At 59.1% G+C, this 40,641-nt stretch carries 35 protein-coding genes and 5 pseudogenes; 13 read left to right on the top strand and 27 right to left on the bottom strand.

Annotated elements, in window-relative coordinates:
- The coding region (locus NKI49_RS28135) for a Ulp1 family isopeptidase (RefSeq protein WP_352695848.1) at positions 1–650 on the top strand (650 nt) is incomplete at its 5' end.
- 216 nt (positions 651–866) lie between these two features.
- Here the strand turns inward: NKI49_RS28135 and NKI49_RS28130 are convergent.
- The 4 genes from NKI49_RS28130 to NKI49_RS28115 all read right to left on the bottom strand — a co-directional run bounded on the left by NKI49_RS28130 (position 867) and on the right by NKI49_RS28115 (position 4,471).
- Positions 867–1,559, bottom strand: a complete 693-nt coding sequence (locus NKI49_RS28130; protein WP_352606662.1) for an IS6 family transposase — start codon at positions 1,557–1,559, stop codon at positions 867–869.
- A 518-nt stretch (positions 1,560–2,077) separates the two neighbouring features.
- On the bottom strand, positions 2,078–2,656 hold the full coding sequence (locus NKI49_RS28125; RefSeq protein WP_352606664.1) for a tetratricopeptide repeat protein: 579 nt from the start codon (positions 2,654–2,656) through the stop codon (positions 2,078–2,080).
- A gap of 132 nt (positions 2,657–2,788) precedes the next feature.
- Complete coding sequence (locus NKI49_RS28120) at positions 2,789–3,400, bottom strand: hypothetical protein (protein WP_352606666.1); 612 nt, start codon at positions 3,398–3,400, stop codon at positions 2,789–2,791.
- Positions 3,401–3,775: 375 nt separating this feature from the next.
- Entirely contained in the window at positions 3,776–4,471 is a 696-nt protein-coding gene (locus NKI49_RS28115) for an RHE_PE00001 family protein (protein ID WP_352606668.1), read from the bottom strand.
- Between the two features lie 190 nt (positions 4,472–4,661).
- On the opposite strand from NKI49_RS28115, the gene NKI49_RS28110 reads away from it, so the two are divergent.
- From NKI49_RS28110 to NKI49_RS28090, 5 genes and pseudogenes are all read left to right on the top strand, one after another.
- Complete coding sequence (locus NKI49_RS28110; RefSeq protein WP_352606670.1) at positions 4,662–4,847, top strand: hypothetical protein; 186 nt, start codon at positions 4,662–4,664, stop codon at positions 4,845–4,847.
- A 408-nt stretch (positions 4,848–5,255) separates the two neighbouring features.
- On the top strand, positions 5,256–5,483 hold the full coding sequence (locus NKI49_RS28105) for a hypothetical protein (protein WP_352606672.1): 228 nt from the start codon (positions 5,256–5,258) through the stop codon (positions 5,481–5,483).
- A 992-nt stretch (positions 5,484–6,475) separates the two neighbouring features.
- A pseudogene (locus tag NKI49_RS28100) lies at positions 6,476–6,538 on the top strand (hypothetical protein); the annotation flags it as partial.
- Between the two features lie 52 nt (positions 6,539–6,590).
- Positions 6,591–6,713 (top strand): hypothetical protein, encoded by a 123-nt coding sequence (locus NKI49_RS28095; protein ID WP_352606674.1) that lies wholly within the window; start codon positions 6,591–6,593, stop codon positions 6,711–6,713.
- A 410-nt stretch (positions 6,714–7,123) separates the two neighbouring features.
- Positions 7,124–8,580: pseudogene (locus tag NKI49_RS28090) on the top strand (NAD-dependent succinate-semialdehyde dehydrogenase).
- An 815-nt stretch (positions 8,581–9,395) separates the two neighbouring features.
- Here NKI49_RS28090 and NKI49_RS28085 read toward each other — a convergent pair.
- From NKI49_RS28085 to NKI49_RS28075, 3 genes are all read right to left on the bottom strand, one after another.
- Positions 9,396–11,399, bottom strand: a complete 2,004-nt coding sequence (locus tag NKI49_RS28085) for a class I tRNA ligase family protein (protein WP_352606676.1) — start codon at positions 11,397–11,399, stop codon at positions 9,396–9,398.
- Positions 11,400–11,729: 330 nt separating this feature from the next.
- The gene (locus NKI49_RS28080; RefSeq protein ID WP_352606678.1) at positions 11,730–12,509 is read right to left on the bottom strand and encodes a phytanoyl-CoA dioxygenase family protein; all 780 of its coding nucleotides are present in this window, start codon (positions 12,507–12,509) and stop codon (positions 11,730–11,732) included.
- A gap of 504 nt (positions 12,510–13,013) precedes the next feature.
- Entirely contained in the window at positions 13,014–14,318 is a 1,305-nt protein-coding gene (locus NKI49_RS28075; RefSeq protein WP_352695846.1) for a lysine N(6)-hydroxylase/L-ornithine N(5)-oxygenase family protein, read from the bottom strand.
- Positions 14,319–14,651: 333 nt separating this feature from the next.
- Between NKI49_RS28075 and NKI49_RS28070 the strand changes: the two genes are divergently transcribed.
- Positions 14,652–14,885: a hypothetical protein gene (locus NKI49_RS28070; protein ID WP_352606682.1), complete on the top strand. Its 234-nt coding sequence runs from the start codon at positions 14,652–14,654 to the stop codon at positions 14,883–14,885.
- Between the two features lie 55 nt (positions 14,886–14,940).
- A complete protein-coding gene (locus NKI49_RS28065; protein ID WP_352606684.1) occupies positions 14,941–15,360 on the top strand; it encodes a hypothetical protein in 420 nt (139 codons plus the stop codon).
- Between the two features lie 126 nt (positions 15,361–15,486).
- On the opposite strand, the gene NKI49_RS28060 is transcribed toward NKI49_RS28065, so the two are convergent.
- The gene (locus NKI49_RS28060; RefSeq protein ID WP_023736366.1) at positions 15,487–15,843 is read right to left on the bottom strand and encodes a hypothetical protein; all 357 of its coding nucleotides are present in this window, start codon (positions 15,841–15,843) and stop codon (positions 15,487–15,489) included.
- Between the two features lie 326 nt (positions 15,844–16,169).
- On the opposite strand from NKI49_RS28060, the pseudogene NKI49_RS28055 reads away from it, so the two are divergent.
- A pseudogene (locus tag NKI49_RS28055) lies at positions 16,170–16,527 on the top strand (transposase); the annotation flags it as partial.
- A 415-nt stretch (positions 16,528–16,942) separates the two neighbouring features.
- Here NKI49_RS28055 and NKI49_RS28050 read toward each other — a convergent pair.
- Positions 16,943–17,110, bottom strand: coding sequence for a hypothetical protein (locus NKI49_RS28050; RefSeq protein WP_352606686.1), 168 nt, complete (start codon positions 17,108–17,110; stop codon positions 16,943–16,945).
- Between the two features lie 402 nt (positions 17,111–17,512).
- On the opposite strand from NKI49_RS28050, the gene NKI49_RS28045 reads away from it, so the two are divergent.
- Positions 17,513–19,600 (top strand): prolyl oligopeptidase family serine peptidase, encoded by a 2,088-nt coding sequence (locus tag NKI49_RS28045; RefSeq protein ID WP_352606688.1) that lies wholly within the window; start codon positions 17,513–17,515, stop codon positions 19,598–19,600.
- A 172-nt stretch (positions 19,601–19,772) separates the two neighbouring features.
- Positions 19,773–20,468 carry an OmpW/AlkL family protein gene (locus tag NKI49_RS28040; RefSeq protein ID WP_352606690.1) on the top strand — a complete coding sequence of 232 codons (696 nt, stop codon included), beginning with the start codon at positions 19,773–19,775 and terminating at the stop codon, positions 20,466–20,468.
- A gap of 992 nt (positions 20,469–21,460) precedes the next feature.
- Here the strand turns inward: NKI49_RS28040 and NKI49_RS28035 are convergent.
- Positions 21,461–21,676 (bottom strand): helix-turn-helix domain-containing protein, encoded by a 216-nt coding sequence (locus tag NKI49_RS28035; RefSeq protein ID WP_352606692.1) that lies wholly within the window; start codon positions 21,674–21,676, stop codon positions 21,461–21,463.
- A gap of 539 nt (positions 21,677–22,215) precedes the next feature.
- Here NKI49_RS28035 and NKI49_RS28030 point away from each other — a divergent pair.
- Positions 22,216–22,491: a DNA -binding domain-containing protein gene (locus NKI49_RS28030; RefSeq protein ID WP_352606693.1), complete on the top strand. Its 276-nt coding sequence runs from the start codon at positions 22,216–22,218 to the stop codon at positions 22,489–22,491.
- A 12-nt stretch (positions 22,492–22,503) separates the two neighbouring features.
- Here NKI49_RS28030 and NKI49_RS28025 read toward each other — a convergent pair whose 3' ends face one another.
- The 17 genes and pseudogenes from NKI49_RS28025 to NKI49_RS27945 form a co-directional block, all read right to left on the bottom strand.
- Positions 22,504–22,998 carry a DUF2285 domain-containing protein gene (locus NKI49_RS28025; protein WP_352606695.1) on the bottom strand — a complete coding sequence of 165 codons (495 nt, stop codon included), beginning with the start codon at positions 22,996–22,998 and terminating at the stop codon, positions 22,504–22,506.
- Positions 22,999–23,056: 58 nt separating this feature from the next.
- Complete coding sequence (locus NKI49_RS28020) at positions 23,057–23,227, bottom strand: transcriptional regulator domain-containing protein (RefSeq protein ID WP_352606724.1); 171 nt, start codon at positions 23,225–23,227, stop codon at positions 23,057–23,059.
- 120 nt (positions 23,228–23,347) lie between these two features.
- Complete coding sequence (locus NKI49_RS28015) at positions 23,348–23,974, bottom strand: acyl-homoserine-lactone synthase (protein ID WP_352606697.1); 627 nt, start codon at positions 23,972–23,974, stop codon at positions 23,348–23,350.
- Between the two features lie 90 nt (positions 23,975–24,064).
- A complete protein-coding gene (locus NKI49_RS28010) occupies positions 24,065–24,793 on the bottom strand; it encodes a LuxR family transcriptional regulator (RefSeq protein ID WP_352606699.1) in 729 nt (242 codons plus the stop codon).
- A 537-nt stretch (positions 24,794–25,330) separates the two neighbouring features.
- Entirely contained in the window at positions 25,331–26,737 is a 1,407-nt protein-coding gene (locus NKI49_RS28005; protein ID WP_352606701.1) for an aminotransferase, read from the bottom strand.
- A 553-nt stretch (positions 26,738–27,290) separates the two neighbouring features.
- Positions 27,291–27,743 (bottom strand): ubiquitination-like system serine protease family protein, encoded by a 453-nt coding sequence (locus NKI49_RS28000; protein ID WP_352606703.1) that lies wholly within the window; start codon positions 27,741–27,743, stop codon positions 27,291–27,293.
- Positions 27,744–27,748: 5 nt separating this feature from the next.
- The gene (locus NKI49_RS27995) at positions 27,749–29,203 is read right to left on the bottom strand and encodes a HesA/MoeB/ThiF family protein (protein WP_352606704.1); all 1,455 of its coding nucleotides are present in this window, start codon (positions 29,201–29,203) and stop codon (positions 27,749–27,751) included.
- Positions 29,200–29,622, bottom strand: a complete 423-nt coding sequence (locus tag NKI49_RS27990; protein ID WP_352606706.1) for an E2/UBC family protein — start codon at positions 29,620–29,622, stop codon at positions 29,200–29,202. The genes NKI49_RS27995 and NKI49_RS27990 overlap by 4 nt, the downstream gene beginning before the upstream one ends.
- Positions 29,600–29,866 (bottom strand): multiubiquitin domain-containing protein, encoded by a 267-nt coding sequence (locus tag NKI49_RS27985; RefSeq protein ID WP_352606708.1) that lies wholly within the window; start codon positions 29,864–29,866, stop codon positions 29,600–29,602. The genes NKI49_RS27990 and NKI49_RS27985 overlap by 23 nt, the downstream gene beginning before the upstream one ends.
- Before the next feature lie 203 nt (positions 29,867–30,069).
- Positions 30,070–30,567 (bottom strand): Lrp/AsnC family transcriptional regulator, encoded by a 498-nt coding sequence (locus NKI49_RS27980; RefSeq protein ID WP_352606710.1) that lies wholly within the window; start codon positions 30,565–30,567, stop codon positions 30,070–30,072.
- A 406-nt stretch (positions 30,568–30,973) separates the two neighbouring features.
- Positions 30,974–32,518: a fumarate hydratase gene (locus NKI49_RS27975; protein ID WP_352606712.1), complete on the bottom strand. Its 1,545-nt coding sequence runs from the start codon at positions 32,516–32,518 to the stop codon at positions 30,974–30,976.
- Between the two features lie 6 nt (positions 32,519–32,524).
- Positions 32,525–33,958: an aldehyde dehydrogenase family protein gene (locus NKI49_RS27970; RefSeq protein ID WP_352606714.1), complete on the bottom strand. Its 1,434-nt coding sequence runs from the start codon at positions 33,956–33,958 to the stop codon at positions 32,525–32,527.
- Positions 33,959–34,160: 202 nt separating this feature from the next.
- Positions 34,161–35,087 (bottom strand): LysR family transcriptional regulator, encoded by a 927-nt coding sequence (locus NKI49_RS27965; RefSeq protein ID WP_352606716.1) that lies wholly within the window; start codon positions 35,085–35,087, stop codon positions 34,161–34,163.
- Positions 35,088–35,214: 127 nt separating this feature from the next.
- On the bottom strand, positions 35,215–36,117 hold the full coding sequence (locus NKI49_RS27960) for an HpcH/HpaI aldolase/citrate lyase family protein (protein ID WP_352606718.1): 903 nt from the start codon (positions 36,115–36,117) through the stop codon (positions 35,215–35,217).
- 133 nt (positions 36,118–36,250) lie between these two features.
- Positions 36,251–37,402 carry a CaiB/BaiF CoA transferase family protein gene (locus tag NKI49_RS27955; protein WP_352606720.1) on the bottom strand — a complete coding sequence of 384 codons (1,152 nt, stop codon included), beginning with the start codon at positions 37,400–37,402 and terminating at the stop codon, positions 36,251–36,253.
- Between the two features lie 15 nt (positions 37,403–37,417).
- The gene (locus NKI49_RS27950; RefSeq protein ID WP_352606722.1) at positions 37,418–38,671 is read right to left on the bottom strand and encodes a methylaspartate ammonia-lyase; all 1,254 of its coding nucleotides are present in this window, start codon (positions 38,669–38,671) and stop codon (positions 37,418–37,420) included.
- A gap of 334 nt (positions 38,672–39,005) precedes the next feature.
- A pseudogene (locus NKI49_RS27945) lies at positions 39,006–39,248 on the bottom strand (integrase core domain-containing protein); the annotation flags it as partial.
- Between the two features lie 260 nt (positions 39,249–39,508).
- Here NKI49_RS27945 and NKI49_RS27940 point away from each other — a divergent pair.
- Positions 39,509–40,554: pseudogene (locus tag NKI49_RS27940) on the top strand (IS110 family RNA-guided transposase); the annotation flags it as partial.
- Positions 40,555–40,641: the final 87 nt, after the last annotated feature.

The following is a 40,641-nucleotide window of genomic DNA, read 5'->3' as shown; positions in this document are numbered from 1 at the left end:
AAAATCCGCCGGACCCCAGTCAGCTTTACACGGCCGCGCTGCAGTCGGACGGTGTTCATCTCACTTTTCACCCTGGAGCTTGGCTCGACGACGAGCAATGGCTGGACGATAGCCACATCACAAGAGATTACAATCTCCTGGAGCGCGAGTTGCAGGTGACCAATCCGGATCTGGCCGCTCGGACGCGCCTCGTGGATCCCCTCGTAGCCCAGCGTCTGCGGGACAACCCCCACGAGGAGACCCACTGGGAGGGGATCTTGCGCGGCCGCGGCCGGCGCGGCACGGATACAGCCGACTTCCTGTTCCTGCCACTGAACGATGCCGATGCTGTTGATCCTCGTCTCCGCGGCAACCATTGGTCGCTGCTGCTCTTTGATCGCACGGACCGAGACAAGCCGGTTGCCTATCACTACGACTCCTTGGGGGGATTCAACGACGGGATTGCAGCAGCGCTCGCAAAAAGGCTGGGCGCCACCGCGTTCAAAGGCTCCATCAACCGGCAGGATAACGGTTATGATTGCGGCGTCTGCGTGCTGGACGCGACGCGGGAACTGGTTGGACGATTGGCACAAGGACTGCCGCAGCCGCAGCACCTCAATAACCTCGTTGCCGATCGGCGAGCACTCCAGGACCGACTGCGACCACCCTGATCGGCTCGCCTGCGCCCAACCTGGATGATGCCCTGGCGCCGATGGAGAGTTGAATTGGGCAACTGCTGACCGATACCGAAAGGGGGGGCTGAATGCCGACGCTGTCGAGGGCGCGATAAAGATACAGATACATCCAACGGCCGCGAACCTTGATATAGATCGGCTCTGTCGCAATTCCGGCATGTGGACGGGAAGAGCGTCGCCTGGGAGCATTGATCAGGCGGTGAGCATTTCGAATTGCTCGGCAATTGACGGACTCGGATTGTAGGCGAACCTCGCCTGTCGCTTTCGCATCATGTGGACCAGCTCGATGCCGGAGAGGGTGATCTGGGCATTCTCCATAGACTTGAAGCCGAGCATGGATCGAACGCGGCGCTTGATGCGCCGGTGATCCTGTTCGATCCGATTGTTGAGGTATTGGCTCTTGCGGATATGGATCGGTGGTTGGTGTGATCGCTCCCGCAGACGGCTTTCAGTATCGCAGGAAATGATTGCCTCACGATTGGTCTGACTGCCGTCGACGACGATGCGGTTCGGGCGTCCATAGTGGGCAAGCGCCTTGCGCAGGAAGCGTTTGGCCGCCGGAAGATCACGGTGTTCGCTGAAGAAGAATTCGACCGTGTCGCCGACGCTGTCGATGGCGCGGTAAAGGTACATCCAACGGCCGCGAACCTTGATATAGGTCTCGTCCATATGCCACTTGCCGGTGACGGTCCGCTTGCGTTTGTTGAAACGCTCCAGAAGCTGGGGCGAGAAGTGGACGACCCAACGATGCACGGTGGAGTGGTCGACGTTCAGGCCTCGCTCGGCCATCATCTCTTCCAGATCACGCAAGCTCAGATTGTAGGCCAGATACCACCGCACGCACTGAAGGATCACGGATCGATCGAAGTGCCTGCCTTTGAACATTGAGCGCTCCCCGAAAATCGAAGAGCTGTCATGCCCCAGTCAAGTTACCGAAAAGTTTGCGACACATCCCTTTTATGCACTGCAGGCGTGGACCCCGGGTGCGGCGTCCGGACTATCGGAGCATTTCGATTTCGAAGAGCCATTCGCGTCATCCCGATCACCGAGGCGAGCATTGCACGCGCTACGAGCGAGTTTGACCAGATCGTCTCGGAAATCGAGGGTCGGGTAATGGATGAGGCCGCGCAAGGCAGTATCCGCGCGGCGTGGCCGCCGACTTGCAGCGAACCGGAGACGTGCGTCGCCTGCGATTTCCGGTTCTTCTGCCCACGACCTGCTGCGGCACCCGACACGTTGGCTGCAGCGACATCCGCGGCCGATGATGACGATATTTGAGTGCTGGTTTGGAGCATTTCAAATCGGCACATCATAGGGGACTTGCTGCTTTACACCGGGTGGGGGTTGGTGATCTGTCTGTGAGTACGTCGCCCCGGAAATTGGCACGCCGCCCCCCCAGCCGACTATTGCGGTGTCCACTCTCGAGCTAAGCGTCGAGCCTCGGCAAGCTCCTCCGGCGTCATCTGGCTTGCGATCCGGTCGCGGGCCGTAATGGCGGAACCTGGATTCTTAGTTTTTCGCGCGGCTAAACTGAACCATTTGTGTGCTTGTATGTAATCCTGTGTAACTCCTTGGCCCTTGGCGTACATCACGCCGAGGGGGCCATAAGCACCGATGTTGCCATGGTCAGCGGCCTTGTGAAGCCAAATCGCAGCTTCGGCAAAGTCCTTCGTGACGCCTTTGCCTTCAACGTAAGAAATGCCGAGCATAAACTGGCCACTATCGTCACCTTGATCGGCGGCCTTACGATACCAAATCGTCGCCTCGACCAAGTCTTTTTTGACGCCCAGGCCTTCAGAATACATAAGCCCAAGAAAGACCTGAGTGGCAGCGTCGCCCCGGTCTGCAAGTGGTCGCAACTCCCGCAAGGCAGTCTCGTAGTCGCCGCGCTTGGCGGCAGCAAATCCCGCATTCTTGTCAGCCCAAACCGGAGATGAAAGGATGCAAAGAATGGACAGCGCTAGTAAAGTCCGATTAACCATTTAATTCACTTAGAGTCCCGAATTCTGGGTCAAGTTGATCGGCAGTGGGCCAGTTTGCAATTTGCTGGGGTGCCGCCGGCATGACACGATCAAAACAAGAATTGTGCGATGCCGGCGGCCGACTCACCACGTTCAGGCGTTTTCCTTGATGTATGCCACGGCAATAGCGGTGTAGTCGCCGAATGTCATCTCGGCTCTTGCAAGTCCTTGTTGCCCTAAGATCGCGGGTAAGGCTTCTTGGAATAGGGCGAACTCGTCGGCGATCTTCATTCCGCCCGGTACAGTGGTCGACCTCGATTGAGTGCGCAACCAAGTTGCCACTTCACGCACTGCGCTCGAAACGTCGCCATTGTGCGAGTGAATATCTTGGCCGGCGAGGTCGGAAACAAACCGCTGAAATCGATATTGCTCACGATCAAGGATTAGGGTCTTTTTCTTTTTTTGATCGCCGTCGCCAAAGCGTCTGGCACCGAGGAAAAGGCCGAGTTCGAGCGGCATATTGAAACGAGGCAGAGGAGGATTGCCGCTGGTTTCAGTGCGCGAAATGTCATGGATGCCGTAGCGGCATTCCTCCACGATTTGCTGTATCTTCGAGAAGCGGTTCTCTCCCGCGTCGTCAGATTCGGTCGCGCACCGCGCACGGAATCCTGACCGGATCACAGTAAAAACTATCGCGTGGAATAGGGGTTCAAATTCGGCGTCGAAGGCACAGTTGATGAACACATTGCGCGGATGCGCAGTCATCAATGATTCTTACTGCTCGATAAGCGGCCGTCGCTCCCCTTCACTTCCTTAATCGTGCCGCGTATCTCACTTTGCGTGAAATGCGTCGGCTTGGTGGCAGGCTTCAGGATCACAACCCCGTCACTCGTCCGCCCAACCGAATTGGCGCCCTTCGTAGTGACAAATTGGCCTGATGACGCCGATCGCCGAGCGGTAGTTGCATGTTTCGCCATGGTCCAGATATGGCGCAAGCAACGCGCGGGCGCAAGGTCTCGCGGTAACGTCTGACCCAAGAAAGCCTGTTCCCGCTGCCAAGACGATGCGACTTGCAATAGCACGGTCGTGCCGGTCGCAAGCCGGCGTGCCAGACGATCGTTCCACGCGCACAAGGAGCTATCAGAGGATCCCCCACGCCCGGTAACGTCCCCTGCCCGTGATCTCGCGCAGGCCGAGTTCGGCCACGAGATTAAGCGCCCCACGCGTCGTCACCTTCAGGTCCTTTTCGATCATTGCGCTGGAGACGAGCGGCCGCGCAAGAACGAGGTCGACGAGTTGCGGCAGCTTCGAATTTCCACGCCGGCCGCGCAGGCGGCGCAACATTTGTTCCCGGGCGAGCATCAGCCGATCGTGTTCCTTCAGCCCGGCGCCGGCCGCTTCAGTGACGCCCTCCAGAAACCCGATCAGGCGCGCCGTCCTGTCGCGGGCGCGCCGCCTTTCGCGCGGAATGGCGCGCAGCCCGGTGTTGAGACAGACGAGGTGGGCGGCGCTCGTTTTTCGGGCCTGCCTGAGCATGGCGCCCACGAGCAGGTGTCCGAGCCAGGGCAGATGCTGCAGCGGTTCTTTTGTTTCCCACGCATCCCATAGCAGGGCAGCGCTCAGCACGGGCGGCTGGCCCGTGTTCCGGTTCAATACTGCCCGCCAGTCCGACAGCCGTTCCTCCTCGTCCCAGTCGGGATCGTAGAGCAGCGGATTTTTTTTCGGCCGTCGGGACCTGTTGCGGTCGCGACACCGGCGCAGCGGCGAGCCCGTCGAGCACATTCCGCGTGCGATCGAGCAACGCATCGATGGCGGCAAATTCGGCGCCGAAGCCATCGTTCAGATCGTCATTGGCCGACTCGTTCGCCTCTTCATCGCCGGCGCCCTCCCCTGTCGTCGCATGAATCTCCAGTGGCAGAGCGTCCGGGGTGCTACCGTCACGGCCGCGCAACTGTCTTAGGCCGTTCGGGCTCAGCGCCCAGTCCGGCCTGTTGGCAACAATCAGCCGCCGTGCCCGCAGCACTGCATGGGCACGGGTGAGCTCGTGGGTCGGCGTGCGGATGTCCATGTGGGTGTCGTGCAGGACCAGATCCTCGACATGGACAAGCTCGCCCTCGAGCCACAGCGCGGCGGCGGCATCGTAGAAATGCGTGCGCGCGACAAAACCCTCGCGCACCGGACTTCTGGCCAGCCAAAGAATCCTCTGCGGTGACGAGCGGTCCCGCGAGGTCCCACCACGGGATTGCATTGCTACGGTCAACGTCAAAAAGGGACATCGGGCGTCGTTCCGGCCTTCGCTCTGGCGCGCCAATTGAAACCGCAAGGCAAAAATCGCGCGCCCCGTCCCGGACCGCCTGCGGGGCTCGTTTGAGAGAAATGCGCGAAATTAGCCAGCAAGCACTGTCCTACACTACCGCTCGAGCGTGGCCGGAAGCGCCTAATTTCTTCCAACGCTCCTCAGCGCCACGTCGATGGCTCGTGTTTGCACGGGACGTAAGGCCGACCGCTGCTCGTGCCGCAGGTCAAAGGCCGGGTAGTTCACGGAACTGCCTTCGAGCATAACGGCTTGGCAAGCGCATGAAGGAGTTTCGATTCGGATTGTTTCAAGAGGGTCGAGCGGTTGATTGATGCCACCAGCGTGGAAGCGATCGATAGCGCGCGCGTTTTGCTGGACCAATTCAACGGCAAGTCAGAAACGATCTCCCAGGCGATTGACGACTTCCTGCTTGATTTCGTGACCTTGCTGTTTGTGGTAGAAGCCACCCGCGAGCAGTTCCACAATCCGGCGAGGCGGTTAGCGCGCATCAGATTGAGCAAGGTCAGGCTGTTACTCACCCGATGCCCTTGACCTAAAGCGACCACTCCGCCAGGCGTGCATTTGCAGCCGAGCGCACCAGGCGGTATTTTACGCACATGAAATCAATCGCGACCGCTAATTCTGCTGTTTGGTTCCCAGGGACGACGGCAAGCGCGGACAGCTTCCGTGCTGCTGTCCTGCAGCGGCAAATGTGCTGCATCCCCCATCCAAGGCGAGCTCGACGTTTGTTTCTTGCGTTGACCAAGGTCCCGCGAAAACACTCCCCTTCCCGCAGCAACTCATCACGTTCAACGGCCTCGCGGCAGGCCATCACGCCAGAAGAGAGCAACGGCATCGTTTTTCCCGCCCAGTCCTACGACCTCGTTTTCCAGCGCCTCGCGAATGTCGCCACCCGCCGTTTTTTCAGGTCCGTCTTCGCGCGCGAGCTGGGTCCGCGCCCACTTAGCTACGCTGCTCACGCCTCTGCCCTTCAGCACCGCCCGGTCTGACTGTCGAGGACATCGGTCCGCTGGAGCGACAACATTTCAATTCTGACCGTCGGTGCAGCGGCCTTCGAAGCGCATCCTGTACCCCTCCCCGGCAGCGCGCCTAATCGTCCTGTTCGGTCGCCCACAATGTCGGATGCGCAACATGGCAGAGCCCCATTTGTCAACAGCCTCCAATGGTTTTCTGATCTGGCACGGTGCATGCCCTGTCGCCCGCAAGACGTCGCGGACCAAGGAAAATCCCTCCAATGGCCACCTCCCCAAGAACACCGCCGCAGGTCTCCTGGGTCCATCCGAAGGTGAGACTCGAGTGAGCCCTGGGCCCATGATTCATCTGGCTCGGCGCTGCCCGCCGATCCTACCACGGGGAGGCGAAGACGCAGCGCGTTCATCAAAATGAGGAACAAATCACTTTTGCCTCGAACCCTTTGCCTTGCCACCCGACGGCGGCAAGATCGCGGATTTCCTGCTCGGCAATGGCATGGATCGACATGCACCGAAGCACCCGGCAAATCCGGACTTGCCCATTTCCTCGAGCGTCTGATCTTCAAAGCGACCACCAACCGCGCCGACAGCGAGTTCACCGAGCCGTCTAAGTGAGTGGCGGCTACAATAACGCCCTCACCGCCTATGGCTCGTTTTGGGCGAGATGATGGGCTTCGAGGCCGATCGCATGTTCAACCTCATCCTCAACGAGGATGATATCAAGACCGAGCGAAATGTGATCCTGGAGGAGCGCCGTTGGCGCAGAGAGACGAACCCGCAGGTCTGCTGAACGAGGAGGTCAACGCAACATTGCGGCCGAACCAGCCCTACTCGCATTCCGGTCAACGGCTGGATGCAGGAGATGGAGAAGCTGAACGGCACCGACGCATTCACGATCTACAATATTGCCGACCGAACGACCCGGTGGCCGGCACGTAGAACCAGGCGCTGGCCGCGAAGACCTCTGGCAGGGTTGTGCGCGGGCCGGACCTGCCCGCGCGCAACCGCCGGTCGAGCCCGGCTAGTAGAACCGCGACTCATCTTCTAGCGAATCCGGTATTCTCCCTTTCCAGTTGGCAACCGTGGTCTGCTAGCTGTCTGGCCGAGGTCCTATGAGGAGCTTGGACGTCCGGACTACACACCGAACCTGCTATATACGCCTGGCGTTGAGGAGGAAACCGATTGCCCCTGTGTCCGCCGATGATCCGTCACCTGAGATCCCCTGACCTGTTTGGACCCATCGATCGCCTGCCGGCACTTGGCACGCGGATTAGAGAGCGGACATTCGAGGTCCTCAACCCGTCGACCGGCGAAGTGCTGGCAGAACTACCTGACATGGGAGTCGAAGAGACATGCGCTGGAATCGAGAAGGCCTATGTCGCGCAGCCTGGATGGGCAGGGTTTACCGCACGTGAGCGCAGCGATGTTCTATGGCGATGGCATGAGTTGATCATCGACCACACCGACGATCTCGCTGCAATTCTCACCGCGGAGATGGGCAAGCCGCTTGCCGAGGCCAAATCGGAGATATCGCATGCTGCGGCGTATCTGCAATGGTACGCCGAGGAGGCAAATCGCGTCTATGGCGAGACGATCTCCGCACCATCGACGGACCGCCGAATGCTGGTGATCAAGCAGCCCATCGGGGTGGTCGGCACGATAACCCCATGGAATTTCCCTGCCTCGATGGTGGCGCGCAAAATCTCGCCAGCCTTGGCGGCGGGCTGCACGATTGTCCTCAAGCCCGCTGAACAGACGCCGCTCGTGGCTGGAGCAATGTTCGCCCTCGCCCATCAGGCAGGCTTCCCCGAAGGCGTCGTCAACCTGATCTATGCGTCCGAAGGTGACGCGGTCGGCCGCGAACTTTGCACAAATCCCAAGGTCCGCAAGATCAGCTTCACCGGGTCTACTGAGATCGGGCGCTTACTTATGCGCCAGTGCTCGGACCAGATCAAAAAAGTCAGCCTAGAGCTCGGCGGCAATGCGCCCTTCATCGTCTTCGATGATGCCGATATCGATGCCGCGGTTGACGGTGCGATCCAGGCGAAGTACCGCAATGCCGGCCAGACCTGCGTTTCAGCGAACCGCCTTTACGTCCAGTCGCGCGTTCACGACGAGTTCGTCGAGAAATTCGTGGAACGGGCTCGCCAACTTCAAGTTGGTGACGGTTTCGCTCCCGGAGTGGACATCGGACCTCTCATCGACAAGCAGGCTTTGGCCAAGATTGAATCCCATATTGCCGATGCCGTAGCTAAAGGCGGCGCAATTCGATGCGGGGGCAAACGCGTCGGCACGAATGGCACGTTTTTCCAACCAACGGTCCTGACCGGTGTCACCAGCGAGATGACCGCGGCGCAAGAAGAGACATTCGGGCCGCTCGCACCGATTATTCGCTTCAATGATGCGGATCAGGTCGTGCGTGATGCCAATGAAACGATCTACGGCCTCGCGGCGTATTTTTATGCCTCTAACCTGAAGCGTGTCTGGCGTGTCGCCGAGGCCTTGGAATATGGAATGGTCGGGGTAAATACCGGCCGGATGTCTTGGAAGCGGCGCCGTTCGGTGGGATAAAACAGTCCGGCATCGGGCGGGAGGGATCCCGCCATGGCCTCGAGGACTACCTCGAAATGAAATACCTCTGCATGGGCGGCATCTGAAGCATCGGCTTGCAGGGTTCACAGACGGGTTACCAAGCGAGCGATCTCCAAATATGTGAATTGTAGAATCGCTCCTCGATTGGGAACTGAGGGGCGGTCCGCACCCGAGCAAACACGCAATCCTGAGGAGCCCCCTAAAATAGCTGGATGTATCTCTCGAGGAGACAAGCGTCTGCATTTTCGGCGAAGACGGCGCGCATGCGACGGAGGATACGCTTGCGATTTGGCGGCCCTCGCCGACTACCCTCAGGCGACGGGCTGTCGTTGCGCGGTCTGGTTGGAAGCTTGTGCACCAAGCCATCGTCAACGCTGATTGAGCAATATCCGGCTTCAGGGGCAGAATTTGGACCTGCTACATTCCGATATCAGTAGCTCAGCTGTTCTTCGGCTGACTGCCGCGCCGGTACACGCTCGGACAGAATCGAAGGTACCATCACGCGGCATTCGCATCCACATTGGTGATCGGCGCACCGTCCAGGGCGCGCCAGGTTGACCGAGCGGGTCGAACCGAATGACAGCCTTGACCGGCTGGAGGACGGAAATCCCGATGCCGAAGAGGTTGGTCAGCCCAGTCGAGTCCACACGCATTTTCGGCACGAACAGCAAGGGCTGGGAAGCGATCGGCCGAGCGGTCCTTGAAGGGGCGGGCCAGGGTTGTTTGACGACGCGTTGGTTCAGGTCAGCTAATCTAGTCTCTGCCGTTCAGAGCGGCTTCCCTCGCCAGTGACAGCGAGTCAAGATATTTGGCATCGTCGGCTTTGATTGCCGGGCAGATCTGGTCGAGATGGGGACAGCTCACTGGTGCACCTTTGGGCTCATAGTGTTTCCTCGTCGTCGAGGTGAGGATTGCCGGATTTGGCGTAGAACACCAACACGGGTCCGAGATCAAAGCGCGTCCCGGGCGCAAGGCGCTGGACGGACCGGGGCCATGTTTCGGTTGAGGCGCCATCGATGCCTCGCGCCAGCGTTTTGGCGAAGCGGGGCATCAGCGGAGCGAGTGTCGGTGCCAGGGTCGCAGTGGCCGTCGTCTGAAGGGCTAGCGAAGTCCGATTGCGGGCAGGATAGAAACGTCGCGCCGCCGCAAAGTCTCGCGCGCCGCGGTAGATCACGCAATCGCGCACGAATTCGCAGACCTGAGTGGCCGCGCGCCGAACCGAGAAGCCTTCGTCCGAATAGGCGCGCTCCATCGCAGCGCGATAGATCTCTATGCCAGCAAAGAAGGCGCGGTCGACCGGGCTCCAGTCGCCTGCATCGGGTACACGGCCGGCAAAATCCTGCTTGATTTCCTGGTTCAACGCCTCAAGCCAGTTCAGCCAGATGCTTTGGAACACCTCGTTCTCGGTGCGGCGCAGCGCGTCCAGCGTGAAATCCGTCCGCTCACCTTCCGGGCGTGTCAGGCCCAAATGAAGGCGCACGACGTCGACTGTCTTTGGGCTCAGAACCTCCTTGCCCCAGACCGCATGGCGGCAGCTGGTTGAGAACTTCTTGCCGTCGAGCAGGTAGAACTCGTTGACGTGATAGCGAATGCGTGGCGTCCAGTGGGAGAAGACCTCGGCGTAAAGAGCGGGGTAGAGTAGCGCGTGGTAGAACGAATTGTCGAAGCCAAAGAAATGGACAATTTGCCAGTCGTTGCCGGGCATCTCCGCCTTCCAGTCGCGACCCATCGAGCGGCCGAGCGCCTGGATGTTGTACAGAAAACCGAATGCCATCTCCGGCCACACCCAGATCACTTGCCCCGGGAACCCCTCGGCCGGCAGGCCCCAGTCCGAGGGGTGGGTAATGGGCACTGAAAAGTCGCCGCGTTGGCGTAGGCGCGCGAAGAGATCCAAGATCCGTAGCGGGACGCCCGACGCCCTTAGATGCCGGTCGATATTGTCGTAGCATTGGTCCATGGCAAGTTCCGGACGGCGGAGGGAGCCGACCACCGGCGCCTCGGCAGACTGCCGTGACCGCGCTGCACCTAAGTCGTGGCAAAGGTTTGGGGCACCGCATTCCTCGCAGATGTTGCCAGCGGCGGAGCCGCCGCAATCGGGGCAGAGGCCGCCAACATCCGGCTCGTAAAGATAACGGCCTGTCACAGCATCAAAAAGCGCAGGGCTCTGGCGCAAATCTACCGCCGCGCTGCTCAGAAGACTCCGGAAACACGCGGTTTGGAACTCGCCGTAACCGTCATCGCCCATTGTGGCTTGGAAGCTGTGGACCTCACAATCGAGAAGTGCAAGCGTGGCGCGAATCTCGTCGGCGTAGTAGCGCGCCACGTTTGCAGGCGTCGATTGATCGGCATCGGCGCGTGTCGCGACGTAGCTCTGGTAATCGTCGCTTCCGGTCAGGTGATAGGCCTCGACTCCTTTCATGCGCAGGAAACGAGTATAGACGTCAGCGCCGAAATAGGGGCCAGAAAGATGCCCCAGATGCAGATCGCCATTTGGCGTTGGCGGCGTGGAGAAGACGAAGATTGGGCCGCGTGGAGCCGTGGTCTTTGCAGCGGCATCAAGGGCGGCCTCGCCGTCTCGCCAGTAGACAGCGACGAAATCTAGGTCTTTGTTTCCGTCATTGCGCAGCACATGCGCTTCAAAAGGGTGAAACAGAACGACATCGCCGGCCTCGACCGAGATTTCCCCCCGGTCGGTCCTGACATTGCCCGACCCTGACAGGAACACGAACGCCTCGATTTCGTCGTGCCGATGGGGCTCGGATGTGACGCCGGGTCCAACCTTTCCGAATGAAAACCCCGTGCGAGCGCTTCCCGTTCCAAGCGTGGCCATGTCGATACCGAACGCCCGCGACAGCTCCGTTCGAGAAAACTTGTATTTGCGCATGATAAGGAAACCTAGCTGTAACAGTGGGACCTTCGGCTGCCAACGCAACAGCCTCCCGTGCAATTCGTGGAGAGAAACGGCAGCCCGACCATTGGCGGCCCCGGCCAGGATAGTGCAGCTCTGGGCCGCAAGCGGGCGACCAAGGGGGGCACTAGTCGGGCTGTAGGCGCACAGAAGACCGCCTGCGACCACCTCCGCAATCCACGTGCCGAAGCGTCTTGACGGGCTGCGGTCGATGCTCCGCGCCCGCAAATCAGATCGCCATGCTCTCCCGCACCTTGGAGCGGTCGATCAGTTTCGTTTGCATGCCTCCGCACGGCCTTCGTGAGCTCAATCGCGATAGAAGATGCCATTTGGGGGCTTGAGATTGTCGAGATCGGCCACTTTGCCCTCGGGCGGGTTAAGGGCGCGCTTAAGCACGTTATATTCAGCGCGGGTCGGCCCGCCGGTTGAAGCACGCTGGAACACCAAGTAGAGTGTCCGCCGAGAACGATTGCTTTTGTTCGGTCGTGAGTAGTGCGGTGCGTAATCGTCGAAGATGAAGATGTCGCCAGCCTTCCATACTACGGGTTCCCAGGAGAACTTTTCGGCAACTTGAGGATAGATCACCCCACCGGCATCCATAGGAAACACCCCCTTTTCGTGGTTGGCGGGGCTGAAAAAAAGCCCGCCGTTTTCCTCGTCGGAGTCGTCGATGCCTATGGCAACCACCGCATGGACCATGCGGTCGGGGAGTTTGTGTGGAATGTGATAAATGTCCTGATGCGGGAGATAGCCGCCGCTGTCTGGATAGTGGAAAATCAGCAACTCCTTGAGCCTGCGCGAAGCTTCTCCAAGCAAATCCTCGACCGCTGACTTTATGCGCTGATCTTCTAAGAGCAAACGACGCAATGGATCATGGAAGTCGAGAAAATTCTCGATCTTGGAGGTGATCTTTCGATTGTCCGTCGTCTTCTCGAACCACATGAGCCATTTATCATCACTGACATTCCAGCGTGACATATCTTCGACAAAAGTAGAGATATTTTCCTGATCTGCTCGAGTGAAGAACCGTTCGAGCCTGACGTATCCGTCCTTCTGCAACTTTTCCCTTTGTGCATCAGTCAACATGCGAAAAGCCTCCTGTTGGAAACACTGGTTTGGTTGGACATGCCAATTAGGGCGGTCGGGCGCTGATCAAGTTGCGGGTCCACAGAGACGGACTCACGTGATGAGGGAGGCGATGCTAAGTGCGTTCCGCTCCGGCGGATATTGTCCGCAGAAGCTCGGCGCGAGACTGCCTATGTCAGGCTCAGCCGGGTCTAGGGGTTCCGCAAACTGGGCCGGATCAATCGCTTCACCCGGTTCAACCACGACACGCATCGCCAAAGGCCGGCACCATCCGCTACCTGCCGACCCAGCCATGGCCGCCAAGACCACGGCGGTCTTTCGAGTGAGCGACTTGGTACGGCCTTGGCAACCGTAGGAGAAATGCACGCCCCCAGAGTGATGCGATGCGCCGCTTGGTCCAAGCTTGGTCGGTCACGATGATATCGGAGAAGCCTCCGGGGTTCGCCGCAGCGCAGGCGGGCATCATTCCTAGGATGCCACCGCCGATGATCAAAAGCATACGAGTCATATTCCACTGCCCATTTCTTCGGCTGCGTGGTCGGGCCAGCTCTCGATCGAGGTATGAGTGATGAAGCCAGGATGCTCGGGGTTCGCGCATGGCGCGCGCCCAAGTAGGCTATCGAGGATGCGACGCGCGCGCCAGGCCAGCAAGCTTAGGTTCGGATCGGCCAGGCCGCGCTGCCCGAGGCTCGCATTTTGTACGAAGATGCGTCTGTCACACGGTCCGTCCCAGCTCACCGAAAAATCCTCGCGAATAGCTAATTCATTGTCGATCTGCTCCAAGCGGCCCATGATCGGTTCCAACAAGCTTGGGACCGCGTTCTCGTAACCGGTGGCCAGGATGACGATGTCAGCCGTGACTTTTTCGACCTCGTCCATGCCATGCTGCAGGGTCAGCCTGTGACCCGGTCCGGCGTTGATGCAGTGCGAGACGGTGCAGCCCGGCCGCAGTGTGATGTCGCATCGGTTTGGCTCGAAAAATTCATGGCGGTATAGTGCCTGATAGATCGCGCGCAACGTGCTTTCCGAAATGCCGTCCGAGGCAAGCACGAAACGCCGCAGGAGCAGCTTACGCTGCGAGTCGCTCATCGCCGCGAAACGATCCGAAAAGCAGGGCATGAACAACTCGTTTGTGAACGGGCTGTTGTCCAGAGGCAGATAGTTTTCGCGCTGCGAGACCCAAGTGATCGAGGCAGGCCGCCGTTCGTTCGGCAGGCCGACAAGGTGCAACATCACCTCGGCTCCCGACTGGCCTCCGCCGACCACGCAGACATGCTTTCTCCGCACCTCAGGGTGGATGTGCAGTAAAACCGATGAGTGGAACAGGTTGCGTCCAATCCAGCCCTGAAATTGAGGCGGAATTTGCGCCTGCTTGCCAATGCCGACCACAACGTTTCTGGCGCCGAGAACCGCCTTATCCGTCCGCACCCGAAACTCGCCGTCAAAGCGGATTTCGCGGACTGTCTCGCCGCCACGCACTAGTGGGTTCCTGTGGAAGACCCAGTTCAGGTATTGTTCGAACTCCACTCTGAGCACGGCTTCGAACTGTGCGTTCAGGAAGTGATACAGACGCCCGTTCTCGTGCAGGAAGTTTACGAAAGTGTAGGCTGATCGCGGATTCACCAGAGTGACCAGGTCCTTGAAGTGACTGACCTGGAGCTCCGAGGAATCGAATGCGCTGCCTGGATGCCAGCGGAAGTCGACCTGCCGATCCAGGAACACTGCCCCTTTCCCAACTTGCTCGTGTATCTGACACGCAAGGCTCAAATTGGACGGGCCAGCACCGATCCCAACGCAAGATAACTCCACCTGCTTCCTCCTATAGCGCCTTCCCACTAGGCGGATTGTTCGCGGCGAATATCGGCCATAGCCATTAGCCTCCGCTCACGGACTTCGAGCCCCAGTCCCGACCGGGCTTGCGAGAATTTGTCCTGCGCGTTCGGGTCTTCGCATGTAGACCGCGCATTCCAGCGCGGTGACAATCGACGATGCCGGCGACGTGGGGCAACGACGTTTGTCCTTTCCGCCCGTCTGGATGCCCCCCCTCGCCGTCACGCGAGGAGCTTTCCAGGCCCACTAAGGTGTTTGAAGCCGGCGCAATCGCCTGACTCGACCATTACGCGCCGGCGTTTCGGCGGCTTGATGGCAGGCGAGAGCGCGGTTTTCACTGCGGCGACGGCATTTTCGGTGCGCATGATCATGGACGACGTCTGGCTGATGCGTTCGCAGAGTCCCATGCATGGGCCGTGCCAGGAAGGAAATTTTATTAAACAATGGGTTGGCGGATTTACGATCCTGTCGGAAATCCGACATTGGGGGGGACGCCTCACTGCGGCGCCCGATTTGCACGTCGATGTCGCTTTTTCCGATAGCTAATCGGGCACCTTCTGCACCAGAATACTTCTCTTGTGGAGACCAGCACGAAGTCTTCATGAACGGACAGTGCAGAACCTTGCGTCTCTGCCGGACAGAGTACCCGCACGATCGGCATCTGTTCCCCGCCGACCAGCCGACCGCGTGGCAAAGATTGAGAGCGGCGAAGCTTGCGCTAACGGCCACATTTCTCCGGTATTTCAGCGATGCATTCCTCGAGACGCTTCAGGCGGCACTTCGCATTGCGAAGTTCATGTCCGGCTTCGAAACGCCGATGGCGCCCCTGAGGTGTAATCGCCACGAGATCGCGCTCCAGTTCGGCAATGCGCGCACGCAACCTGCCGAGCCTCTTCCTGACGCCAACGCATTTGTCCATCCACGCCGGCAAATCGGTCTTCCTGGCAGCACCCTAAAAGCTATGCAGATTATGCCACCGAGACGTAATTTCCGGCAAGCCCACGCTCTAAACATCCGCTAATGCAATCTAGAGAAAGCGTTCTTCGGGAAGAAGGCTGACGCTGCTTTAGCGAAAGCACTAGGAACCCTCGGATCTGACGCATCGCGTCGGCCGATTGCGGCAGCTCCAAAGCGCAGGGACAGGCCGTCAAGCGCCGGGCAGCGTGCCCTTCATCGACATTGCGAAGACATCGAGCAGGATGGCCAGCCCGACGCCGCACGCGGTCAGGATAAGGCCGGCCATGAAGATGCGGTTGGCGCGTTCGTAGATGGGTCGGCGCAACGAACTCATGTCGAGTAGCAGGGACAGCGCCCGCAACTGCAACGTGATGCCGACCAGGATCGGCACAACGGCGAACAGGTCGTAGAGCCGCCATGGCATGGGGTTCGCAGCCCAATGGGTGACGAAGCCGAGCGAAAAGGCAAGCAGAATGCCGACGACGGTGATTGTGCCGTTGCGAAAAATCGTCTCGATCAGCTCTTCCTTCGGATCGTGTTCGTCCAAGCGTCCCTCCTCTCACTCAGCAGTTGCAGGCCTTTGCACGGTCGACGTAGGCTCTCGGGAAATCCCTGTACATCGCCGCCAACTAGTCAAGGGCCGAGGACCGAAGCCGCGAGGCAAACGTTTTTGGTTTGCGCTGGCCTCATCACTTCCTCAGGCGCCATCGGCCTTTGCCGCGAAGTGAACGATGGAAGCGCCGCCTGCAACGGGTGCTGCGCTCAGAGCGGCAGGGTCAAGAGCGTCATTTCAGCTGGAGTGTCTACAATGAAATAAAAAAAGCTGAATGGCACTCTAGGTGTGCGATCAGCCCGCCGAAGGCGAGGACGCCCGAGGCCGCAAGCACGCAAGGGCGCGCCGTCGCCGACCAGATCCGGCCGAAGGTACCGAAGCTGGCGACAATCATGGACGACGCCGAGCCCGACGTGCTTGCCTACATGACTTTCCCCTAGGAGCACCGCGCCAAGCAGCACTCGACAACCCGATCGAACGCCTCAACGGCGAGATCAAGCGGCGCACCGAGGTCATCGGCGTCCTCCCAAGGTTGATGCCATCGTCCGCCTGGTCGGCGCGATCCTGCTCGAACAGAACGACGAATGGGCCGTGCAGCGCGCCAGATACATGACGCTGGAAACCATCAGCCAAATGAGCGATGATCCGCTCATCAGCCTGCCAGTCGTGGCACGCTGATCAGCCCGGCCCCATGCGGGAGAGCGCGGCGACGAAGCCGTCAGCTACACCTGTACGGGGCGATAATTGTCAAGCTTGATTCGTTTCCTCATCTCCTCGTTCGGCTGATTGGCGACCATGTGCTCGTGCCGACCTGGCTTCGAACTGGCCGCCGCCTGCAGTGACGGTCAAGGGTAGCTGCAGGCCATCGCGAAGCGACTTGTCCTTGACGGTCACGAGCACGGGCGCCGGCTTTGCCGGGTCAGGCGGAGCTCTTTCCGGTGAGGCCAAATGCCGACGACAGATTTCCGAGGCGAGCTCGCCGAGGCAGGCGCGAAGGTCGCGCGGCAGACTTGTATGCGGTAGATCGCAGTGGACTTGACCATGATGCAGGATGCGCATCGGTGGCGAAGCTCCGGGGCGGTGCGTCCCATTCCTACGTCGGCGGTCCGAACTGCGAGGTCGCCACTCCAGCCTCTCGCGCGATCGCCGACACTTTCGCGCCAGGCTTCAGCGTCGCCTCGATCAGCGTGCCTTCGCTTGCGCCGACCAGCGCCACAGACGCTGCGGGCTTGCCTCCGGTTCGGAACCGGCTCAAGAACATGGAAATTTCTATCATCAGACATAGGCGCAGATATAGAAATTGACACCGCAAGCTCCACGTTCCTTCAGTGTCATCATCTCTCGCCCATCATCTGATGCCGCGCCAGATGGATGGGCTCCGCGCTTACACTAGATCGATCAGGCGCCTACGGTTGCAGTCATTGTCGGATCTACGACGATGTCGGACATACACACAGCGCTACCAAAGTGATCGTATTGTTCTGAAAGATTTTCCTGGTTGGCACGACACATGCAGTCCTATGCGCAAACGCACTGCCGCGCCGCACCAACTGAGAAGACGTCATCCCATGATCACGCTCGCCGAGCATGCGGTCGCCGCAAACACTGAGCTTTCCCGGGCGGAAGGAAGCCTTTGCGCTTTCATTCTTCAGGTTGTACGGACATGACCGCGTTCGATTTCCGTCCAAGTCTGAATGCTCCCGACGATGATCCCTATCTTTGGCTTGAAGATATAGAAGGCGAACGGGCACTTGACTGGACCGCCAGCCAGTCGGCCAGGACACTGGGGCACTTCGGTGGAACGCAGTTCGATCGCGACCGTGAGGCCCTGACAGCGATCTTCGATCGTCCTGACAAGATGCCCATGATCATGCGCCGTGGTCAGTACCTCTACAATTTCTGGCAAGATGCCCGCAATCCGCGCGGACTGTGGCGCCGAACCACCCTTGCCGCCTACAAGAAGGCGGATCCTCAGTGGGAACTCCTGCTCGATCTGGACGCCGTCGCCACTAGCGACCGAGAGGACTGGGTCTGGGGCGGCGCGTCGATTGAGCCAGAGAGACGGGAAAGAGCCGTTCTACGCCTCTCGCGCGGGGGCAGCGATGCGGTCGTGCATCGCGAATTCGATCTGGGGTCCCTAAGCTTTGTCGCCGACGGTTTCAATCTCCCGGAAGCCAAGGGCGGCATTGAATGGCTCGACCCTGACACGCTTCTGCTTTCCAGCGCGCTTGGTGATGGCATGGCCACCCGCTCCGGCTACGCGCGCACCGTTCGGTTGTGGAAGCGTGGCGCGGATCCGCTCACCTCAGCGGTAATCTTCGAGGCCGATTCCGAATCCCTCGGCGTATCTGGTCATTTGGACCGCACCGCCGGGAGCGAGCGCCTTTGGTTCTTCGAGACGCCGGCCTTCTTCGAAATGATAGGTCATATCGGCGACAGGAGCGGTCCGAAGATGCGGATCGACCTTCCGCAGGACGCCCGATGGAATGGATTCGGCGACTGGCTGGCGGTAAGGCCGCGCAAGCCCTGGATCGTGGGAGGGACGACCCATGCCGCCGACGCGCTGATCGGCATCTCGCTTTCCTCCTTCCTCGCCGGCGAGCGCAGTTTTGCCGCCCTCTTTGAACCAGGCGACAGGCGCTCTCTGCAGTCATTCTTCTGGAATGACGGGAAGCTCATCATCTCCTGCCTCGTCAACCTCGTTCCGCGTTTCGAGATGTTCACCCCCGGCCGCCAGGAATGGACGCGCCGAGCCCTGGACACCGTGCCCGCCGAAGGGACTGTTCACCTCTGGTCGTTCGATGCGGAACGTCACGAGACCAATGGAGAGGTCCTCATTTCGGCTCAGGACCCGATCACGCCGCCGAAGCTTCTCCTATTAGACCTCAACGCCGCGGCGCCTTTCGGCGCTCCAGTAATCCTGAAGCGCAACCCGGAGAATTTCGACGCATCCAGGCTGGTGGTGACGCGCCACGAGGCAGTCTCGACCGATGGTGAGATGATCCCCTATACGCAGGTCGGTCCGGCGAATGGGAACGGGGATGCCCCGGTTCACCTCACCGCCTACGGCGGGTACGGCAAATCGGTCGTGCCCCACTACAACTCCTCGCTAGGCAAACTGTGGCTCGAACGCGGCGGCACGTGCGTGGTGGCGAACATCCGGGGCGGCGGCGAGTTCGGAACCCGTTGGCACGAGGCGGGGCGCAGGGCGGGCAAGCGTCTCGCCCATGACGATTTCGCCGCCGTTGCCGCCGACCTCGTGCGAAGAGGCATTACGCTGCCGAGGCGGATTGCCGCCCAGGGCGGCTCAAATGGCGGCCTTCTGATCGCCAATATGCTTACCCGCTATCCTGAACGTTTCGGTGCGCTGTTCTGCACAGTCCCGCTTATCGATATGCGCGGCTACACCAAGCTTTTGGCGGGCGCGAGCTGGATTGACGAATATGGCGATCCCGACAAGCCGGAGGAATGGATTTTCCTAAAGGAAATCTCCGCCTATCACGCCGCGACACCAGGACAGCCCTATCCGCCGATCCTGCTTGCCACCAGGAAGCGAGACGACCGCGTCCATCCGGGCCACGCGCGCAAGATGGGTGCAAAGCTGCAGGCTCTTGGCTATCCCGCCTACTTCTACGAGCCCGGCGCGGGCGGGCACGGCTACGGCAAGAACAATCGGGAGCGGGCCGCATTCATTGCCTTGGGCACCAATTTCCTTCGCAGTGCGATCGGCTGGCAAGTCGATATCAGATAGGTGACGGGGGGCAACACGAGCAACTTTTCAATAGTGAGTACAGATTTCTGATCGCGAGCACGGTGCAAATATGTGTGCACAGTTTCACGTAGATGCTCCGTTATCTCAAGCAATTCCAACAGGGTTTTTCATAGTGCAATCCATCATTTCTGAAGAGCAAGGAGAGAATATCATGGCGATAAAGCAAACGGGCGTGGCGCGGGGAGCAATAGTGGCCGTGGTCCTCATGGTGGTGGGACAGCAAGCCGTTGCGGCCGACCTTGTGCAAGCCACGAGCGTCCCGCAGGCAGGAGCCTCGGTCCCGGAACGGCCCAGCCCATGGCAGATCCGCCTGCGTGCGTTGAGGGTCGTCACTGAGGATTCGGGCTACGTCAATGCGGTGCCCGGCTCCGGTCTTTCCTATTCGGATACGGTAACGCCGGAATTCGATATCTCCTATTTCTTCACGGACAACATCGCCACCGAGCTTATCCTCGGCACCACCTATGCCAACATCGATGGCCAAGGAGCGATCGGCGCGCTGGGCAATGTCGGCAAGGTTTGGCTGCTGCCGCCCACGCTCACATTGCAGTATCATTTTACCAATTTCGGCGCATTCAAGCCCTATGTCGGTGCCGGCGTGAACTACACGATCTTTTATAACCAGGACGTCGGCAGTGCAGATGCTCTCCATGTTAAGAACACGTTCGGCACCGCGCTGCAGGTCGGGTTCGACTACATGGTGGATCAGCACTGGGGCGTCAACTTCGACGTGAAGAAGGTTTTCCTAAAGCCAGACTTCGACGTCACGGTCGACGGCGCGAAGCTGACGGGGAAGGCGGACCTCGATCCCTGGTTGATAGGCGCAGGTGTCACCTACCGCTTCTAACAATGAAAGGTGAAGGCGGCTGCTGATAGCCGATCGAAATGAAGGGCGCGCCTTGTGCGCCCTTTTTCCGTCGGCCCTGAACGGGCGACACCTGAAGAACCCGTTGTCGAGGGGCGGCCGCGCTCTCCAGCGGACCAAAAGGGTACCCCGTGATCAATGCGGGCTCGACCACGCCTGAAATCGAGGTGCTTAGATGCGCTTCGGACCAGGATGGCTGTTGGGTATTGTTGATGGAATGCCCGGCATCAGTCTCCCGGACGTCATGTCAGAGCTATGCGCCTGCGTAAGGCGAGCACGGAGCTCCTCGACGCCTACAAGATGCCTTGTTCAGCCATGCTGCGACAGCTGCTGTTCTTTGCTGCAGGGGCGGTGGCTTGCGCGCCGGAAGCATTACTCGGCAGGCCAAGGCTTTGCCTGCCCCATGGCTTGACCCAGGCACGGTGCCGCGCTCCAGCTCGGCAATGATGCGGTCGGTGATCTCCTGATAAAGGCTGGCGCCCGAGCGCCAGCCTCTATGCTGGCACAACGCTTGCTGTTTGCACGCATGTCTTACCCTCCGCTCACCAATCGCCGCGCCTTTCCCCGGAAGCGGGGTGGGCGGCGAGTCGCGACCGGAAAGGCCCGCCGTGGTAGGCGGACCGCATCCGAAGGACCGGAACGAAGAGGAGGACCCTGAGCGGCACGCGAAGGGTTGCGGGCTGCCGCGGCGGGTCTAGAAGGGAGTGCCGCCCGCCCCGCGCCACCGGGAAAGGCCAACAGACAAACCGCGCCGGCACTCTGGCCGGCGACCGTCAGCAGCCGACCTCCTGCCGCGGCAAGGGGCGAAGCCGAATGGCCGAGACCGACTGAGCTTGCCGAAGAAAAGCGGGCTCGGTTCACGAGCACCCGGTGCGCGCTGTAAGGCGCGCGGGCGCTCCTGTCAGCAGCATGAAAATGCCTGGAAACGTTCTGGCCGAGTCTCATCAACCGCGGTTCCGTCCCTCCTTCCAGATCTATTCAGAACGAGGGTTGAGTAGATCGGCCGGCTCGATTCCGAGCACTCTGGCGAGTTTTGCCACAGTATCAATACTCGCGGCATAGACCGAGCGCTCAAGTGCGCTGACATATGTTCGGTCGACGCCAGCTTCATGCGCCAGCGCTTCCTGGGACAGTTTCTTTTTTTGGCGGTGCCTACGCAGATTGCGGGCAAAGACCTCTCGGATTTCCATGCACGAGAAGCCACCCTCTTGTCGAGGATTTCACCACGGAGTATTCTCTACAAATATCAAAGGCAACAAAGGGGAGCGGCTGCACGGCATCATTTTCGCGAGGGCAAATCCGCTGAGCCGTGAAATCAAGGACGTATCGTGAAGTTTGACAGCCAAACAAAGCGCAAGGCCATCTACAGGTCACGAGAGCGACGCATTTGTGCCAGAAGCTCGCAAGGATCGATATCAAGAGCCTCGGTAACTCGAGAAACTCAATTACGTCCAGCCGACGTTCACCACCCGTACTTGGCCACGAAGGATTGTGGGCGGCCCCAGATCAGCAACCTGGGTCTGGGTGACCCCTTTGGTTTTGCGCGCCGCAACCGGCCGTTTTAGCAGCCGGCGCCGCCGAGCTGATCGAAGGGAATTCGGCATCAGACGAACCGGCCAAGAAGGAACCGGGTCCTAGAATAATCCCAGTTCCGGGTTATCCTATTTTAGGATATCATGTCATCAAAGATCTGCGCGGACGCGGGACAGGTCTTACGGCGAGAGATGAAATGGAAGACAGATTGCTCAAACCTGCTGTTGCCGACGACGTCCCATGGGCGGAGAGCCTGACCGCTTACGACGATGAACACTTTACGATTTATTTGAAGCTCTTAGACGCATGCGCCGGCAATGCCAGCGAAGAACAGATGGCGCAGGCGATATTGGGAATCGATCCAGTGCAAGAGCCAACGCGCGCCCAAAGGGCGGTTCGCAGCCATCTCGCGCGCGCCCACTGGCTGGTGGTGGCGGGGTACAAAGAGCTGTTCTCTGGCCAAAAGGCCTGATGGTGACAGTCGTTATAGAAGAAAACGCTTATAACCACCGTCCATCAGCCAGCGCCCGCGTCTGACTGCACGGCGGACGCTGTCGCGAAGATGGTCACCGGAGTCGGCCCAGTCCTGCTCGACGCGGGCTCTGCCGAAGAGGGCAAGGCCGATTTCGCGGTGTGGTGCGCCAGCGATGGAGCCGTCGAGCGCACGCAAGATGCGGCGCAACCGCGAGCACCGGGGCTCGGTTGGAAAGAATCCTGGTTGCAGCCTGCCGGTCCAACAGAGGCTGTTCAGACATTCCAACGCGTTCAGGCGTTGCTTCAGTTCCTCTGGCGACCAGAGGACGGAGGATGTCAATCGCACAGCATCGAGGATGCTGACGCCTGAGGCAGCCAGCTGCAAGCTCCTGCCACTGTCCTCGACAAGGACGTGCTGTTGCCCATCCCGCGTGACGAGTATGGAGATGCGGCAGGAGTGCGCGGCGAGATCGAGCACGTCGACCCCGCGCGGCCGCGCCGCCATTTCGGCAGCAACCGGTAAAACATGCGGACATTTCCAGGGACACCAAAAGACGCTCGCATCAGTTCCTTTCGAGCTTGCAAAACAGAAGGCCCCACCGCGAGAGATCAACAGTGTTCGACGGCAGGCTGACAATATCCACGGACCGGGCGTTCGTGCGTTCGGCACCGAGCAGCGCGTTCGCCAGATCCTTTTGGAAGTCCGGATTGCGCCTGAGGAATTCCCAGCCCAGCCTCGGCTGGTCAGCCGCTCGACATAGCCATAGTCACCATCATCTTGCCTGTCCGGCCAGGCAGGGCCAAGTCTCGTCTCGTTCATTGCGCCATTTCCGAGGAAGATTGGATCCCGAAGCTCAGGCGATCTTCATGACCGGCGCCCACAGCACCGGTCCTTTGAAGCCGCCATTGCGATGGAGGGCTTGCAAGCTCTCGCTAGAGACGTTGAGATGTCCGGCAACGGCGCGCGTGTTGCCGATTGTCTGCGGATCGGACAACCGTTCGAGTGGCCAGCCAGCGCTACGCAGGATCCGCTCTACACGCAGATCCGTCACTGTGACGATGCTGCGCAGACCGCGTGACAAATCAAACTCGACCATCCCGGCAAACAGCTCGTAGGTGCCAATTGCGATGCCCGCCTGTTTGGGCGCGGAAGGCGGCAGATCAAGCGCAAAACGGCTGCTTTCCCAAACACGCGGATCTTCCGGCGCTGGACGGTCGGCAAGGAGAGCGAAGAAGCTATCGCGCAGCATCGTCGGTCCTGTAGTCGGCAACAGGCGCACGCAGCCGTCGATGCGTGCGTCGGGCGCACGCAGCAATAGGTAGTGGGGACGAAGCGCGTCGAACGGATCGATCTCATAGCCGCCGCTGAACGAAACGTTCCAATCAAGTCGATCCCTGAAAACGCGATACCGCAAGCGGTGCATCTGCTCGAGTTCGTCGCCGAACTCAGCGTAACAATCCGGCATGATCAACTGCATCATGATGGCCTTCTCCCTCGCATGGATAACACCTGCGATTGAAGGCAAAGGCCGGAGTTGATACAACGTGTGTATGTGCCCAGGTTTCGGAGATCAGGTGAAGAGAGATGGCCGAGACAGTGCAAGCCGAACAGCTGCCTGAATAGCCGTCTTCACGTCAAGCTTCTTCCTGGCGTTATCCCGATGATAGGCCGCGGTGCGCGGACTGATCCCAAGGATGCGGCCGATCTCCCACGCCGTCTTGCCACGAGCCGCCCACTTCAGACATTCCATTTCCCTTCGCGAGAGGGCAACGCCAGCCACGGTCCTGCCGTCGGCCAGCTTGCGACAGGCATGAAGATGGAAGAAGACCGCGATGAGCTGCAGCACGCGATCATATCGATCAATCAGGCGAAAGAACGGTGGTCGCCTTTCATCGGAGGCGAAGGTCAGTGCTGCAAAAGTACCGGTGCTGTCATGGATCGGGATCGTGAAGCCGCAGTGAATGCCAAATTGCGTCGCCTCATCCATCAGTTGTCGCTGCTGCGTCGATAGTTCGAGATCAGCACCGTGCGCATCCCAGTTGAACGGTTCCTGACCACCACGCGCCTGATGGATCACCGGGTCAATCTTTTCATATCGACTGTGAAGGTAGTGAGATGTCCAGGATTGAGGGTAGGTGGAAATCAGACGCACCTTGCGGCCCTTTCCAGGCGAAGGGAAAAGATAGGCAAAAGACGGCAAATCGAGCGAAGAGGCAATCTCCCCCAGAGCGTTGCGCAGGTCCGTCGCGTCAGCGCTGTCTGCGATCTGCTCTACAAATCTATGAAAAGCGTCTTGCATAGCTAAACTGAGTGAGTTCTGGCCCCCTCCAGGAGCCAAGACGGGCCGGCCAATGCGCAGCCATTCTGGGTTGAAGGCCCGGCCGGAGACTGAGCTCCGTGCCGGGCCGTGCGCCTTGGGAGGGCGATACGTGCTCCGACGGCGCTGTTATCGACGTCGAGTCCTCATTCCAGCGTCATCTGTTAGCAGGTGACAGTGGTCCTCTTGGGTTTGCACTTCATTGCGGTCGGGGTGTCTTTTTGCGTGCTGTTGAGACTGCTCCATGAAGAGCTCAGCCTCACGGTAGATTGCGGCCTGTGGTCTGTGAGAGTGTCACCTCTACATTCTTGCAGCAGCTCAGGTGAGCCGTCGTCGGACGCGAAGGCGGCACTGTGTTTTTCGAGATTGGCGTCGCATTTCAGCATCGGCTCGCACAGCCTCCATGCAAGTTGCCTTCAAAGCGAAGCGGATTGTTGCGCCTCCTGCTCATGAGGCCACAGGGCTGCCGCACGTGAATATCCCGGCCGATCCGAGTTGAAGGCGTCATCTCACGCCAGATCATAACGCGCCTTCCGCCTTCAGCGCGCGATAAGTCGTATCGACTGATTTCGCAGTCGCATCGACGATGATGTCGATCTCTTTTCGGGTAATGATCAGAGGTGGGGCAAAGCCGAGGATATCCCCATGCGGCATGGCGCGGCCTATGACACCATTTTCAAACAGAGCAGCGGCGACCCGCACGCCGACCTGAAGTCCGGGTTCAAATGGCACCCGGCCCTTCGGATCCCGCATCAGCTCCACGGCGGATAGAATGCCGATGCCGCGAACCTCGCCGACAATGGGATGTCCTTCCAGTTCGGCTTTCATGCGGGCTGGCCAATAGGGTCCGACGTCGCGAACATGTTCCAGGACGTTTCTTTCCTTTAGCAATTTAATGTTGGCAAGCGCCGCGGCAGCGCAAAGCGTGTGACCGGAATATGTCCAGCCATGGCCGAGTGGGCCGTGCTTTTCCGTTCCTTGTTCCAAGACGGACCAGACGCGGTCGCCGATAATTGACCCGGAGATGGGCAAGTAGGCTGAACTCAAGCCCTTGGCGATGGTTACGAAATCGGGGCGCATGCAATAGAGGTGGGATCCGAATTTCTCACCGGTCCGCGCGAAGCCGCAGACCACTTCATCGGCGATAAGAAGGATATCGTACTTGTCAAGCACCCCTTGAATCGCAGTCCAGTACCCCTTAGGGGGCGGAACGATGCCGCCGGTTCCAAGTACCGGCTCTCCAATGAAGGCTGCAATGGTCTCTGGGCCTTCAGCGAGGATAAGGGCTTCAAGTTCGTTGGCACAGCGCCTGGAGAACGCCTCCTCATTTTCGCCGTCGCGCGCCTGGCGATAGTAGTGTGGCGTCGTCGTATGGCGCACCAAATCCAAAGGCAGGTCGAAGAAATCGTGAAAAAAGGGAAGCCCTGTCAGGCTTCCGGTGACCAGCCCGGACCCGTGATATCCGCGATGCCGCGAGATGATCTTCTTCTTTTCGGGGCGCCCGAGAATGTTGTTGTAGTACCAGACCAGCTTGATGTTGGTTTCGTTGGCGTCGGAGCCGGAAAGGCCGAAGTAAACCCGTCGCATGTCCTGTCCGAAATATTCGACCACGGCCTCTGCCAAGAGGGCGACTGGCTCGGTGCCTTGGCTCGCATAGACATGGGCAAACGGCAACTCGTGCGCTTGCCGCGCGATAGCCTCCGCAATCTCCGTGCATCCATATCCCATATTGACGCAATAGAGCCCGCCGAAACCGTCGAGACTTTTCCGACCCTCCGTATCCCAGATGTAGACGCCTTCTGCGCTGGCCATGATCCGGTTTGGCGTCTCGCCGCGGCTGTGCTTGGCCAAGTGTGTAGACGGATGAAAGACGAAGCTTCGGTCCTTCTCCCGCAGCTGCTCAGTCCCCAAATTGCTCAAGCTCATAGTCCTCTCCTCGGGAGCGGTGTACAGAAGACACTCACGCAGCCGCCTATTGAAAACAAGCATACTCGCAAACACCTCTCGAGTTTCGCGGGAATGCACGTGTTTAGCCGACGAATTCACGGAATCGGCCTCGAACGCAGTGAAAAACCATAATTTCGGGTCTCGGAGGTAGCCCCTGCCTTGATGCCGACAAAGGGATCGATGCAGGCGCGCCGCCGTGCTCTTTCGCCGGCGGATAAAGCCCAGGGAATCTTGTTTCGAGATTGCACTGCCCGAGGGCTGCCATCCCAGATTCCAGCAGAATCTCCACTATGCGTTCTTCGTGTCACACAAGCTGATGCGCACGTCGTGGCAGCACGCATTGGGCTGATCAGGATTACCACCGTACTCTCAAAACCGATCGGCGGCGTTACGGTTATGAAGGTTATGAAGGCGTTCAGATCGCTGAGTGTCGCGGCAGGGTCCGAATGCTCGAGAAGGCCGCCCGGGGTCTCCTCATCGATTGCGAACGCCCTCCTCGCATCACATCGGGTCCACGATCCCAGGACGTGCTCTAGATTCTTCTTTCGTATGGATCTGGACGGGCTCGCCAAGGCTCGACACCAGTATCCCCACACCAGTAGACTCTTCCGTCTCTAAGCCAGAAGTGGCTCATGCACCCTTTGTTTCTCCAGACAGAGGGATGCAAAGTCGGCCTCGCGTCTTGGCTTAGTTCGATACGCCACCTGGGGTTATGCGGCGGATGCATCGGTAACGAAACGACCTCGCCACAGCCACAGGGACACCTAAAGAGCGACCAGTATGGCCGCCCTTTGTGCACGACCGTGATGAATTGTCCTGGCGTGACGCTGTCATTCGGAGGTGTTTTTTCGACCACTTCATTCCGAGCGAAAAATATACCCGGAAGTCGCTCCTCAAAAGAAGTCCTGTTGGATGCTTTTGGAGTACGTGGACCGAGGATGATTTCCTCCAGCCGCCACACGAGCCTTAGCAGCCAAGACCACATACGAATTAACTCGGCTTACCTAGTGACGGCATATCGAGCCGATAGCCATCCTCGGGCTTGAGCAATAAGCCATTCGGACCGCAGCAAAAGCATTCGGCCTTGTCCTTTGGCATATTGCTGTGAATTGCCATATGCACGAAGTCGTACCATATATTATCGCGGCTAATGTCGCTAGGAAGCCGTCGGTAGGGGCGCACCAGATCAAACAATGTCGCTACGGCCATATCGGCAGTCGCACTGGTGAATGGACCTACGCCGGGAGCCCGCTCGCCGCCCCCGACTAGATAGAACTCCGTCCGAAGCGTTTCTGGATCCAGCTCCCCGAGCTCCGGACGTTCCTTTAGCGCACTCTCGTAACTGAGCTTTTCCTCGGTGACGACGCCTTGGCATCTCAAGCACGCACCAAATTCGGGAAGAACTGTGCTAACCCGGCCTCTATGGTCACGCAGATAAGGCAGATGCTCCTGGTCGAAATCAATCTTGCCGGTGAGTCCGCAGTCGATAAGGCCCTGGCAGTAGTAGTACACTGCCTGATTGAGGACCTCCCTTCCAGCAACATCGTCAGTGCAGCCGAACACTAGGTCAGCGCTGGAGATTGCATCTATCGCTTCTGGAGACTCGTTCACATATGCCGGGATCGCAGCGACAGCTACCGATAGACCTAGGTCTCGTATGTATCGGGCCAACGTGGCTGCTTTACTCTCGCCGATATCGCAACTGCGATATCCGCGGACGCGATTGAGATTGCTCTCTTCGAGTAAATCCCCATCGATAATGATGAGTTCGCCAACGCCGGCGCGGGCGGCGAGTGTGGCGACCGACGATCCCGTTCCACCACCTCCGACGATTGCGATGCGCAACGATCTGAGCTTCTCGTTGAAAGGCTTGCCAAAGGCAGCATCCTGGCGCCGCAGCACTTCCGATGAAGTGGCACCATCTGCCTTGCCGAGATGAACTGCCAAGTCAGTCCCGAGCACACAGACATGCCGGACATCAGTCACGCCCTCAGGGGTCGCACCCGACCGAACTTTCGCACGCCACTGCCCGTCAGCCAAAACCATCGCGATAAGTGACACGTCACGGCCGTTGCAGCCAGCGTATCCCCTCAGAATGCTTTGTTCGTTCAGACCATCCTTCGTCGAGAAATCCAAAACCCCTGTTGGATGACTGTGGGCGAACCCCAACTCGAGCCGCTCCCGCTCGCAACGAACGTAGATATCCTGAAACCTGCGCAGATTAATGCGCAAGTGAACCGGGGAGCTCTCTAGTATCCAGTCACCATCCATCTCAATCACGTCAACCGCCACAAAACGCGTTGACTGCGACAGTCCCGCTACGGTCCTTTCCATTTTGCGGAAGAGAACCAGTGCGCCGCGCTCGTGACCGTCAGGGTGTCCCGTCAACCAACTCTTAAGCCTGCTGTCGAGAGAACCGGTAATAGCAATGCGAGGTCCGCTCATGAACGCCTCGCGTCAGGGTATCTAAACGCCCACGAAATCCGATCCATAATCGTTTGGACGTTGTCGACTTTTGCTTTCCAAGGATTTCCATTCCAGTGCGTAGACCAGCGGCAAAACACCACACCTGCGTGAGTACGTGAATCCTCATTGGGACCAGGCCCGCCAGTGTTTGGTATCAACCCACCGTCAGCCCTATACAATCGCGGGTCTACCCAGAACATGTCACCCCCCGAGATATTGTAGTTCTGCGGAATGACATACAATACATCGACCGCATCCGCGGGCTTTTCGTCTGCCACATAAACGCCTTTCGGCAGCGGAAAGTTTTTGAATATAAGAAACCGGGCACCCTCTTGTTCTTCAAAATCGAGACCGGCTTTTTTAAGTATCTCGTAGTCAGAATTGAACAACAGTGGCATTATGATTCCCGGCTTCGGAGCTTGCATCCTGAGCGTAAAACTTTTCGATCCCCCGCTGTCGCAGATCGATTGGGTCATCCGCCCCAACCAGCCGACCGGGCTGGCCAGCTACTTTCATATACAAGTCCATGCTATCTGGAATGCCAGGACCAAGGCCTCGCACTTCGGCGCCGGTTATGAACTGATTGCTCCATTCGTAACTCTCGTTTTCGATTTTGAATTTGTACTTCTCGTGCGCAGCCATAAGCTTTCATCCGTGTTTCGCAGTTTCTCGGTTACCAGTTGCTCGAGCGCATCGTTGCTTTCGCACGATAAATTGAAGGAGCACACCCGGCCGACCCGCTCGTTCTACCGCAAATGCCTCTCAGATTTCGCGGGAATGTACGTCTTTGGCCAATAGATTCTCGGAATTGGCGCCGATCACCGTGGAATCAGCGCTTCAAGCGTTTATCTCTGTTTTATGGAGGACAAGGGAATTGGCGAATTGGATTTCACTGGTTTCGTGACGACAAGGCTGTAGTATTGCTCGATCCCCAAACCGGCCTGTAGCAGTCCCTCCATGAAATCTTGATACGCAGCCATGGAAGGCGATGAAACGCGCATCAGATAGTCGATCCGCCCCCCGATAGCCCAGCAGTCGAGGATTTCCGGAATCTCTTGGATCGCGGTCTCGAAGTGTCGTTGATCCTCGAGACGATGGCGGTCCAAAACCACCTCCACCATTACAGAGATGATGCCCCCGATGAGGGCTGGACTGAGGCGCGCGTAGAACCCCTCAATCACGCCTGCGGCTTCGAGCACACGGAGCCGCTCCGAACAGGCTGAAGCTGAAAGGTGAACACGCTTTGCGAGCTCGCTTTTCGAAATCCGACCATCTGATTGGATTTCCGAGAGAATCCTCAGATCCCAACCATCTAGTTGCACGGGGCCGGATTTCGACTTCATGATCTTGCTCTCAAACGGGGGTCGAAAAGGGCAATTGGTGCCCAGCAATTTTATCATCAATTGAAGCGAGCGAATGTAGTGGACATATCTGTCTTCGGCCCGAAACGCGTCCGTGTGAGGTTGTCGAATGTCAGGTGACCAAGCAGAAGGGATGCAGAACAGTTGGGCTTTGCCTTCCCCTACCCGGGTCCGGTGTTGACCTGATTGGCAAGCTAGACAGCACCGAGCGTTGATCGCATGGCCGGCAGGTCGATGCAGTCTTTACACTCAGCGTTTGGCATCGAGAGCGACTTGAAAGCCTTCCTATCTGGCTCGCCGAGGAGCTGAACCACAAATGGCCGCTGGTGTTACCGATACGGCCCAAAATCCGAGACGGGACTCTGGTCGGATCGCGCAGCCGGCGGACTCAAACCCCGATGCTGCGTGCGATGCTATCGGCCGCCATGCGCTTTCGCCACTCGAGAGGCCCGGAATTGTGAATGGAGTTTCCCTCAACATCGACAGCCATGATGACCGGCATGTCCTGCACCTCGAATTCATAGATGGCTTCCATGCCCAGGTCTTCAAAGGCAACGATCCGCGCCGCCTTGATCGATTTTGAAATCAGGTACGCAGCGCCACCCACTGCGATGAGATAGGGCGTTCTGTGACTGACAATCGACTCGATGGCCGCCGGGCCCCTCTCTGCTTTGCCGACCATCGCGTATAGCCCAGTCTCGGCGAGTATCTTTTCAGTAAAACCGTCCATACGGCTGGAGGTTGTCGGGCCAGCCGGCCCGACGACCTCATCTCTTACCGCGCGGACCGGTCCGACGTAGTAGATTACGCGTCCCCGCAGATCGACCGGGAGCGGCTTGCCGGCATCGATCAGATCGATCATTCGCTGGTGAGCGGCGTCACGGCCCGTCAGCATCTTTCCGGACAGAAGAAGGGTTTCTCCGCAGCGCCAGGATGCCGTGTCTTCCTTCGTGAGCGCATCGAGATTTATCCGCCGGACGTCGGTTGTGTGCAAATCCTCATGACCGATCCGGGGCCATTCGGAAAAGTCAGGTGGCTCGAGCTGGATGGGTCCCGAGCCGTTCAAGGTGAACTTCAGGTGTCGGTTGGCCGCACATTGCGGAATGAGCGCGACGGGCTTCGACGCGGCATGTGTAGGATAGGTAGCAACCTTCACGTCCACGACCGTGGTCAGCCCGCCTAGGCCCTGAGCACCGATGCCTAGCGCATTAATTCTTTCATAAAGTTCGATCCGCAGCGCCTCCTCCGCGTTTGACGGCCCCCTGGCGATCAGTTCCGACATATCGATGGGCTCGTTCATGGCCTCCTTCGCCAGCAGCATCGCCTTTTCAGCGCTGCCACCGATGCCGACCGAGATCAGGCCGGGCGGACACCATCCGCTTCCCAGCGTCGAAACGGTGTCGACTACCCAGTCGGCAACGGACGCACTGGGGTTCAGGGTGGTGAAACGTGCCTTGTTTTCCGATCCGCCCCCTTTTGCGGCGATGGTGATCTCAATCTGGTTACCTTGCACAAGGTCGACGTGGACGACTGCTGGTGTGTTGTCCCGCGTGTTCACCCGCCCGGCAAGCGGATTCGAGACGATCGATGGTCGAAGGGGATTGTCCGGGTCGAGATATGCCTGGCGGACGCCCTCATTGACGAGGTCAGCGAAACTGGCCGTTGATTTGATGCGGACGCCCATGCCGACCTTGGCGAAAACCACCACGAGGCCGGTGTCTTGGCAGATCGGGCGCCGTCCGAAGGCCGCCATGCGAGAGTTCAGCAGTATCTGCCCGATGGCGTTCTTCGCCGCCGGGCTCTCTTCGCGAGTGTATGTCTGCGAAAGGTACCGGATATAGTCCGGGGGATGGTAGTATGAAATGTATTGAAGAGCGTCGGCGACGCTCTTTGTAATATCCTTGCCGGCGATGGTCCGTCTTGTCTTATTCACGAAATCTCATCCGAATGAACCGAACCCGTTGACCAGTTTCAGGCTTTGGAAGCTCCGCACCCCCTGCTCGCCTCCTTCATATCCATACCCGCTCTGTTTAACGCCTCCATACGGCGCATCTGCTGAAACCCCTTTAAGATAATTCACACTTAGTGCGCCGGCCGAAAGACCGCCGATCAGCGCCCGTTTTGAATCGTCAGCACCGGTGAAGAAGTAGGCGGCCAAGCCATACTCAGTGGCGTTGGCTTCTTCGATCGCCTCCTCGATCGTGTCGAAAGGTGCTACGGTGAGTATCGGCCCGAACGGCTCGTCATGAAGCACTCTGGCGTCCTTTGGCACGCCTGTCAGGATCGTTGGCGGCCAGTAAAAACCCGGTTGGTCGAGGCGGGTGCCACCGGTTTCGACGGTGGCGCCGCGATCGACCGCATCCTTGATCAGACGCTGCATGGCCTCGATTCGCCGCACGTTTGCCATTGGCCCCATCTCCGTCGCAGGGTCGTCCGGCGGACCGATTTTGATCTGGCGGGCGCCTTCCGTCATCAGTGATAGGAATTCCTCATAGAGAGGCCGCGCGACGAGGATCCTGCTCGGCGCATTGCAACTCTGGCCAGCGCACTCGAACTTGTATTCCGAAATTGCCGGTATAGCTTTTGCGAGGTCGGCATCCTCGCATACAACAACCGGGGAGTGCCCACCGAGTTCGAGGATGCACCGCTGCAAGTTATTCGCGGCGAGCTTGGCGAGCTGTTTTCCAACCTCGGTGGACCCCGTGAACGTTAGGACCTTCACGATCGGCGAGCTGAGGAGATGGCGGGATATTTGCACCGGCACGCCAAAGACGAGATTGACCGCGCCGTCCGGAATACCAGCTTGGCGTAACGCTTCGACGATGTGAACTGCAGCGCTCGGTGTCTCTTCCGCCCCTTTAAGGATCACCGGACAGCCTGCCGCCAAAGCGGGCGCAAGTTTGCGGGCGATGAGAACGGCGGGATAGTTCCAAGGCGTAAAGGCAGCAACGACGCCAAGGGCCTCTGGGACGATCATTCGGTTCGGGCCCATCGGAATAGAGGCCGACAGCTCTTCGGCGTGGGTGCCGTTCCATTCCAGTGTTTCGACAGCGCGCGCGTATTCACCTGTCGCTTCGGCGATCGTCTTTCCCTGTTCGGTCGACAAATCCTTCGCTGCGTCTCCCACCTTCGCTGCCAGAATCCTGGCGGCTGCTAGGAGAATCTCGCCACGATCTTTTGCAGGCAGTGAGGACCAGGCCTTGCGGCTGCGCTCTGCCGAAGCGAGCGCCTCATCCAAATCCGGTATCGTCGCCGAGGCCACCGAGGCAAATACCATCTCCGTCGCCGGATTGATTACCGGCAGAGTGGCTCCGCTACCACCGGCTCGCCATCTGCCATTGATGAAAAGCTCATAGCTCGTGGCGTTGGACATCCCATGCTCCGCTTGAGTATTTCTGCCAATGCGAGACTAGCCGATCTCCGACCATGGGCTCACTTCTCTGCAGTCTCATCGCGATGGTCACGCCGGGTCAAATATGGAATGTCGCCCAAAACCATCTCGAATCCAGATTGATGGCTGGCTCGGGCCCGCCGTGGAAGCGTGATAGCACTGGGACTCGGTTTGACGGATATGCCTAAGCCCGGTCCGGCGCCGTGGCCGGCCACTGCCCGCTCTCGATTAATATCCTGGTGACATTGCGGATCAGCTTGCGGACAGCAGAGACAGCGGGAGATTGCTCATCTTTGGGGTTGACGGCAAGCACAACGGAGCGGCTAATCACCGGATCAATGATTTTTACCGTTCGGACCTGTCCCTGAGAGGCTTCCCTCTGAATGGCCGACGGGGCAAGGATAGAATACGCTTTTCCTTCCATGACCATGTTAATGATCGTAGAAAGGGAGTCGACTTCGAATCTGACGTCAAGCATACAACCGTGCTGCACAACGACATCAGCCACCGAACGCCTGACATTGTTGTTGCGCATGGGAACCGCTAGTGGGAACGCATGCAGGTCGGCGAGCGGTATCTCGTCTTCGAAAGGCGGTTCACCCGGCGGCACCACCAGGTAAAATTCTTCACGTGCCAGCACCGTCATCCGCCCAGCGCTCTCGGCAGTGCGGTAGAGGACAGCTAGATTGAAGCGGCCGGCAGCCATCCACTCTTCCAGCGGTCCCGTCATGCCCTCGATCATCTTAAGGGAGATCCTTGGCAGCTCGTTTCTTACCGATTCAAGCAGCGGACCGCTAAGGACACGCGCGGCCCCGGACGGGATGCCAATGGTCACCTCTCCGGAAGGAGAAGCCACCGTGTTGGTCAGTTCCATCTCGGTGAGTCGAATTTCCCTGAGAATCGTCCGCGCCCGCTCAAGCAGTTTGGTTCCAGAGGCGGTCACACTGATGCCGGTCCTCTCGCGTACCAGCAGCTGAGTGCCGAAGCCTTCCTCCAGTTGACGCACATGGAGGCTAAGGGCGCTCTGAGCGACATGCAGGAGCGAAGCGGCCTTCGTGAAACTGCCGGCTTCCACTACGCCGACAAAGTATTTTAACTGCCTGATATCCACGGCTTAACCCAACTGAGGCAACTCCCCCAGTCCTTTGCGTTTATCTCGAAACGAGATGGGCCGCAAGTAATACTTGCTGGCGCACAGCAGGGAAAGGTTCCCGGTCGGACCATTGACCGGAATTAGGTCAGTTGCTACCGGCGAGGGTCAGGATTTCGTGGGCGCGCCGCACCACAGGCGGATCAACCATCCGACCATCCAACGAGAACGCAGACAGTCCGCGGGCGGCGGCATCGTTCTCCGCTGCAACAACAGCGCGGGCCCACTCGACTTCCTGTGCACTTGGAGAGAAAGCCTCGTTGAAAATGGCCACCTGTGTCGGATGGATCGCCAAGGCTCCGGCAAAGCCAAGCCGCCGCGCATGCGCCGCGGTTTCACGAAGCTTATTGTTGTCCGAGAACTCGCTGATGCTTCCTATGAAGCCCAGCGGGAGCAACCCGGCCGCACGAGCAGCAAAAAGAACTGCAAGGTTCGGCGTCAACAGAAGGTCAAACTCCGGGGCGCCGCCAACAGCGGCACTGAAGTCTTCAGGACCAAGCGCCATTGCGACCATCCTTGGATGCGCCGACGCAATGGCGGCAAGCCTTTGCAAGGCGCCCGGCGTCTCGATCTGGGCAAGGAACCGGATGCGTCCCAGCGGAAGACTTCTTTCTCGTTCAAGGTCCGAAACCGCATGCGCGATCTCCAATACCCACTCTCCCGAATCCGTCTTCGGAAGAACAAGCGCGTCAACCCCAGCGATCACGGCTGCATCGAGATCGGCCGCCAAGGCGCGCAAACCACGATTGACGCGAACCAAAACGGATGCACCCTTGCGGGCCACCTTTGTCACGGATTCAGGAAGCTGCCGCCGCGCCTCGGTCTTCTGATCCTGGGGAACGGAATCCTCCAGGTCGAGAATGAAGCCATCTGCACCTCGCTCATGGGCCGTCTCGACAAAGCGCGGAATGTGGGCGGGAACGAAGAGCAGCGATCTCCAGCGTGGTACAGAGATCGCGCCTTCAACGGCCGGAGCGATATCCTTGATCATAGGAACTCTGCGGTTGATTTTAGCCAGGGTGGCGGCAGTGGGCTTGCTGGGTGTCCTATGCGATTAGGTGACCGAAGTATGCGCGGTCCGTGTAAATCGCGAGAGCACCAAACCTTACCGACAACGCTCGCGCTCACGCAGACGCGGCTCGCGCGCGCAAACGCCCCAGGATTTCCTCGCGGACAATCTCGGTGTGAGCGCCTAGAGCCGGAACGGGGCGCAGTGAGGGGGTCTCGGAGTTGAAAATCGCCGCCGGCGCTATCGTCTCGACCGTTCCTTCGGGTGTTCCAACCTCAACCCTGCGAATGTGTGGATGGTTTGAAACATCCCCCACTTCGTTCAGTCGGCCGTATGCCAAACCGGCGGCCTCAAGCTCCCGCATCGCTTCATGGCAGGACAGTTCACAAAAGCGCCTCTCAATGACCTCATCAAGCTGTGCACGGTGACCGAGGCGCTCCATGTTATCGGCAAAACCAGGTGCGCGTGTAAGCTCCGGCTGCTTCAGGAATTTCCCGCAGAAGTTTACCCATTCGCGGTCATTTTGAACCGAAAAGATGAGCTCTTTGCCGTCAGCGCAACGATAGGCGCCATAGGGTACCAGCGACGGGTGTTTCACCCCGGCGCGCACGGTGTGATAGCCGCTGTAGTCGCTTTGCAGCACCGGTACGTTCATCCAGTCGGCGATGGCATCGAACAGTGACACCTGGATGCGGGTGCCTTCGCCGGTGACCTCGCGGTGATAGAGGGCCTGAAGAATGGCGCTATGCGCTGTCATGCCCGCCGAGATGTCACACACTGAGACCCCTACACGCGCGGGCCCTTGTTGGTTGCCGGTGATTGCGCATAGGCCGGTTTCGGCCTGGACGATGAGATCATAAGCCTTCAAATGGGAATACGGCCCTTTGTCGCCGAAACCCGAGATGTCGCAGGCGATCAGCCGCGGAAACCGTCGGCGCAGATCAGCAGACCCGAAGCCCAGTTTTTCGATACTGCCCGGCTTCAGATTCTGGATAAAGACGTCGGCATCGGCAATGAGCGTGTCGAGGACTTCGCGGTCCGCCTCCAACCTCAGGTCTAGACACACCGACTCTTTACCCCGATTGAGCCAGACGAAGTAAGCGCTCTGCCCTCGAACCAACTTGTCGTAGTTTCGGGCAAAGTCCCCTTCCGGCCGTTCGATCTTGATTACCCGGGCGCCGGAGTCAGCAAGACGAGACGATGCATAGGGCGCGGCGACGGCCTGTTCCACGGCTACGACAGTGATCCCCTCAAGAGAGTTCTGCATGCGACACCGTGCTTTTCATCCAAGGTTTTCGTTTTGAGTCCGACGACGGTTCAGCGTCGCTAGCAACCGATTTTGTTCGTTCCCAACAATTGAGAATGCCTCGTCGACACCCATTCCGGGCTTTGCGAGCATCATATCGGCCTGGGTCGCTACCGAAACGTGGACTGAAACCTGGGCGGAGAGATCCGTCTCGGTACAGCTTCCCCCGACATACGCCCCTACCTTGTTCGCCTTGCAGATGAGAACTGCGCGCGCCGTATCGGCGATTGAGCCGACATCGGGGGTCTTGATTTGGACGAGATGGGCGGAGTTCGATTCGGCAAAGAGCCGGATATCCTCAAGCGTATTGCACCTCTCGTCTACGACAATGCGGGCATTGGAGCTCCGGGTGTCCAAAATCGATACGATCTCGGCGTAGTTCTCAATTTGAGCTTGTGTAGAACCAAAATCCGCCGGGGACTCGATGTTGAGCGTGAAATCCCGGACGGTATCTGCAACCTTGCAGATAAAGTCGGCAATCCCTTGCGGCTCCAGGCCGATTTCCTGGCCGATCCAGCCATACACATCGAAATGCAGCACCGGATGATACCCCGGGCGGCCGATTTCGCGCGTACGCGTTGCAACCCACTTCACGAACTCCATGAAGGTCTGGCCGCCGACGCCGAATTTTTGCCGCGAGTTGATCAGGCCGTGGGGAAGAACATCCACGGACCTCAGAATCATCTTGTCGACATTAACTTCCCGAGCATCACCGCTTTGGCAGTAGATCGGGACCTTGCGCGTCGGCAGCGGTAAAGCAAATTCTGCGCATACAACCTCTGCCATTGTGGCATGCTGGAGGTAGGCCGCAGCTCGAAGCAGCGCCTGACTGACGCCGTACTCAAGCGCAAGGGGTAGCCGCTCTTGTTCGAATGGCTCGAAAACCTTCGCGCAGGCGTCAAGGTAGCGAGACGTATCGACATCGAGAAGCCGGGGCACCACAACACGCGACGTCAAATCCGTGATTTGAGCAGTTTCAAACAAAGGATCGCGTCCGGCGGCACCAGAATACTGAACGCTCATCATGTCGCCCCAAACCACGGTGTCGTCGGCAAGGACAAGCCCGATACTAAGCGAAGATGCTGGAATCCGAATCGAATTGAACCCGGGCGTTTTTGGTTCGCCGAGGTAGATGAAGCCGTCCTGCGAGGCACCGGACCTGATGGCAGCCTGGTCGTCATAGAAAAATGCACCGCTGCCAGGCGCGAGGAGGACGTCGTTGATCTGCAATTGCTTCGCTCGATTGTTGTCGGATAGCGTTGAGGGGCTGCGTAGCGGGGTCCGCCGCCAGCCCAGTATGTGCACTTTGTGTTGCGTTCACCAATATAATGTTCCGGATGGTGTCATCGCATTTTCAGATGGCTGGCACCTTGCCTCGCTGCTGGGGAACGGGCGGCGCGAAGTCTACGGCTTGACGAAGAGCTGGCGTGGCAAAAGTTAATAATCCTCGCAACTTCCTTCGCACACGCGAAGTGTCTCGTTCCTCGCACACGCGAAGTGTCTCGCTGACGATGTAACCGCTACGGTAGACCACATTTGCAATAAGGTGAAAGGTCATATTCGGCTAGATGTTTAGTCCCGGCATTTGCTGGAGCGGATTTAGCCTGAAGCGTTCGGGTTGAGTGATTCACGCCTTGCAGATGAACTCGTAGGATGTGAGGCCCTTGAGGGTCTTGAGCCTGCGGGCGAAGTTGTATGCCGTCACGAAGTCGCAGAGGTGGCTGCGAAGCTGGTTGTGGCTCTCGTAGTAGAAGCGCTTGACGGTTGCCTCTTTGATGGTCCGGTTCATGCGTTCGACCTGACCGTTATCCGGTATGTGATCTGTGGTGCCTTTTCGTCCTGCTGTTCTTGTTTTGGAACGGCCTTATGGTGAGCCCATCCGGGACGTGGGGCACCGGGAGCACGAAGGTGCAGGCAGGCCGTCAATAGGACCGTGGGCTGAGAGCCCGAGCTCGTTACATGGCCGCCCCTCGCGACTTTCCCGGATGCGCTGCGAGCGCGGATCAGTAGATGTCGTGTGCCCCGCCAGCTCCCCGTCTTTGACCGAGCCAAGAAGGAGGAACGGGCATGCGCATCATCGGACTGGATATCCATCGCGCCTTCGCCGAGGCGGTAGCTTGGGAGGACGGCAGGCTCAGGCGGCTGGGTGTGTCGACATGCGGCGCGATCTGCTGGATGCCTTCGCCGCAAAGCTGTCGTTGGATGATGTCGTGGTGATCGAGGCGACGGGCAACGCGTCCTCGGCCTTGTCGCGCCGCATGTGAAGAAAGTGGTGATCGCAAACCCCAAGCAGGTGCGCATCATCGCCTATGCCAAGATCAAGACGGACACGATCGATGCCAGCGGCTTCCTGCCGGAAGTCTGGATTCGGGATGAGCCGACGCAGGCTCTGCGTCGACAGGTGACACGGCGCAATCAGATTGTCCGGCAGAGGTCTCGATTGAAGAACGTCATCCAGTCGATCCTTCATAGCCACCTGATCCCGTCCTGCCCGCATGCCGACCTGTGCGGCACTAAGGGCCGGTCATGGTTGAGCGAGCAGGTCGTGCCGCAGGACGAGCGCCTCGCGATCGATCGGCATCTGCGCGAGTTCGACCGATTGGGCGAAGACCTCCAGGTCATCGAACGCGATCTTGCCCGCTCGGCTCTCGCGGATGAAGGCGTGAAGCGGCTGATGACCATTCCCGGCGTCGACATGACCGTCGCGCTGGCGATGAAGGCGGCGATCGGCGACGTGTCGCGCTTCGACGATCCACAGAAGCTCGTGAGCTATCTCGGGTTGAACCCTGGGTTGAACCCAAACGTCCGACAGTCCGGGCCAGGTCCGGCCTACCATGGGCGGATCACCAAGCAGGGCCGTGGTCATGCGCGCGGCATGCTCGTCGAGGGGGCCTGGGCGGCCGCTCGTGCTCCCGGACCGTTGCGAGCCTTCTTCCTGCGTGTGCGAGCCCGGCGCGGGCAGCATGTCGCGGCCGTGGCAACCGCACGCAAACTCTCTGTCGTGATCTGGCATCTGTTGATGAAGGGCGAGAGTTAGACCCTCCCTGCATGCCAAGAAGCTGCGCGATGTGGAACTCAAGGCCGGGAGCAAGGCCGTGGGGGGGGGGGGGGGGGGGGGGGGGCGCGGCGCCCCCACCCCACCCCCGCCCGGAACGGCTGTTATGAAATCGAGCGCCCCAGCACCGGGGCGAGCGGGGCGG

Origin of the sequence: Mesorhizobium sp. M0587, from assembly GCF_040320945.1 — a bacterium.
GTDB lineage: Bacteria > Pseudomonadota > Alphaproteobacteria > Rhizobiales > Rhizobiaceae > Mesorhizobium.
Note: the sequence above shows the minus strand (reverse complement) of the source record. Positions and strands in the feature narration are given on the sequence as shown.

What these genes read in the sequence shown, in the direction of transcription:
- NKI49_RS28130 (WP_352606662.1), bottom strand. Translation starts at nt 1,559, where the DNA reads ATGTTCAAAGGCAGGCACTTCGATCGATCCGTGATCCTTCAGTGCGTG.
- NKI49_RS28125 (WP_352606664.1), bottom strand. Translation starts at nt 2,656, where the DNA reads ATGGTTAATCGGACTTTACTAGCGCTGTCCATTCTTTGCATCCTTTCA.
- NKI49_RS28120 (WP_352606666.1), bottom strand. Translation starts at nt 3,400, where the DNA reads ATGACTGCGCATCCGCGCAATGTGTTCATCAACTGTGCCTTCGACGCC.
- NKI49_RS28115 (WP_352606668.1), bottom strand. Translation starts at nt 4,471, where the DNA reads ATGGCTTCGGCGCCGAATTTGCCGCCATCGATGCGTTGCTCGATCGCA.
- NKI49_RS28110 (WP_352606670.1), top strand. Translation starts at nt 4,662, where the DNA reads ATGGGCACGGGTGAGCTCGTGGGTCGGCGTGCGGATGTCCATGTGGGT.
- NKI49_RS28095 (WP_352606674.1), top strand. Translation starts at nt 6,591, where the DNA reads ATGGGCTTCGAGGCCGATCGCATGTTCAACCTCATCCTCAACGAGGAT.
- NKI49_RS28085 (WP_352606676.1), bottom strand. Translation starts at nt 11,399, where the DNA reads ATGCGCAAATACAAGTTTTCTCGAACGGAGCTGTCGCGGGCGTTCGGT.
- NKI49_RS28080 (WP_352606678.1), bottom strand. Translation starts at nt 12,509, where the DNA reads ATGTTGACTGATGCACAAAGGGAAAAGTTGCAGAAGGACGGATACGTC.
- NKI49_RS28070 (WP_352606682.1), top strand. Translation starts at nt 14,652, where the DNA reads ATGGCAGGCGAGAGCGCGGTTTTCACTGCGGCGACGGCATTTTCGGTG.
- NKI49_RS28065 (WP_352606684.1), top strand. Translation starts at nt 14,941, where the DNA reads ATGAACGGACAGTGCAGAACCTTGCGTCTCTGCCGGACAGAGTACCCG.
- NKI49_RS28050 (WP_352606686.1), bottom strand. Translation starts at nt 17,110, where the DNA reads ATGTTCTTGAGCCGGTTCCGAACCGGAGGCAAGCCCGCAGCGTCTGTG.
- NKI49_RS28045 (WP_352606688.1), top strand. Translation starts at nt 17,513, where the DNA reads ATGACCGCGTTCGATTTCCGTCCAAGTCTGAATGCTCCCGACGATGAT.
- NKI49_RS28040 (WP_352606690.1), top strand. Translation starts at nt 19,773, where the DNA reads ATGGCGATAAAGCAAACGGGCGTGGCGCGGGGAGCAATAGTGGCCGTG.
- NKI49_RS28035 (WP_352606692.1), bottom strand. Translation starts at nt 21,676, where the DNA reads ATGGAAATCCGAGAGGTCTTTGCCCGCAATCTGCGTAGGCACCGCCAA.
- NKI49_RS28030 (WP_352606693.1), top strand. Translation starts at nt 22,216, where the DNA reads ATGGAAGACAGATTGCTCAAACCTGCTGTTGCCGACGACGTCCCATGG.
- NKI49_RS28025 (WP_352606695.1), bottom strand. Translation starts at nt 22,998, where the DNA reads ATGGCGGCGCGGCCGCGCGGGGTCGACGTGCTCGATCTCGCCGCGCAC.
- NKI49_RS28015 (WP_352606697.1), bottom strand. Translation starts at nt 23,974, where the DNA reads ATGATGCAGTTGATCATGCCGGATTGTTACGCTGAGTTCGGCGACGAA.
- NKI49_RS28010 (WP_352606699.1), bottom strand. Translation starts at nt 24,793, where the DNA reads ATGCAAGACGCTTTTCATAGATTTGTAGAGCAGATCGCAGACAGCGCT.
- NKI49_RS28005 (WP_352606701.1), bottom strand. Translation starts at nt 26,737, where the DNA reads ATGAGCTTGAGCAATTTGGGGACTGAGCAGCTGCGGGAGAAGGACCGA.
- NKI49_RS28000 (WP_352606703.1), bottom strand. Translation starts at nt 27,743, where the DNA reads ATGTGGTCTTGGCTGCTAAGGCTCGTGTGGCGGCTGGAGGAAATCATC.
- NKI49_RS27995 (WP_352606704.1), bottom strand. Translation starts at nt 29,203, where the DNA reads ATGAGCGGACCTCGCATTGCTATTACCGGTTCTCTCGACAGCAGGCTT.
- NKI49_RS27990 (WP_352606706.1), bottom strand. Translation starts at nt 29,622, where the DNA reads ATGCCACTGTTGTTCAATTCTGACTACGAGATACTTAAAAAAGCCGGT.
- NKI49_RS27985 (WP_352606708.1), bottom strand. Translation starts at nt 29,866, where the DNA reads ATGGCTGCGCACGAGAAGTACAAATTCAAAATCGAAAACGAGAGTTAC.
- NKI49_RS27980 (WP_352606710.1), bottom strand. Translation starts at nt 30,567, where the DNA reads ATGAAGTCGAAATCCGGCCCCGTGCAACTAGATGGTTGGGATCTGAGG.
- NKI49_RS27970 (WP_352606714.1), bottom strand. Translation starts at nt 33,958, where the DNA reads ATGTCCAACGCCACGAGCTATGAGCTTTTCATCAATGGCAGATGGCGA.
- NKI49_RS27960 (WP_352606718.1), bottom strand. Translation starts at nt 36,117, where the DNA reads ATGATCAAGGATATCGCTCCGGCCGTTGAAGGCGCGATCTCTGTACCA.
- NKI49_RS27955 (WP_352606720.1), bottom strand. Translation starts at nt 37,402, where the DNA reads ATGCAGAACTCTCTTGAGGGGATCACTGTCGTAGCCGTGGAACAGGCC.